51 protein-coding genes (2 of these 51 cut by a window edge) are annotated in these 57671 nt (G+C 42.2%); 30 read left to right on the top strand and 21 right to left on the bottom strand.

The genetic code is table 11. The features are described from left to right. On the bottom strand, nt 1–1139 hold the 5' portion of the coding sequence (dnaA, locus tag ACOYVE_RS11635) for a chromosomal replication initiator protein DnaA (protein WP_014855711.1). The gene continues 274 nt to the left of window position 1, outside the view; only the first 1139 of its 1413 coding nucleotides appear in the window; the start codon lies at nt 1137–1139; its stop codon lies off the left edge, out of view. A 389-nt stretch (nt 1140–1528) separates the two neighbouring features. On the opposite strand from dnaA, the gene ACOYVE_RS11630 reads away from it, so the two are divergent. Further along, nucleotides 1529–2509, top strand: a complete 981-nt coding sequence (locus ACOYVE_RS11630) for an asparaginase (RefSeq protein WP_014855710.1) — start codon at nt 1529–1531, stop codon at nt 2507–2509. After that, the gene (locus tag ACOYVE_RS11625) at nt 2499–3035 is read left to right on the top strand and encodes a hypothetical protein (RefSeq protein WP_014855709.1); all 537 of its coding nucleotides are present in this window, start codon (nt 2499–2501) and stop codon (nt 3033–3035) included. Before ACOYVE_RS11630 ends, ACOYVE_RS11625 begins: the two co-directional genes overlap by 11 nt. Here the strand turns inward: ACOYVE_RS11625 and ACOYVE_RS11620 are convergent. From ACOYVE_RS11620 to ACOYVE_RS11600, 5 genes are all read right to left on the bottom strand, one after another. Further along, entirely contained in the window at nt 3028–4326 is a 1299-nt protein-coding gene (locus ACOYVE_RS11620; RefSeq protein WP_041355884.1) for a sodium:proton antiporter, read from the bottom strand. The two genes, ACOYVE_RS11625 and ACOYVE_RS11620, sit on opposite strands and share 8 nt — an antisense overlap. Before the next feature lie 112 nt (nt 4327–4438). Beyond that, the gene (locus ACOYVE_RS11615; protein ID WP_422882081.1) at nt 4439–5686 is read right to left on the bottom strand and encodes an MFS transporter; all 1248 of its coding nucleotides are present in this window, start codon (nt 5684–5686) and stop codon (nt 4439–4441) included. Further along, on the bottom strand, nt 5649–6050 hold the full coding sequence (locus ACOYVE_RS11610) for a NifB/NifX family molybdenum-iron cluster-binding protein (protein WP_422882079.1): 402 nt from the start codon (nt 6048–6050) through the stop codon (nt 5649–5651). Before ACOYVE_RS11610 ends, ACOYVE_RS11615 begins: the two co-directional genes overlap by 38 nt. Nucleotides 6051–6068: 18 nt before the next feature. Further along, nucleotides 6069–7931 (bottom strand): NAD(P)/FAD-dependent oxidoreductase, encoded by a 1863-nt coding sequence (locus ACOYVE_RS11605; RefSeq protein ID WP_422882078.1) that lies wholly within the window; start codon nt 7929–7931, stop codon nt 6069–6071. 55 nt (nt 7932–7986) lie between these two features. Further along, on the bottom strand, nt 7987–8901 hold the full coding sequence (locus ACOYVE_RS11600) for a patatin-like phospholipase family protein (RefSeq protein WP_422882077.1): 915 nt from the start codon (nt 8899–8901) through the stop codon (nt 7987–7989). Nucleotides 8902–9195: 294 nt separating this feature from the next. On the opposite strand from ACOYVE_RS11600, the gene ACOYVE_RS11595 reads away from it, so the two are divergent. The 9 genes from ACOYVE_RS11595 (at nt 9196) to ACOYVE_RS11555 (ending at nt 15750) form a co-directional block, all read left to right on the top strand. Further along, entirely contained in the window at nt 9196–9504 is a 309-nt protein-coding gene (locus ACOYVE_RS11595) for a hypothetical protein (RefSeq protein ID WP_014855703.1), read from the top strand. 176 nt (nt 9505–9680) lie between these two features. Continuing rightward, entirely contained in the window at nt 9681–10103 is a 423-nt protein-coding gene (locus ACOYVE_RS11590; protein WP_014855702.1) for a MerR family transcriptional regulator, read from the top strand. A gap of 17 nt (nt 10104–10120) precedes the next feature. After that, a complete protein-coding gene (sqr, locus tag ACOYVE_RS11585; protein ID WP_422882074.1) occupies nt 10121–11350 on the top strand; it encodes a type III sulfide quinone reductase, selenoprotein subtype in 1230 nt (409 codons plus the stop codon). Between the two features lies 1 nt (nt 11351). Beyond that, complete coding sequence (locus tag ACOYVE_RS11580; RefSeq protein WP_014855700.1) at nt 11352–12044, top strand: DUF1641 domain-containing protein; 693 nt, start codon at nt 11352–11354, stop codon at nt 12042–12044. A gap of 16 nt (nt 12045–12060) precedes the next feature. After that, nucleotides 12061–12378 carry a TusE/DsrC/DsvC family sulfur relay protein gene (locus tag ACOYVE_RS11575; RefSeq protein ID WP_422882072.1) on the top strand — a complete coding sequence of 106 codons (318 nt, stop codon included), beginning with the start codon at nt 12061–12063 and terminating at the stop codon, nt 12376–12378. Between the two features lie 22 nt (nt 12379–12400). Next, nucleotides 12401–12868 carry a DsrE/DsrF/DrsH-like family protein gene (locus tag ACOYVE_RS11570; protein WP_014855698.1) on the top strand — a complete coding sequence of 156 codons (468 nt, stop codon included), beginning with the start codon at nt 12401–12403 and terminating at the stop codon, nt 12866–12868. Nucleotides 12869–13088: 220 nt separating this feature from the next. Beyond that, nucleotides 13089–14360 (top strand): OmpP1/FadL family transporter, encoded by a 1272-nt coding sequence (locus ACOYVE_RS11565; protein ID WP_422882071.1) that lies wholly within the window; start codon nt 13089–13091, stop codon nt 14358–14360. Nucleotides 14361–14565: 205 nt separating this feature from the next. Beyond that, a complete protein-coding gene (locus ACOYVE_RS11560) occupies nt 14566–15255 on the top strand; it encodes a DUF4386 domain-containing protein (protein WP_014855696.1) in 690 nt (229 codons plus the stop codon). Nucleotides 15256–15312: 57 nt separating this feature from the next. Further along, nucleotides 15313–15750, top strand: coding sequence for a hypothetical protein (locus tag ACOYVE_RS11555; RefSeq protein ID WP_014855695.1), 438 nt, complete (start codon nt 15313–15315; stop codon nt 15748–15750). Here ACOYVE_RS11555 and ACOYVE_RS11550 read toward each other — a convergent pair. From ACOYVE_RS11550 to ACOYVE_RS11540, 3 genes are read right to left on the bottom strand one after another with little or no spacing between them, the layout of a single operon-like run. After that, nucleotides 15747–15938, bottom strand: a complete 192-nt coding sequence (locus tag ACOYVE_RS11550) for a phage terminase large subunit family protein (RefSeq protein ID WP_014855694.1) — start codon at nt 15936–15938, stop codon at nt 15747–15749. The two genes, ACOYVE_RS11555 and ACOYVE_RS11550, sit on opposite strands and share 4 nt — an antisense overlap. Continuing rightward, a complete protein-coding gene (gene prfA, locus ACOYVE_RS11545) occupies nt 15928–17010 on the bottom strand; it encodes a peptide chain release factor 1 (RefSeq protein ID WP_422882068.1) in 1083 nt (360 codons plus the stop codon). The genes ACOYVE_RS11550 and prfA overlap by 11 nt, the downstream gene beginning before the upstream one ends. A gap of 35 nt (nt 17011–17045) precedes the next feature. Further along, entirely contained in the window at nt 17046–17687 is a 642-nt protein-coding gene (locus tag ACOYVE_RS11540) for an SOS response-associated peptidase (RefSeq protein WP_422882066.1), read from the bottom strand. 110 nt (nt 17688–17797) lie between these two features. Here ACOYVE_RS11540 and trmB point away from each other — a divergent pair, with 110 nt between their 5' ends. Beyond that, on the top strand, nt 17798–18442 hold the full coding sequence (gene trmB / locus ACOYVE_RS11535) for a tRNA (guanosine(46)-N7)-methyltransferase TrmB (RefSeq protein WP_422882064.1): 645 nt from the start codon (nt 17798–17800) through the stop codon (nt 18440–18442). Here the strand turns inward: trmB and ACOYVE_RS11530 are convergent. Then, on the bottom strand, nt 18439–19227 hold the full coding sequence (locus ACOYVE_RS11530; RefSeq protein WP_422882063.1) for a hypothetical protein: 789 nt from the start codon (nt 19225–19227) through the stop codon (nt 18439–18441). The genes trmB and ACOYVE_RS11530 overlap by 4 nt on opposite strands. Nucleotides 19228–19434: 207 nt before the next feature. Here ACOYVE_RS11530 and ACOYVE_RS11525 point away from each other — a divergent pair, with 207 nt between their 5' ends. Then, nucleotides 19435–21384, top strand: coding sequence for a PAS domain S-box protein (locus ACOYVE_RS11525; RefSeq protein ID WP_422882061.1), 1950 nt, complete (start codon nt 19435–19437; stop codon nt 21382–21384). A gap of 3 nt (nt 21385–21387) precedes the next feature. Here the strand turns inward: ACOYVE_RS11525 and ACOYVE_RS11520 are convergent, their stop codons facing one another. The 9 genes from ACOYVE_RS11520 to mnmE all read right to left on the bottom strand — a co-directional run bounded on the left by ACOYVE_RS11520 (nt 21388) and on the right by mnmE (nt 31439). Next, the gene (locus ACOYVE_RS11520; RefSeq protein WP_422882059.1) at nt 21388–21870 is read right to left on the bottom strand and encodes a hypothetical protein; all 483 of its coding nucleotides are present in this window, start codon (nt 21868–21870) and stop codon (nt 21388–21390) included. Then, nucleotides 21867–22775, bottom strand: a complete 909-nt coding sequence (locus ACOYVE_RS11515) for an MBL fold metallo-hydrolase (RefSeq protein ID WP_422882057.1) — start codon at nt 22773–22775, stop codon at nt 21867–21869. The genes ACOYVE_RS11520 and ACOYVE_RS11515 overlap by 4 nt, the downstream gene beginning before the upstream one ends. 93 nt (nt 22776–22868) lie before the next feature. Continuing rightward, entirely contained in the window at nt 22869–23858 is a 990-nt protein-coding gene (locus ACOYVE_RS11510) for a potassium channel family protein (RefSeq protein WP_422882055.1), read from the bottom strand. Then, nucleotides 23858–24520, bottom strand: a complete 663-nt coding sequence (locus ACOYVE_RS11505; RefSeq protein ID WP_422882053.1) for a mechanosensitive ion channel family protein — start codon at nt 24518–24520, stop codon at nt 23858–23860. Before ACOYVE_RS11505 ends, ACOYVE_RS11510 begins: the two co-directional genes overlap by 1 nt. Then, on the bottom strand, nt 24507–26786 hold the full coding sequence (locus ACOYVE_RS11500) for an amino acid permease (RefSeq protein ID WP_422882051.1): 2280 nt from the start codon (nt 26784–26786) through the stop codon (nt 24507–24509). The genes ACOYVE_RS11505 and ACOYVE_RS11500 overlap by 14 nt, the downstream gene beginning before the upstream one ends. A 280-nt stretch (nt 26787–27066) precedes the next feature. Beyond that, nucleotides 27067–27174, bottom strand: coding sequence for a hypothetical protein (locus ACOYVE_RS11495; protein WP_422882049.1), 108 nt, complete (start codon nt 27172–27174; stop codon nt 27067–27069). 233 nt (nt 27175–27407) lie between these two features. After that, nucleotides 27408–28094 (bottom strand): 16S rRNA (guanine(527)-N(7))-methyltransferase RsmG, encoded by a 687-nt coding sequence (gene rsmG / locus ACOYVE_RS11490; protein ID WP_157867305.1) that lies wholly within the window; start codon nt 28092–28094, stop codon nt 27408–27410. A gap of 8 nt (nt 28095–28102) precedes the next feature. Further along, a complete protein-coding gene (gene mnmG, locus ACOYVE_RS11485) occupies nt 28103–29986 on the bottom strand; it encodes a tRNA uridine-5-carboxymethylaminomethyl(34) synthesis enzyme MnmG (protein ID WP_422882047.1) in 1884 nt (627 codons plus the stop codon). 85 nt (nt 29987–30071) lie between these two features. Beyond that, the gene (mnmE, locus tag ACOYVE_RS11480) at nt 30072–31439 is read right to left on the bottom strand and encodes a tRNA uridine-5-carboxymethylaminomethyl(34) synthesis GTPase MnmE (RefSeq protein WP_422882045.1); all 1368 of its coding nucleotides are present in this window, start codon (nt 31437–31439) and stop codon (nt 30072–30074) included. Between the two features lie 194 nt (nt 31440–31633). Between mnmE and clpB the strand changes: the two genes are divergently transcribed. The 4 genes from clpB (at nt 31634) to ACOYVE_RS11460 (ending at nt 39185) form a co-directional block, all read left to right on the top strand. Continuing rightward, the gene (gene clpB, locus ACOYVE_RS11475; protein ID WP_422882043.1) at nt 31634–34252 is read left to right on the top strand and encodes an ATP-dependent chaperone ClpB; all 2619 of its coding nucleotides are present in this window, start codon (nt 31634–31636) and stop codon (nt 34250–34252) included. A 152-nt stretch (nt 34253–34404) separates the two neighbouring features. Next, complete coding sequence (locus ACOYVE_RS11470) at nt 34405–36759, top strand: TonB-dependent receptor (RefSeq protein WP_422882041.1); 2355 nt, start codon at nt 34405–34407, stop codon at nt 36757–36759. 13 nt (nt 36760–36772) lie between these two features. Beyond that, nucleotides 36773–38017, top strand: a complete 1245-nt coding sequence (locus tag ACOYVE_RS11465) for a DUF4374 domain-containing protein (protein WP_014855675.1) — start codon at nt 36773–36775, stop codon at nt 38015–38017. 70 nt (nt 38018–38087) lie between these two features. Continuing rightward, nucleotides 38088–39185 (top strand): PepSY-associated TM helix domain-containing protein, encoded by a 1098-nt coding sequence (locus tag ACOYVE_RS11460; RefSeq protein ID WP_422882039.1) that lies wholly within the window; start codon nt 38088–38090, stop codon nt 39183–39185. A 5-nt stretch (nt 39186–39190) separates the two neighbouring features. Here the strand turns inward: ACOYVE_RS11460 and ACOYVE_RS11455 are convergent, their stop codons facing one another. Next, nucleotides 39191–39883 carry a DUF2461 domain-containing protein gene (locus ACOYVE_RS11455; protein ID WP_422882037.1) on the bottom strand — a complete coding sequence of 231 codons (693 nt, stop codon included), beginning with the start codon at nt 39881–39883 and terminating at the stop codon, nt 39191–39193. A 24-nt stretch (nt 39884–39907) separates the two neighbouring features. After that, the gene (locus ACOYVE_RS11450; protein WP_422882035.1) at nt 39908–40516 is read right to left on the bottom strand and encodes a TetR family transcriptional regulator C-terminal domain-containing protein; all 609 of its coding nucleotides are present in this window, start codon (nt 40514–40516) and stop codon (nt 39908–39910) included. Nucleotides 40517–40618: 102 nt separating this feature from the next. On the opposite strand from ACOYVE_RS11450, the gene ACOYVE_RS11445 reads away from it, so the two are divergent. The 13 genes from ACOYVE_RS11445 to ACOYVE_RS11385 form a co-directional block, all read left to right on the top strand. Further along, on the top strand, nt 40619–41041 hold the full coding sequence (locus ACOYVE_RS11445; RefSeq protein ID WP_041355875.1) for a hypothetical protein: 423 nt from the start codon (nt 40619–40621) through the stop codon (nt 41039–41041). A gap of 9 nt (nt 41042–41050) precedes the next feature. Then, nucleotides 41051–41686 (top strand): hypothetical protein, encoded by a 636-nt coding sequence (locus ACOYVE_RS11440; RefSeq protein WP_422882033.1) that lies wholly within the window; start codon nt 41051–41053, stop codon nt 41684–41686. A gap of 83 nt (nt 41687–41769) precedes the next feature. After that, nucleotides 41770–42372, top strand: a complete 603-nt coding sequence (locus ACOYVE_RS11435; protein WP_422882032.1) for a hypothetical protein — start codon at nt 41770–41772, stop codon at nt 42370–42372. Then, nucleotides 42362–42676, top strand: coding sequence for a winged helix-turn-helix domain-containing protein (locus ACOYVE_RS11430; RefSeq protein ID WP_014855667.1), 315 nt, complete (start codon nt 42362–42364; stop codon nt 42674–42676). Before ACOYVE_RS11435 ends, ACOYVE_RS11430 begins: the two co-directional genes overlap by 11 nt. Before the next feature lie 53 nt (nt 42677–42729). Next, nucleotides 42730–43479 (top strand): hypothetical protein, encoded by a 750-nt coding sequence (locus tag ACOYVE_RS11425; RefSeq protein WP_014855666.1) that lies wholly within the window; start codon nt 42730–42732, stop codon nt 43477–43479. Then, nucleotides 43472–45679 (top strand): TonB-dependent receptor, encoded by a 2208-nt coding sequence (locus ACOYVE_RS11420; RefSeq protein ID WP_422882029.1) that lies wholly within the window; start codon nt 43472–43474, stop codon nt 45677–45679. The genes ACOYVE_RS11425 and ACOYVE_RS11420 overlap by 8 nt, the downstream gene beginning before the upstream one ends. A 68-nt stretch (nt 45680–45747) precedes the next feature. Next, nucleotides 45748–46488 (top strand): SDR family NAD(P)-dependent oxidoreductase, encoded by a 741-nt coding sequence (locus ACOYVE_RS11415; protein WP_014855664.1) that lies wholly within the window; start codon nt 45748–45750, stop codon nt 46486–46488. A gap of 17 nt (nt 46489–46505) precedes the next feature. Then, on the top strand, nt 46506–47489 hold the full coding sequence (locus ACOYVE_RS11410) for an aldo/keto reductase (RefSeq protein ID WP_422882028.1): 984 nt from the start codon (nt 46506–46508) through the stop codon (nt 47487–47489). Nucleotides 47490–47507: 18 nt separating this feature from the next. Then, nucleotides 47508–48638, top strand: a complete 1131-nt coding sequence (locus ACOYVE_RS11405) for an SIR2 family protein (RefSeq protein WP_014855662.1) — start codon at nt 47508–47510, stop codon at nt 48636–48638. 126 nt (nt 48639–48764) lie between these two features. Continuing rightward, nucleotides 48765–52391, top strand: a complete 3627-nt coding sequence (locus ACOYVE_RS11400) for a glycoside hydrolase family 2 TIM barrel-domain containing protein (protein WP_422882025.1) — start codon at nt 48765–48767, stop codon at nt 52389–52391. Between the two features lie 195 nt (nt 52392–52586). Further along, nucleotides 52587–55565: a TonB-dependent receptor gene (locus ACOYVE_RS11395; RefSeq protein ID WP_422882024.1), complete on the top strand. Its 2979-nt coding sequence runs from the start codon at nt 52587–52589 to the stop codon at nt 55563–55565. A gap of 84 nt (nt 55566–55649) precedes the next feature. After that, nucleotides 55650–57371, top strand: a complete 1722-nt coding sequence (locus ACOYVE_RS11390) for a T9SS type A sorting domain-containing protein (protein WP_014855659.1) — start codon at nt 55650–55652, stop codon at nt 57369–57371. Nucleotides 57372–57530: 159 nt separating this feature from the next. Continuing rightward, a protein-coding gene (locus tag ACOYVE_RS11385; protein ID WP_422882022.1) for a glycoside hydrolase crosses the window boundary here: on the top strand, nt 57531–57671 show its 5' portion. Its footprint extends 1677 nt past the window's final position; 141 of the gene's 1818 nt are visible here — the first part of the coding sequence; the start codon lies at nt 57531–57533; its stop codon lies beyond the right edge, outside the window.

Genomic DNA, 57671 nt, shown 5'->3' with positions numbered 1-57671 from the left:
GTTATATAATCGATGGAAATCGAAACCTGTTTGTTGGTCGAAACTTCTTTGACGATTTTCTTAACCAGATTAAAATCGATTTCTTTAGAATTAAGGGAAGAAGTTGCCAAAAGCTTTATAAGACAGCCTTCCAGCTCTCTGATGTTAGAAGTAATGTTGTGAGCTATATACTCATAGATATCGTTAGAGAGTTCCAGACCGAAGCTTTCGCTCTTGTTTTTCAGGATGGCGACGCGAGTTTCGAAATCCGGCGGTTGTATGTCTGCGGTAAGTCCCCAGGAGAATCTCGATATTAATCTTTCGTTCAGACCTTTCAATTCCTTTGGAGGTTTGTCGCTCGAAAGGACTATCTGTTTTCCGCTTTGATGAAGAGTATTAAAAATCTGGAAAAACAGATCGAGAGTTTTTTCTTTGCCGACGAGAAATTGTATGTCGTCGATAATAAGAGTGTCCATGCTTTTGTAAAAAGCGGAAAATTCGTTCACACGGTCGCTCTGAATAGCTTCCACAAATTCTACCGTAAATGCGTCCGAAGAAAGATAAATTACTTTTTTATTCGAATCTTTCTCGAGAATCTTATTTCCGATGGCATGCATCAGGTGAGTTTTTCCGAGACCGACACCGCCGTAAATAAAAAGAGGATTGAAAGAAGTTTGACCGGGATTGTCCGCAACAGCCAACGCGGCGGCTCTAGCCAGTTGATTTCCTTCGCCCTTTATAAAATTTTCGAATGTATAGCGAGGATTAAGAAAAGATTCGAATTCGCTCTTCTTTTCCTCGACTACTGCGGCGGATTCGGGTTTTTTCTCGCTTGTCGGTTGTTTTAACTCTTCGAAAGGGTCGTTTTCTTCGTAAACTATGTAAACAAGTTTGCCTTCCGGTCCCAGTACCTGGTTTACCGTTTTGTTTATCAATGTATTATAATGCTCTTCGATCCATTCGATAAAAAAGTTGTTGGGTACGAAAATTTTAAGAGTATTGTTTTCAAGTTCATGCGGCTTTATGGGCAAAAACCAGGTATTATACGTAATGTAAGGTACGTTTTCTTTTATTATACTCAGGCATTCTTTCCAGATATCTTTGGCATTTTTTTCAGTTTCAATCTTTTCGGTATTTAGAGCAGATTGATTTAATTCCATATCACTTATCCACAATTAGATTAATGAAAAAATTGAGAATATTAATTATTTATTAAGAAAACAAAAAGAACTATCAGAAAAATTCCACAAATTATTAACATTAAATAAAACCCATAACTTATTTAGTTATAAAGAGTTACAGAATTTATTATAAAATAACAAACAAGAAATAATACTAAAGTTGATAAAATCACCCTTATAAAAGAAGTGTGAAACGTTTCACACAAACAACTTATCAACAAGTTATCAACACTCGATTTCAGCACCTTAACCGAGCGTGAAAATATGAGTTGCAGAGGATAAGAGCAAATTAATTTTAAAATCTTTTTCACTTTTCTTTTCGGATTTGTCAATTTATTTTGAAATACGAAAAAAAACGGAGAAAGCAAGTGAAAAATATTTTGATAATTTTTACCGGCGGCACCTTTTCGATGAAGATCGACAGGGAAACAAATTCGGCCGTGCCATATTACCATGGCGAAGAGCTCCTCAAAATCATTCCGGAAGCCGATAAGAAAGCCAATATATCCGTCTATGAATTCGGCAACTATCCCGGACCGCATATGACTCCGGAATTAATGCTCGAGTTGTCGGAAATTGTAAAGAAGTATATAAATCAAAACGATACTGATGGAATTATTATTACGCACGGGACAGACACACTCGAAGAGACAGCCTACTTTCTCGATCTCACGGTAAAAACGGAAAAACCGATAGTGGTAATAGGCGCTATGAAAACAAGCTCGGAGCCGGATTGGGACGGGCCGAAGAACCTGCTCGACGCCATATCGATTATTAATAATCCCAACAGCGGAAATATGGGCGTGCTTGTCTGTTTGAACGGCGAAATTAATGCCGCAAGCGAAGTAACGAAAACTCATACCGAAGATATCGAAACATTTCACAGTCTCGATTTCGGTTCGCTCGGATTTGTCGAAAACGACAGGGTGATTTTTAACAGGCTGCCAAGGAAACTTGAAACGTTCGAGACGGCGAAAATCAATTCAAACGTAGATTTGATAAAAGTATATGCCGGAATGAACGAAAAATTTTTCAAATTTTCAGCCGACAGCGGCGCCGACGGGCTGGTAGTCGAAGCTATGGGAGTTGGCAACGTTCCCCCGAAAGCGTTCGAAGGTATAAAGTACGTTATTGAAAAAGGCATCCCGGTGGTATTGGTTTCCAGATGCCCGGCCGGCGAAACTCTCGACATATACGGCTACGAAGGAGCGGGAAAATGGCTAAAAAAGGCGGGAGTTATTTTTTCCGATTACTTGAACGGGCAAAAAGCCAGAATAAAATTGATTGTTTGTCTCGGCATTACTAACGAAATAGCTAAATTGAGATCGATGTTCGAAGATGAACAATAAACAAATTAGGAAATGGATACCGTCTCTATTTTTTATACCCGCCGTAATATACCTGATTTATAACCGCGGAAGAGTATTTCTCCTGGACGAACTGAATCTGTTGATTCACGAGGGCGGGCACGGCGTATTTGCAATCTTTGGTAAGTTTGTCTATACCTTAGGCGGAACGCTTATGCAGATTATTATTCCGTCGCTTTTTATTTTTTACTATTACAAGGAAAAAAAATATACAGCCGCGAGAATCTTTTTGCTGTGGCTCGGACAGAATTTAATTAACATCAGCGTCTATGCCGCGGACGCCTCCGAGAAAAAATTGAGACTAATAGGAGGGAATAATGTTTACCACGATTGGAATTACATGCTTGGCAGGTTGAATCTTCTCGAACACGACAAAACGATCGGAACTCTGTTTTACGTATTGGCAATGCTCGTATTTGTTTATGTTTTGGTTATGCCCTTGTTTATCCGGGAATACAAGCGGCTGTCCCCCGAAGAAGAGGACAGCCTCGAAAAAATAATCAGATGAAAAGCAATTGAATAAGAATAAATACCGGCAGAAGAATAATAAGCGAGAATTTATACATATAAGCGAAAAAGCTCGGCATTTTTATATTGTTTTCCTCGGCTACGGCTTTAACCATAAAATTCGGACCGTTGCCGATGTATGTCATACTGCCGAAGAGTACCGCAGCCACAGAAATAGCTTTCAACAATTCTTCGGGAATTCCCGCTACTAAATTGCCGCTTTCAATGCCCAATCCCAGCGCCAATGAATGAAACGTTACGGCTGTTGGTGTATTGTCGAGGAAACTGCTGAGCGCTCCTGTGTAATAGTAAAACTGATGAGCCAGCGATACGCCCAATTGATGAGCGTTTGTTTCGAGATACAAAAGCGCGGGAACCATAGTTATAAAAATACCCAAGAAAAGATATGCTACTTCTTTAATCGGTTCCCAGGTAAAGTTGTTAGACTGACGGGTGAGTTTTGGAGTAAATAAGAGAGAAAGAATAGCCATGCCGAGAATAACGGCTTCACGGATGAATTTATAGTATTCGTTTTCTTTTATAAAATGAAGGTATTGTTCGTTCAGAAAAGCCACAGACAATACTACACCGATCAGCCATACAAAATTCAATTTCCCTTCGAGCTTGATAGGTCTTTGATTTTCTTTGTCTATTTTTAATGCTTGTTGAGGTTCCTTTTTATGATAATAACTGTCCACAATAAAATAAATTATAATCAGCAACAAATTTGAAAAAAGCCATTCGGGTACCAATTTGAAAAACCAGGTGAAAGGAGCTCCTCGCAAATACATCATAAAAAGCGGAGGATCTCCTAAAGGAGTGAGCAGTCCGCCGCAATTGGCAACAATTGCTATAAAAAACAATATTGTATGTACCTTAAAATTTCTTTCTTTATTTGTTTGAATTACCGGACGAATCAATAACATAGCCGCGCCCGTTGTTCCCATAAATGAAGCCAGAATAGCGCCTATACCCAGAAAAATCGAATTGACTTTCGGAGTCGCTTCGATATCCCCGGATAAATAAATTCCGCCGGTAATTGTAAAAAGCGCTCCCAATAAAATTATAAACGGAATATAGTCGAAGACCATTATTTCTACCAATTCATGAGAAAGCCCGGCAGATAGGAGATAAATCGTTGTGGGTATACTCAAAATGACGGCGATAATAAGTTTGTTGCGATTGTTTTCCCAAAAGTGTTCCCAAAAGAGCGGAAATACTGCAATCGATAGAAGCATTAATACAAAAGGAATAATACTTAATATCGGGATAGATACATGATGAGCGTCCATTTTTTTACCAGTTTAGTTGAACAAAATTACGCAAAACTATTATTTTCAGATGATTTTATCAACTTTTCAAACTCATTAACCGTATTTATTAATATAAGATTTGAAAAATAAATTAATAATTTAAGTCAACCTGACAAATCAGCTTTTTTATTAGCGGAAATGAAAAAGCTGTAATAACCGAGGAAGCAATAAAAATGTACGATACGTCTATGTAGCGAATTAGAGCGCCGTAAATTATAGGAGCAAACATCGACGATAAATTAAGAGAGCCGAAAACGCCTAGATAGAGGGCTCTGCTTTCTTCTTTCGAAATTTCGATAATTGCGCCTTCCTGTATAATCTTCCAGGAACCGATAGCGCCGCCGATAATGAAAAACAGCACATAGAAGGAATCGATCGAGTTAATTAGTAAAGACGCCGGCGGTATCAACGCCAGGAACAGTATGCTTATTTTCATCATTCCTTTGTACGAATAACGGGCTAATACTTTTTTCCACAAAAAACTGAAGACAATCATTCCTGTTATTTGTATGAGCAAAAAATTTCCCACGTCTTGTTTCGTAATCGGAAAAGTATTCTTTATGTGACCTATTAAAAAAGGGATTGTTACAAAAGAAAAACCTGCAAGATTCGATATTAAAATCAATCCGCGGAGAGTTTTGTTGTTCTTAATTTCGTCGACTACGCTCTTAAACAAGTCGGTTTTCTTTTTGATTTTTACGCGCGAGGGTTTTTCTTTTATCATCCAGAAACCGAGCGAAGCGATAAAAAGGAAGGCGGCGGCGCAGAAAAACGCCGTTTGATAATTGCGTGGATATTCGATTTCGCTCAACAATAATTTTGCTATAAATGCCGATGAGAGAATTCCCGCGCCCGCAATAAATTGTTTTGTAACGAAGAAATTTTTGCGTTTCGATGGTTCAAAACATTTGCCTACAATATCGCCGTAAGAAATTCCGGCAAATGCGCCGCTTATAGAAAAAAGAAACATCCAGAAAAGTATAAGAAAAATGAATGAGCCCGTCGAAATTTTGTCTATAAAAAAAACGGACGAAGCCGTGCCGGCAAAAGCAGAAACGCGCAAATAAATTCCTATCAGCAGGAATTTCTTTTTGAATTTTTTGCCGGTCAAAAGAACCGCAAAAAACAATTGCGACAACAGAGGAACGCCGATCATTATCGAAGCGAGGTATCCCACTTCTGTCTGTGTTCCGCCGGCAAAGAGAATCAATGCCGGCAGAACCGTGTTTTTGTCGGCAAAAATTTCGGCCAGAGCCAGCCAAAAGGCGTGCCAGAGTAACGAAAAAAAATTTATTTTTTCTTTAATGAGAGCGCCAGCCGTAACCGTGACCTTCTCCATGACATTGTTTTCTGCCGTGATCGATACTCCTCTTTACAGTCGGTTCGTTCAATTTATCGAGTTTTCCGCTCAATAAATTTTCGATTGCCTCTTTGACGGACATTTTTCTGGCAAGGAATACGCTGCTGCGAGGAGTGTTTATCATTTCAAAAGCATGAGGACCAATATTGCCTACTATAAAAGCATCGATTCCCATTTCCAGAAATTTTTCCAGATTCTCGTGATTGTGTCCTTCTTCCTCATTGGCAAAGCTTTCGAAAGAGTTCGTATCGCTGTCGTAAAAGATATAATAAGCGGCGCGACCGAATCTTTTTGAAACCTGGCTTTCCAATGTATTTCCGTCCGAACCGATAATTATTTTCATGACTTTTCTCCTTTTTGATTAAAGTTCTTTTGCGGTAAAGTAGCCGCTTTGAATAGCGGAAACAGCGTCGCCGACTTTTTCGGCGTCTCCTATAATATAATACGGAATTTTGCCTTCCAGTTTTTCTGTGAGCGAAGTGTCCGGTTTCATTCCCGTTGCAACCACACAGATATCTATCTCTTCAATTACGGTTTCTTTGCCGTTATTGTCCGTAATATAGACATCATTCCCTAAGCGCCTTGTTACTTTGGATCCGGTAAAAATTCTCGCTCCGGCGTTCTTTAATTTGAGCAGATTTAATTTTTTTGTTATTAATTCCATGTCGCGCGCCAATTCATCGAGCATTTCTACAATGGTTACGTTGTTATTGCCGTCGATAAGAGCCGAGGCTATTTCAACTCCTATTGATCCGCCTCCGATAATCAATACGTTTTTGTTTTTAGGGGGATCCAAAAGAATTTCAGCCCAATAATAATTTTTCATCCCTTCGATTTCCGGAATAAAAGGTTTTGAACCGGTGGCTATTATTACGCCGTCGTATTTTCCTATTAAATCTTCGGGAGCCGCCTCTTTGTAGATAACCGATACGTTGCTGTCGTTAATTTCTTCGATGTAATATTCGATTTGTTTTTGCAATGAAATTTTGCCCGGCGGAAGGGGAGCGTATTTAAATTGACCGCCGAGGTTTTCTTTTTCGAACAGAGTAACATTATGACCGCGTTTCTCGAGAGTTAGCGCGGCTTCCATTCCGGCTAAGCCGCCTCCGACAACGGCATAATGTTTTTTAGAGGGCTCGGTAGTAATAATTTCGGATTCCCTGCCGACTGTGGGATTAATTTCGCATTGCAAAGTTTTTCCGATTTTAATTCTTCCTAAACATCCGGTAAGACAAGCGCTGCATGGACGGATTCGCTCGCCGATTAGGTTAAGATACTTTCCCGCAAAATCGGGATCGGCTATAAGCGCCCGTCCGATTGCCGCATAATCCGCAGAACCTGAATCGAGAATGGCGTCGATATCCCGCGGCTCGTTGATCTGTCCTACGGCAATCACGGGAATCGAAACGGCTTCTTTTATTTTTTTCGACAACTCCCAGTTTTTTCCTTTCGGAATAAAATGGTGCTGATAATACCACGGCGGACTCATACATACATTTCCGGATGTAACATGAATTGCATCCGCCTTTTCCCGTTCGAGTATTTTTGCAATGCGAATCGTCTCCTCGAGTTTAATTCCGCCTTCGTACATTTCGTCTCCGCTTAAACGGACAATTACGGGAATTGCAAGATTTTCTTTCAGGAGTCGAAGAATTTCGAGTCCGAACCGTATGCGGTTTTCGAAACGGCCGCCGTAAATATCTGTGCGTTTGTTTGAGTCGGGAGAAAGGAATTGAGCAATTAAATATCCGAGACCGAATTGAAGTTCGATTATATCGTAGCCGGCTTTCTCGGCTCTTAAAGCAGCTCTTAAATATTGATTTTGAACCTCTTTGATTTCATCTGCGGTTAGAGCTTTCGGTTTTTTGCCCCCGTTGGGGCATTGAATTTCCGAGGCAGACAGGTAAATATTTCCTTCGAGTTTAGGGTTAGCCATTCTGCCCGGGTGGTTAATATGAGCTACGGCAAAGGCTCCGTTTTTATGAACGGCTTCGATTATTTTTCTGTGTCCTTCGATTTTATCGTCCGAGTCGATGCCTATTTGGGTCGGAAGTTCTCTAACTCTTCGATCGATATAGAACGGTTCGAATATAACGGCCGACACATGAGGCGAACGTCTTTCCCAGAAAGCGATATGCCGATCCGTAATGCTGCCGTTGCCGTCTCCGTATCCGGTTTTGACGGCGGACATTAATAATCTGTTTCTTAATTTCGGAAGCACCATATTTTTTTAGTCGGTTAGATGCGCTTCCGCGGGATATGATTCGAAAAGAAAAATTTCAGGCTCTCTTAAGTAATCGCATGAACTTAAAGAACCATAGAGTAAGAGGAAACCGGTTGACCAGTTTTTTTATTTCATAAAGATTTTCGATTGCCGCAAGTTCTCCGGCTTTAATTATTTCTCCGGCTCGCTCAAAATCAGCCCACGATAAATTTTTTATGTCGGGATGAATTACCAGATCGGCTTCCTGCAACTTCAAAAGCGCCAGATGATACGATGTAATGTCTTCCGTCCGGTAGAGCAGATCAATAATATTATCGGGCGCTTTGGAATATTTCAGTTGCCTCATTACGTCGACCGCAAGGACTCGGTCGGCGCCGAGTTCTTTTAATTTTGTAGCCGGGACGGTTTCCGACGTGTAGCCGTCTACGAGCAAGTAATCTTTATATTTGAGGGGAGGAAAAATTCCCGGAATTGCCGAGCTGGCTCTTATGGCGGTACGCAGCGACCCGCTTGTAAAATTTATTTCTTCCCCGCTGATAAGGTCTGTCGCCACCGCGGAAAACTTCAGTTTCAGATTTTCGATAGGAACGTCGGGAATAACGCCGAACATTTCTTCGGCTTCGTCTTCTTCGAAATAAGACAGGCTCGAAAGGGACTTAAACGCTTTGAAACGCACCTCGATAAAATCGAAAAGTTGTTCCAGAAAATTTTTGTCGAGCGCGCCTTTCGATTCGCTTAGTTTCGAAATGCCAAGTTCCTTGAATCTCGGATTGTTCAATACGCTTTCAATAAAGCTTTCCACATCGTCGATATTGCCGTAGTAGGCATAGAGTCCGCCGATTATTGCGCCCATACTGCAACCGGTTATAGAATGAATTTTAATCTTGTTTTTTTCGAGCGTTTTGAGAACGCCGATGTGAGCAAGACCGCGGGCTCCTCCGCCCCCAAGCGCTATTCCTAACTTCGACACTTCTTTCCCTAAAAAATTATTGTAAATGCAAAAATAGAATAATATTTTTATATGCGGGCGGAAAAATTTAATAATATACACTTCATCAAAAAATCAAAAAAATTTAGCATGCGAAAAAGCTTTGTTGCGGACAGAATCTAAAAAAGGCGGAAGATATATCCGAAAAGTTTTTAGAATATAAATTCTTTACGGCGAAAAGAAAAATCTAAAACGGGGGCAAAATGATTACATATCAAATCAAAAAACGAAATCTTAGACGGAGTCGAATACGTTCACACCGAAATAGAAGGCATTATGAATGTCGAAAGCAGAAACAAGGCTGCTCTCGAAACGATTAAGTTTATGAGGGAAAAGAAAATCAACAAAGTTTTGTGGGATATAAGAAACGCAAAACTCGATTATACTCTCATAGGCAGTCACATGATAGTGACGAATCTCGACAAACTCGGAGTAACGGAAAAAGAGCGGATTGCCGTCCTCGATGCGCTCGACAAAGAGCAGCACGAGCATTCGAAAAACGTTGCCCTCAACAGAGGAATTTTTAACCTCTCCTACTTTTCCCGCCTCGACGAAGCGCTTAAATGGCTTATCTCGGGAAAATAGAATAAAAAGACAAGAAGACTTGTCTATATTATTTTTGAGATTTCCCGGATTTTCCTTTCCCGCCTTTGAAAAAACGCCATTACACGGACGTTAAAAATGCGCGAAAACCTAATATTGAATATTGGCAAGAAAGTTGATATTGATTGATGTAAACAATTATGACATGAAAGGCTGTTATGGATGAACCAAAATATACAATAAGCATGGCGGCAAAACTTTCCGGAATTTCAGTGCATACACTAAGAATGTACGAGAGGGAAGGGCTCATAATTCCTTTTAAGAAGTCGAGCAATCAACGTCTTTATACCGACAGGGATATTGAAAGAATCGGTTGTATCCGGAGTACAATAAACGAAGACAAAATCAATATCGAAGGCATAAGGCGAGTCCTGGCTTTAATTCCTTGCTGGGCAATAGTAAAATGCAGCGAGAAAGACCGGAAAGAATGCGCGGCTTATTCCGGTCATACAAAACCGTGCTGGATGATTAATCATAAAGACAACTACTGCTCGGGACGGGACTGCCGTCAATGCGAAGTTTATAAATCTTACGGGAATTGCGCATCGATTAAAAACAAATTAAAGGAATTATTAAAATAAATTATTCGGGAGAACTGATGAAAAAGTTAGTAATACTTGGCGCCGGCACCGCAGGCACCATGATGCTCAATAAACTCTATCCTGTACTCGACAGGAACGAATGGCAGATTACTATAGTCGACCAGTTTGAAACTCACTACTATCAACCAGGTTTTCTTTTCATACCCTTCGGTATTTATTCTAAAAAAGACGTAATAAAACCGAAGCGGGATTTCTTTCCCACCGGCGTGAACGTTTGCATGGGGGAAATCGACAAAATCGAACCGGGATCGAACAGGGTCTTGATGAAAGACGGAAAAGTGCTGGGATACGATTATTTAATTGTTGCAACCGGCGCAAAAATTAATCCCGGCGAAACCGAAGGAATGCTCGGAGATTTATGGTACAAAAAGATATTTGATTTCTATACGATCGAAGGAGCCGTAGCTCTGGCTAATTTCTTCAAACACTGGGAAGGCGGCAAACTGGTTGTTAATATTACCGAAATGCCGATCAAATGTCCCGTGGCTCCGCTCGAATTCGTATTTCTGGCAGACTGGTATTTTACAGAAAGGGGAATACGCGACAAAGTTGAAATCCACTTTGTGACTCCGCTGCCGGGCGCGTTCACAAAACCGAAAGCTTCTTCGATTTTAGGAGATTTCCTCGACAAAAAGAATATTAAACTGACAACCGATTTTAATATCGGGCGCGTGGACAATGAAAACCAGAAAATAATTTCGTGGGACGAAAGAGAAGTCCCGTTCGATTGCCTGGTCACAATTCCGACAAATATGGGAGACGAAGCGATTGCCCGCAGCGGTATGGGCGACGAACTCAATTTTATTCCGACCGACAAACATACTCTAGTTGCCGAAGGATACGACAATATTTTCGTTATCGGCGACGCCACCAATCTGCCCTCTTCGAAAGCCGGTTCAGTCGCTCATTTCGAAGCCGATATTTTGTTCGAAAATTTTATCGACGTTATCGAAGGCAGAAAACCGAGAGCCCGCTTCGACGGACACGCCAACTGTTTTATCGAGTCCGGTTTCGGCAAGGGAATATTAATCGATTTCAACTACGATACCGAACCGCTGCCGGGTAAATTTCCTCTGCCGGGCGTCGGGCCATTTTCGCTCCTGGAAGAAACGAAAATGAATCACTACGGCAAAGTAATGTTCAGATGGATGTACTGGAATTTTCTGATTAAAGGGAAAGAATTACCGATCGAATCGCACATGTCAATGGCAGGCAAGAGGTTATAATATGGAAGAAACAAAAATTCAAAATCAGATAGACGAGTTGAACCGGAAGCTCGATATTATACTCGAAGAGATCGAACTGCAGCGCCGCCACAGGAGAGAAATGGAAGACCTTAAAGACGATCTGATGCGAGTGGGTGCCGATCTCTACAAAACGGCGGTTGAAGAACTCGACGAGATAAGCGACTCCTTCAGCTCAGCCGATTTACTCCACCTCGGTAAAAAGCTTCTAAGGAACGTAAACACAATCAATAAAGCGGTCGAACAGCTCGAGAGCATTAAAGATTTCTTCGAAGATTTTGCGCCGATCTCGCGAGAAGGCATAATCGATTTGATGAACAAACTCGACGAGTACGACAGAAAAGGGTATTTCGACTTTATGAGAGAATCAAGAAAAATTCTCGATAATATTGTTACTTCATTCTCGCCGGAAGACGTAAGAGCCCTGGCGGACAATATTGTAATGATTCTCGATACAATTAAAAATCTTACTCAGCCGGAAATGCTAAACACTCTCAACAACGTGGTTAACGTATACAAAAATCTCAATATAACGGTTAAAGAAGACGTTTCGTTGTTTTCTCTTCTGAGAGAAATGAACGACCCCCAAGTTAAAAGAGGATTGGCATTCGGAATCGAATTTCTTAAAAATATTGCAAATCAACCGGAAGAATTAAACTCAAACACAAAACAATAACAACGGAGGTACTTTTATGGCAACTATCGAAATATTGGGCAAGCAGCTCGAAGTCGACGCCGACGGCAATCTTGCCAATTTATCGGATTGGAACGAAGAAGTGGCTAAAGAGCTCGCAAAAATGGAAGGTATTAACGAACTGACCGAACGCCATTGGGCGGTAATTAATTTTATGAGAAAAGAATATCAGGAAAAAGGCGACGCTCCTTCGATCAGAAGACTTACCAAAGAAAGCGGCGTTAGCACAAAAGAACTCTATGAACTTTTTCCGAACGGTCCGGCTAAAAAAGCCGCTAAGATTGCAGGACTACCAAAGCCCAAAGGCTGTATTTAATTAAATAAAGACGGAGAAAAAAATGTCCGAACAACTTAAAAAAGTATCAATAGTGGTTTCCAAAGGCTCCCTGGAGGGAGTTTATCCCGGGCTGATAATGGCCAACGGAGCGCGGATGGAAGGTATCGAAGCAAATTTATTCTTTACATTTTTCGGACTCGATGCGATTATCGACAAAAGAATGGATAAGCTGAAAGTGGCCACTGTCGGTAATCCGGCTATGCACATTCCCTCGATAATCGGAATATTGCCCGGCATGAGCGCTTTTGCAACAAGAATGATGAAAAAGGAGATGGAAAAACTCGACATTCCTCCCGTCAGAGAATTCCTCGAAATGATTCACGATGCGGGTTGCAACATCTACGCCTGCAAAGCCACGGTGGATATGTTTCATCTTAAAAAAGAAGATTTCTGCGAACAGGTAGACGACATTATAACAGTGGGCGAATTCTACGAGATGTCTGCCGGCGGCGAAATTATCTTTACATGATTTTCAGGTTTGTCCCGTCTTATTCTCCGCGCTTAATCGAGACGGGACAAACTTTTTCGTTTTAAAAAACGATTTTTGTAAGTATAGTTATTTTTTTAATTTTCAAAGCATAATTTTAATTAGGGTATTAGGTGTGTTTATCCGATTCATCTGAGTTGCTTACCGCAGGGGAGAACTCAATGATATAAAATCATCCATCAATTATACAGGGGAGTGAAGCATGAAAAAATTAACCGTTATTCTGACTGCAATATTAATGATTGCTCTGTCGGCGGTCCCGTTGAAAGCAAACGGATTGAGTCTTAACAGCGTCGGTACCCGCGCGCTCGGTATGGGAGGCGCATTTGTCGGTTTGGCTAACGACGGTTCAGCTATTTATTGGAATCCCGCAGGTCTGGCGGGATTGGATTCGAGAGTTTATTTGTACGGTACGTTCATTATGCCGAACGGTTATTACAAGAACGGACCTATCGACGCGTCTCTGGTCAATAACGTTTATCCCGCGCCCGGTTTGTTTGTGAATTACTCGCTCGACAATATGGCTTTCGGACTTGGAGTATATGTGCCCGCGGGCATCGGAGCCGAATGGAATACTTCCGAATTCGGTTATCCTTCGCAGGCTAACTTAGAACTGATGTCCCAAATCGGAGTGATAAACATATCTCCGGCGTTTGCTTATCAGGTATCCGAAAATCTCTCGCTGGGTTTGGCCGTTAATATTTCGTATGCGATGTTCGATATGAAACAACCCGTAATGCAGGATGTTAACGGGGACGGTATCCCTGAGTTTTTCCAGTACGACGAATCGTCGGACGGACTCGGATTCGGAGCTACTTTCGGATTAAAATATAATTTCAATCCCGAACTCTCTTTCGGAGCCACGGTACGATTGGCGTCGAAAGTATCGATGAGCGGAACGGCGAAGAATAATCTGTTTCCGGTATTGCCCAACTTACCGCCGGCTGTGATGCCCGGACCCGGCGAAAGCGATTTCGACAGAGACGTTACGTGGCCGCTCTGGATCTCCGGCGGGTTTGCCTACAAACCGAACGATAAACTTACTTTGGTTCTCGACGCTCAATTCAGCCAATGGTCGGAACTCGACGAACTCGTTACTGAATATAACGACGCTTACTGGAAACTTGCAATGAGCGTAGACGACGGAAATAAATTCATACTCAAATGGGAAGACAAAGTACAGATTCGCGCAGGCGCCGAATATCAATTTTCTCCTTGTTTCACGGGCAGAATCGGCTACTACTACGACCCGGCTCCGGCTCCGGACGAAACAGTCAATATTCTCTTCCCGTCTTCCACCAATCACGTTCTAACGGGCGGATTGACTTATTCAATGGGAAAAATTCAACTTGAAGCAGCCGCAGAGTATCTCTTCGGCGCAGAAAGAGATATTACTCAAGGATCTCACAACATGGGCGGAAAACACCTGCTCAATGTTTTCAGCTTCAGCGTAGGCGTCGGATACAATTTATAATAATTATCGATCGTTTTTCAGGGCGGGTAAAACAACCCGCCTTTTTATTTTAAAATTTTTCTCTCACATCGACAAATCCTGCAAATACATTAAAGAGCAAAAAATATAGCCGCAACGAAATTCATCCGGGAAAAAATTGCCGGATCTCGGATAATTTTCTTATTATTGTTTATCAAGAGGGAAATAAGTTGAAGGTATCGGTTGGATGGGTAAGGGGAATAAATCGCGTTATATTAAATATGCAAAAGTTGCCGGAGCGCTTTATCTTGTAATAATAGCTGCGGGTCTTTTCAGCGAATTCTTTGTAAGATCCAAAATTATTTTGAAGGACTCCGTTGCGACGGTCGAAAATATAACTTTATTTCAGTCATTATATCGCGCCGGTTTTGTTGCGGATACTTTAATGGTAACCGCCGATATTATTATCGCAATTCTTTTTTACATTATCTTCAGGAAAGTAAATAAATATCTTTCTCTTACCGCTGCGGTATTCAGATTGACTCAGGCATTATTAATATGCGTCAGTCTACTGTTTTATTTTGCGCCGTTGATTATGCTCGACAGTATAAATCCTGAAATCCACGAAACAATAACGCCGGGTCTTTTTATCGAACTTCATGCTTACGGATACGACTTCGGATTGATTTTCTTTGGAGCGTCGAATTTGATTCTGGGATATTTGATTGTAAAGTCGGGAATAATTCCCGTAATCTTGGGTTACGGTTTATCAACCGCCGCCGTAGTCTATATACTCGGAAGTTTCATACGGTTTTTATTTCCCGATATTTTTTTTCTTATACAACCGCTCTATCTCATTCCGTTGATCGCTGAGTTGTCGGTGGGAATTTGGCTGCTCTTCAAAGGAGTCGACATGAACAATCTTTCTTCTTTATAGTTGTTCTTTTTTGCTGCGATTTTATTGACTTTCATATAAATCGGAGGAAAAAAATCAATGTTAAAGAGGATGCTTGTCTGCGGTATTTCTTCGGGAATTGTAATGGGAATAGCGCTTTTTGTCGGAGGAGCGATTGTCTCGAGAATTGTGTACGGACCGGAATTTGCGCAGCCGGGAAAATTCAAGCCGGAACAGCTCAATCCGTTTTATTTTATCTGGACCAAAATCGTAATCGGAATTTTCTTCGGGTTGCTTTTTGCCTTGGTTTATGAAAAACTGCCGTTGTCAAAGAGATTCACAACATCGCTGCACGGACTAATTTACGGAGCCGGCTTGTGGTTGATTATTTCGTTGTGGGATATTTCGCACCCGCTTGTATACGGTTCGGCATTCGGCAGAGACAGAATTTTCTGGTTGATATATACTTTTATCGGTTTTGTCGCTCTGGGATTTTCTTTCGGGTTTTATTACAAGAGGCAGGCTAAACCTGATTAACGCAATTTATCTCGAGAATTATTTTTTTCTTCTGGCGAGAAAATTTTTCCGCATACCTGGCAGAGCCATTCGGCGTCGCGCCGGTTGTATCTTTTCGGATCGAGTATCAATGTGACCGATGATTTGCACGAAGGACAACGGGGATTAAACAGTTCTTCATCTTTTTTTTCTTTATTATTATTCTCCACCGCTCGCCTCGTTCAGTTTTTCGGCGCGGTCTGCAATTTTTAGTTTTTCAATCAGCTCGTCGAGATCGCCTTCCATAATCGAATCGAGATTGTAAAGAGTCAATCCGATACGGTGGTCGGTAACCCGGTTTTGAGGGAAGTTATAAGTCCTTATTTTGTCGCTGCGATCGCCTTTTCGTACCATCAGTTTACGCTGGGCTGAAATTTCCGACATCTGTTCCTGCATTTTCATGTCGTACAAACGGGCTTTTAATACTTTCATTGCTTTCTGGCGGTTCTTAAGCTGGGAACGCTCGTCCTGGCATTGAACGACCAATCCGGTGGGAAGGTGAGTAATCCGGATGGCGGTTTCGACTTTATTAACGTTTTGACCGCCGGCGCCGCCGCTTCTGTAGACGTCGATACGCAGGTCGTTCGGGTCGATCTCGACGTCGACGTCCTCGACTTCCGGTAAAACCACCACCGAAGCAGCCGATGTATGGATTCTGCCGCTAGCCTCGGTTTCCGGAACGCGTTGAACGCGATGTACGCCGCTTTCGAATTTCATATCGCCGAAAACGTTTGTGCCCGAGAGCGAAAAAACAACCTCTTTTATGCCGCCCAATCCGGTGTCGCTGATATCGATCAATTCCTTTTGCCAGCCGCGTTTTTCGGCGTAACGCGAATACATCCGGTATAAATCGGCGGCAAACAATCCGGCTTCTTCGCCGCCGGTTCCGGCTCTTATTTCTACAATAACGTCTTTGTCGTCGTTCGGATCTTTCGGAATCAATAATACTTTTATCTTCTCTTCGAGCTCTTCAAGCTTCTTGCTTAAATCTTTCAATTCGACTTCTGCAAATTCTACCAATTCTTTGTCGGATGAAGTTTCTATTATCTCTTTGTTGCCGTTGATTTCTTTGAGCACTTTTTCGTATTCACTGAAAGCGGCTACGATTTCTTCCAATTCGCGGCGTTCTTTGCTGAGAGAAATAACCTTCTTCTGGTCCGATAATACGTCGGGGTCGGTAAGTTTAGTGTTGATTTCTTCGAACTTTTCACGTATCGATTTTAATTTATCGTATATTTCCATCGTTTCCTCGAAATTGGATTCCAAATATACAAAGTTTAATCTTTTTTTACTTCGGTTGATTTCTTTTTTCGTATCGGCAAAACGGCGATTTCTTTTCTCATTTTAATTGAATGGGGATACGGCTTAAGTCTTTTTAGAGATTCTTTTGCGGACTCGTCCATAAATTGAAGGGCTTCGTCGAGTTCCAGAAGCACGGGCATACGATTGTGGAACGGCTCGATAAATTCGTTCGGCGTCGTTGTGATTATCGAAACGGAAAGATTGTCCTCTTTGTCTCGATACATTATTCCCGGCACGAAAAAGTATTCTTCGTTATAAATATAAATTTTATGTTGAACTTTTCTGCCGTCGACTTCGATCCATTCGTAGAAACTTGTCATTGGAACGAGACAACGGTTATTGGTAAACAAATCGTTCCAGAATTTCTTTTCTTTGATTGTTTCGCTTCTCGAATTTACTATGTTCGGCTTGTCCTTGCCGAATTTGATTCCCCATTTGACGAGACTTATCTGGAGTTTGTTTCCTTCTTTATAGACGCAAAGAATTTTGTCGTTCGGACGGATATTGGTTTTCTTGAAAGATTCATCGAGTTCTTTAGCCTCGATGTTATATTTTTTTTCGAGCAGTTTTCTTATCAGAATAGCCGCTTCTATTTTTGTTTCGAAACCGTAGCACATTTGCCGCTCCTTCGAATGTTAATCCAAAAATAGTATTTTTTCATGCAGATAATCCACTCGGTATTTCTTCCGAAATGATTAACTTTGCGTTTCAAAAAAAATAGATTGCAATGCCTAGAAGAAAATTAAAAAAACTGCTCGAAGTAAGAACGTTTGAAAACGTCTTCGACGCCAAAGCGGAAAACGTAGAAGAAGAATTGCGCCGTTATTTAAATAATACGGAGAGAGTCGCTCTGGAACTCGGTTGCGGACAGGCGGATTATTCGATCAATCTTGCGCTGCTTCGCCCCGACAAATATTTTATCGGAATCGACCGGAAAGCCGCGCGCATCTGGAACGCGTCGAAAAACGCTGAGGCAAGCGGAGTCAAAAACGCAGCGTTCCTGATTTCATACATCGAGCGACTCGACGAAATATTCAAAACAATGAAAGCCGAAGAAATCTGGATTACGTTTCCCGACCCGTATCCGCGGCGGGGCAGTATGAAAAAACGGTTGACGCATCCGCGCTTTCTCGAAGTTTATAAAAAGATTACCGCTCCCGGCGCCATAATAAATTTGAAAACCGACGACGAAACTCTCTACGAATATACGCTTTCTGTAATAGAAGAAGAAAAATTGAAATTAATCAAAGCCGCGGGCGACCTCTACGCGGAAGAAAATTTGAGCGAAGAAGAGAAAATACGCACAAAGTACGAAAAGATGCACCTTGCCGAAGGCAAAAAGATAAAACTCGTGCGATTCAGCCTCGACTAAAAGTGATATTGAACCGTATCGTTTAATTCAAGGTTTTGGTGAATTTGTATATAAACTCCGCCGATAGTGGGATTCATGTTATTAAAGTATTGTTTGACCGGTTTTAAGTCTACGACGATCGTCTCGCTTAAATAAGCCTCGCACATATCGCCGTGAGAATCATGAAGCAGATAAAGATTTGCGTCGGGACGCGAAGAATAGGGAGGATAATACCAGACTGCTCTGAACTCGTGAGCCGAGCACCCGCCGCTGTAAGAAACCCGGATAAACAGTTTGTCGTTCGATAAATCAATTTTGTTAATTACGAACGGGTCTTTTTTAAACCGTTCGAGATCGCTTTCGTTTTCAATGCGAACGAGGAAAGGATTGTAGGTTATTTCTAATTCGGCAACGTAATCTTTTTTGTCGATCGATTCCGGAAAAACAGGATAGGGCGACAACGATTTGAGGCGTATCAGATAATCGCCGATATAATAGGAATCGCCGAAAGACTGAAACGTATTGAGCTCAGCGGTTTTGATGTCGGAGCCGAGCGCAACCTTAAGCCGCACTACGGCATTTCCCGCCCAAACGCACATTACGCCGAGCGGACATCTCGAATCCTCCGGCACGTCTTCAAACAGAATTTTCAGTTCGTTGTTTATGTAGGCGTAATTTTTCATTCCGAGCTCTATGCTTACCGTATCGGATTTCGATACATTGTATTCGACGGGCGCAATAATATCCGCTCCGTCCATACATGAAATTAAAATAATAATTATTCCGAACGATAATAATCTTTTCATTGCCCCCGCCATTTTAATGTGTTGTCTTTAGTCAATTTAGCGGTTCTTATTTTCAGATGCAATATTGCGCCGGCATCCAAATCTGAAGCGCTATCTAAACGAAATCCGGGAAATTTTACGGTATAAGTTGATCTTCTAAATCCGGAAGGATGTATTTTTTTGTTTATTATTCAATTAAAAAAAAGTAAATTCGATAATAGAGCATAGATGAGCGGGTGTGCCGTGCAGAAATCGAGAAAAATCGAAAATATCGAAACGAAATTGAAACAGCACGAGAAGAGAACCCGTCTTCTGCTTAAAACCCTCTGCGGTATTTCGTATCAGTTCGACATTGTCGAAAACCGGCTTGTTTATTTCGAGGGAGAATCGATAAAAATTACCGGCTATCCGGCGAGGGATTTTATATCGGGAAAAATCAAATGGAACGAACTTCTATGCCCGCAGGATAAGGAAATATTTACTGAGGAAGCGGAAAAGTTAAGAACCAGGAAAAAACATACAGCCGACCGTATCTACAGAATTAAACACAAAAACGGGTCTGTAAGATGGATAAGGGATATAGCCGAAATTACCGTTTTCGGTAACCATAAAGTGATAAACGGCGTTCTGTACGACGTTACCGAGCAAATAAAATTGAAAAATAATTTGGTTAAAGCGGAATTCAGCTACCGAAGCGCCATCGACAATTCCCCGAATATTATTTTTACTGTCGGAAAAAATCTCAGGTTTACGTATCTGAATTATGCGGCTCAAGCGGTATTCGGAAATACGGAAGAGACAAAATCGAAAAAGGCGACCGATTTTATTTTACCTCCGATTGTCATCGAAGGCAAAGAATACGGCAAAAGTTATATGAAAAAGATTGTGAGCGAGGTTTTTGAAGGCAGGACGTTTTCCGATATAGAGCTTAAATATAAAAGCGGCGTAAAAGGAGAAATAATAACGGTCACGAGAATCTATCCCGAATTTACACACGACCGGAAAACTTATGCATGTGTTTTTGCCAGTACGGATATTACCGACCGGAAAAAACAGGAAGAAAAACTCCGCGCAATCGAAAAATCGATAGAATTTTCGCACGACCCGATTTTCTGGGTAAATTCAAAAGGGAATATTATTTATGCAAACGAATCTGCATGCAGAAAACTCGGATATACAAAGGAAGAGCTCGAGTCGATGTCTGTTTTTGATATCAACCCTCATCTTAAACGAGAGCGGTGGGACGAGCACTGGAAAAGATCGATAAAAAGAAAATACTATACCTTTGAAACCCAGCATAAAAACCGAAACGGCGAAATAATTCCGGTTGAAATTTCGGTTACATCGTTTGAATACGAGGGGGAAACAATACATTCCGATTTTGCAAGAGATATAAGCGACAGGAAGAAATACGAAATCGAATTAATCAAAGCGAAGGAGAAAGCCGAACATTCCGAAAAATTGAAGTCGGCGTTTCTGGCGCAGATGTCGCACGAAATCCGCTCGCCGTTACACAGAATTCTCGGTTATGTTTCGATTCTGAAGGATTTTATTGCCGAGAACCTGCCTGAAAAAACAAACCAAACCGACGAATACTTTCACGGCGTTGAACTCGCCAGCAATCGCTTAATTCGCACCATCGATTCGATCCTGAATATGTCGGAGTTGCAAACCCGTTCATACGAGCCGGTCTTTAAAAAGTTCGACCTCTACGACAGGCTGATATTGCTTTACTACGAGTATCATAACTTTGCCAGAGTGAAGAATCTGGAATTCAAACTCGAAAGAAAGACAAAAGAGACGCAAATAACCGGCGACGATTACAGTATTGTGCAAATCTTTGCCAATCTGATTGACAATGCAATAAAATATACGGAAAAAGGGGGCGTAAAAATTGTGATCGGCAGGAATAAAAACCGGCGTCTCTTTGTGGAAGTTAGCGATACGGGCGTCGGAATTTCGGATGAATTTCGAGAAGAACTTTTCAAACCGTTTATGCAGGAAGAACACGGCTATACGAGAAAATACGAAGGGAGCGGTCTCGGGCTTGCTCTGGTGAAAAATTATTGCAGAATCAACAAAGCGGCAATTACGGTTAAGAGCGGTAAAAATAAAGGCTCTGTATTCCGGGTTACTTTTAAAGGCGGCGATTATTTGGTTGACCTCGATACTACTTAGCGTTCAGTACGCCACTCCAATAAACTGATTCTCCGCCTTCAACAGGAATCGATTTCCCTCCAAGAAAAGCAGGACTACTACGGTTACGGATTCGTTTTCCCAGCCTTTCGGACCCGCGCGCCCGATCTTTTCGAATTTATAAGGAGTTTCATTGGGATAGCTCTCGTCGGTAGTTAATCCGGCAAAAACTTCGCCGTTCCTGATTAAATAGTAAGCCTTAATGTCGATATTGAAATCAAAGTAGGAGGAATCGCTTGTAATGATTGTAAAGAGAGTTCCGAAACGGGGGCCTGTTTCCGGTATTGTCGGCATTTTGTCGTACCAAATGTCGGTGTTTAATACGAGACGTTTGTTTTTATAGACCAAAGTATCGGGCGCCGCCAAGAGAGCGGAAAGCGAAAATTCCGGCGGGTATTTCTCGCCTTCCTCGCATGCAAGCGCAACAATAAAAATGGTCAGGTATAATGAGATTGTTAGTTTTTTCATTTTGTTTGCGTCAGTTCTTCATAAGCCCGTTCGAGATTCATTCTTCTGGCGCCGTTCCAGCATTCTTTTATAAATCCGAAACCGGGGATTTCCTGAGCGTCGATTATTTCTTCTTTCGATTTGCCTTTTTGAATTTGACCGTCGACAAATTCGAGCAGAGCCGTAAGATAGTTTTTCATCCGTATCAGACTATCTTTGTTGCCGGTTACGTTCTCGTAGCTGTCGGCGTGTCCGAAAATGAAAACCGCATTGTCGTCGAAATGCGCTAACGACTTATCGATAAATTTAATCCAGTCGTGCAGATTGGCTCCGCCGGGGAAATCGATGTACGGATAAACATTGTTGAATACAATGTCGCCCATATGGACTATATTCGAGTTAACGAAGCGAACGGCAATGTCGCCTGCGGTATGAGCGGGATTAAAATGAATTGCATCGATTTTTTCTTTGCCCAAATCGACGCTCCATTCCTTTTCGAATACTATATCCGCATAAGACTGGGGAGCGTCGCCCTCGCCGTAGAATTTTTGCTGCATCTCCCTACATTTTTCGTGACCGACGATTTTATCGGTATATTCTTTCAGAAAATGATTTCCGCCGGTATGGTCTCTGTGGTGATGAGTATTAATCAGAAAATTGATGCGTCTGCCGGTCTTCTTTTTCAAGCCGTTATAAAAATTGCGGACGGAATCGTCCATTTGCGAGTCGATAACCGTAACGGCGTCGTCGTTTACATACCATGCAATTGTGCCGCCTTTTTCGGTATAGATTCCGATATTGTCGTTCAGATTTCTGAAGCCTGAAATTTCCTGCGCCGCTTTGGCAAAGAAGTTTTTGCCTTCCAGTAAAACGCCGCCCGTAATAAGAAGGGAAGTTTTCAAGAAATTTTTACGCGTTGTTTTCATGCCTGCCCCTTTAAATGGTTTCTTTCAAAACAGAATTCGCAAGCGTAAAGTTTAATAGAACGGATTTTCCCGTACCGCTTTAATTTTATTTTCTCAATAATCTTTAAGCTTCTCCAAATTTTTCGGTTCTCCAATTACAATCAACGTATATCCTTCCTCTATAACTGCGTCGCCTTTCGGATTGTAAACGAAAGCGCCTTTTTCATTGTCCTGAATGGAAACAACGATGGCGTTGAATTCCGTTCTTATCGGCAGTTCGGAGAGTTTTTTCTTGTGCATCTTTGAACCTTTTTTGACGACAAATTCTTCAATTTGAAGGTCGATATTTTTATTTGCCGAGACAATCTCGATGAAATCCGCGACGCCCGGTCGAAGCAGTAAAGACGCCATACGAACGCCGCCGAGTTCATAAGGATTTATTACTCTGTCGGCGCCGGCTTTTTTTAATTTCGGTACGGTTTCCTCTTCGATTGCCCGGGCAACTACAAAAATTTTCGGATTCAAATACTTTGCCGTTAAAGTTGTAAAAACATTTTCCGGGTCGGTCGGGAGAACGGCTACCAATCCTTTTGCTTTCTTAATGCCGACCCGTTCGAGGGTTTCGTCCTGCGAAGCGTCTCCCGTATCGTAAAGATAGCCGGCGGCGTCGAGTTTGGGATGATTTGCGCTGTTGTTTTCCACCACTACAAAATCGGCTCCGGCATGGAGCAGTTCCTCGCAAATGTGAGTTCCCATTCTGCCGTAACCGCAAACGATGTAATGATTTTCGAGTTTTCGGATTCTGTTTTCCATTCTTTTTCTCTTGAAGATTTTACTTTCGATTAGAATTTGAATTCCCACGCCCGCTACATAAAGAACTACGGCAAAACTCGAGGCTAAGAGCAAAATTGTGAAGAGCTCGCCGCCTTTCGACAATGGATGCACTTCTTTAAATCCAGTCGTGGTTATGGTAATTTTTACCATATAGAGAGAGTCGATAAAACTCCATCCCTCGATTACAATGTATCCTACGGTTCCGATACAAATAATTGTAAAAAGTAAAAAGAGCGCGCTTATAAGAGGTCGTGTGGAAGATTGCATCATTAATTTTCAAAATTTTTTTCGTTTGGATGAATAATTTCTCCGAGTATCGATTTTTTTGCCGCCAGCGCCAAAATTACAAATATTATTCCGAGCGTAATCATGATAGTGGTATATCCGATAATTACAATTTGAGTCGCGATGTCGATTTCTACCAAAGCCATTGCAGAGAAAAACAGAACAATTACAAATTTAGTAAGTCGCGAAATCATCGAATAATGGCGTATGTTCTCTTTCAATAAACTGTTGTAAACAGCGGTCGAAACCCTGCCGGCAATAATCCAACCGGCGCCGAATATTATGAAAGCGACGAATAATTTGGGAATAAAAATAACGCTTTGCTGAATCAGATTCGACAGCGCTGTTAATTTCATGGCGTCGAGAGCCGAATTGAGAAATATCAGAAACACAATGAAAAAAACGATGTTGCCGATAAAATTGAAAACGGCGTATCTGATGTCGGCCTTCGAAAGAGCGCGCCGCCATTGCATTCGAACAAACAATCTTTCGAATCTCAATACAATAAGCAGTTGAACGGTCAGTCTTTTGGCAAGCCATCCGATTAGCCAGCCGACAATTAAAAGTATCATTCCGCCGAGCAGATTCGGGAGATAACCGATAATTTGTTTGCCGAGGTCGAGAAAGGGACTGTCAATTCTTTCCATTTATAACTCCTGATTCTTTTGGCGATTTTAATAACAGTTTCCAGAAGGGTTCTCTTTCTTCGTATTCCTTTACCCACAGAACGGGGCAGGCGGCTTGTTCGGTAATATCCTGAGCCAGCGACTTGCCGAAGAGCAATTCGAGAAAGTCGCCCGTTTTGCCGCCCATCAAAATCAGATCGGCGTTTTTCGATTCGTCCACTATTCCTTTTAAGATATCCGTATTCCTTAAGATTTTAATTTCCGCATTAATCGAATTTTCTTTCAGCAGTTCCGATATTTTGTCTTCGCGTTTCTTTTGTTCGGAGGCCGGGGTTTCGGGTTCGTAAACCAGAAGGATTTTAATCTCCGCGTTAAAATATTCGCTCAAGGCAGGCGCAATTTCGGTGGCGAGCATTGCATGGGCGTCGATTGTAAAGGGAAGAAGAATTTTCTTTATTTTTTCTTTTTCGATATTGCCGTGCATCACTGCTACCTCGCCTGGAAATTTCTGTATTACGCTGTCGATAATCGACGAAAAAAATCGCTCGAAAAAGTCGGGATTTTTAGCTCTGCCCAGTATTATGAAATTGCATTCTTCCTCTTCTGCCGTACTGATTATTCCTTGTGAAATTCTGTGGGATACGTTCATAATTGAACGAGTGGGAACGCCTTCCTTCAAAGTTATTTCGGCGGCGCGGTCGAACAACGGTTTGGCGCGTTGAATGTCGGTCAGTTCCGATACGAGCGGATTGCCTTCGCGCACTTCGGTAACATGAAGCAGAAGAATCTGAGCGTTCGATTTTTTTGCAACTGCGCATGCGATGTGAGTTAAACTCGTTACATTGTTAATATTGGCTAACGGCAGTAAAATTCTGTATTCTTTTCTTTCGAGTCTTTCGAGCGAGCGGACTTTCCGAACGTGTTCCACTTCGCGATGCGCCGCATAAAATTTATACACGAAAAGTCCTACGGAAATCCAGACGGCGGTCACAATCCATGCGGTCGGACTGTACGCGAACATATAAAGCGCCAGGAAAAGAAGCGACAGTATCCCAAAAATCGAAAGATAGGGAAAAAGCGGAGTAAAGAATCCGCGGTCGAGGTCGGGTCTTTTTTTACGCAATCGTATCAAGGTTATGTTTACCTGAAGGAATAAAAGAAGGAACATTATATCGGCGGCGCTTGCCACGTCTTCAATCGGAAGCGATACCGCCATCAATACGACAATAAAAAGTGAAATCAAAATCGAAAGATGCGGCGTAAAATTTTTCTTGTGCACTTTCCCGAAGAATGTCGGAAAGTTTCTGTCCCTGCCCATTGCAAAAGCCACGCGCGAGGAAGAATAGATCGTGGCATTCAACGCCGACATTGTTGAAATTATACCGCCGATTAAAAGCATTATTCCGCCTCCGGTAAAAAACGATTTTGCAACTTCAACCAACGCTGTCTCTTTGTGCGAAGCCAGATAGTCCCACGGGGCGGTATTGTCCGGAGGAATGACGGATCCGAGCGCGGTAAACGCAATCAACAGATAGATCGGCACAACAATAGCAAGCGACAGAAAGACTGCGCGAGGTATGTTCCTTTTGGGATTCTTTATCTCTTCCGAGCATTGCGAAATTACCTCGAAGCCCTGAAACGCTATAAATGTCAACCCCATCGCTTTGAATATTCCGCCCCAGCCGTGCGGGAGAAAGTTCGAAAAAGTCGACTGCCAGTCCGGACGCTTAAAAACAAAATTGAGTCCGAAGCCAATAAAAACAAGGAGTATTACAATTTTGGCGATTGTTACCAGATTGCCTACTTTTCCGGTTTCGGACGCGCCTCTGAAATTGATATAAGCAAATAGAATTGCCGTTACTGCGGCGAGAATTTTCTGAGGGGACAAAAATCCCCAATGAGGCATTACGATATTAAATTCATGAATTACAAGTTCGAAATAGGCGCCGAAGCCGAGCGCATAGAGACTGCATGCAACCGCATGAGCAAACCAGCTCATCCATCCGGATATAAATCCGTTCCATTTCGGCAGTCCTTCTTTTACCCAGAGGTATCCTCCGCCTGCGTCGTGAAAACAGGAGCCGAGCTCGGCGTACGAAAAAGCCGTCAAGAGCGCCACCAATCCATTCAATGCAAATGCAATGATTAAAGCGGGCCCGGCGACCCCGGCTGCAATTCCCGTCAATACGAAGATGCCCGCGCCGATCATTGCCCCGACGCCGATTAACGTGGCGTCCATCAGTTTCATCTCCCGGCTGAGATGAACTTCGGTGTCGAATTTCTTCATGAAAGCATCTATTTATTAATAATTACTTTCGCAGGATACCGCCCTTAATCAACACGGGAAATTCTGCGCGGAAGGGAATATTTGTCGGGGGTTATTATAGCTATAAGGAATGAAAAGGTCAATGAGAATTTTTTAGATGCAGCATAAGGATACAGGAGATTTTACGGAGATTAAAATACTCGAGCCGTACATGCGAGCGTTGGGATGTATTAATTTTTTGCTTGCGCTAATTTTGTTATTGTTCCGGCGTTAAGTCGGTAATTAAGAATGAAAAAAATAATTAAAGTTGCTCTGCCTTCAAACTTATACAAAAATTCTCTCTGTCTTTTAGCTGAAGTTTTTCCTGAAGTTCGTCTCTCGTCATTTCATCTTTAATTATCAGTATCAAGTTTTTTACTTGCTTGGTGTCTTGACGGGCAACCAGTTCGTCAACTTGTACTTTTCGCCAGATTATCGATGTAAATGTTTCGTATTGAACAAATTCGGGCTCTTTAAACCTGCATTCCTGTCATGTCGGGTATGCCGGTTCCCATCCGTTCGATATACCTCGCGTATAGACGCTGAAGCGTATTTGAGAAACGGAAAGCGGATTATACTTTAAACGGGAATGACAGCCTGGTGTCACTTGGAGATTTCGAGTATGATAAGTTTCTTTCCTTTTTCGTTACGGCAGTTGGTCGGTTTGTATGCCAGCTCGAAGATGGTGTCTTTCTTAATATAAGCTTTATATTTTGTAGCGGCGATTTTAAGTTCTTCTGACAAATCTCCGCCTTTAAGCGAGACGAGATAAGCTTTTTCTTTAATAAGCGGTAGTGCATAACGAATTAATATTATCAGCGGCACGGTCGCCCTGCTTACGACCATGTCGAAACTCTCGGCGTATTTTTGAATGAACTCGTCGCTTTCAACGCGTGAATTTTCGGCAGTAAGATTGGTGAGTTTGAGTTTGTCGATGAACTCTTTGACTGCGTCGATTTTTTTTGCCGTGGAATCGACAAGTACGCCTTTGAGAAGCGGACGTGTAATTGCGAGGGGTATTCCGGGAAACCCTCCGCCTGTTCCGATGTCGATAAATCTGGTTACTTTTTTCGGTATGAATTCGGAAATAAAAGAGGAGATAAATACGTGATTCTCGATAATATTCTGCGTGTCTTTTCTTGAGATTAAATTTACTTTAGAATTTTTTTCAACGACCAACTCTGCAAAGCGCGCCAATCTTTCCAGCTGATATTCGTCCGGAACAATGTTGTTTTCCCAGTAGAAGGTCTTCAGTTCTTTCAGGTATTGTTCAAATAAATCCAAAAACACCTCAAAATTTAGCCCTTCAAATATACTAATAATACGGAAATATCCGAAGGGGAAACGCCCGAAATACGGGACGCCTGCCCGATTGAGCGGGGACGAACCCTGCTCAATTTTTCACGAGCTTCGGCAGAAACAGCCTTTAAATTATTGTAGTCAAAATTAGAAGGAATTAGCAAGTCTTCCATCTTTTCCATCTTTTCGATCAATTCAAACTGGCGTTGAATGTATCCTTCGTATTTGATCTCGATTTCCACCTGAAGAAGAGCTTTCGGATCGTTCAGGAGCTCTTTTATCAATTTATTTTCGCCGTGATTGACGGAAATCCGTTTCAACAATTCGTCAATTTTTACTTCCGGACGTTTCAAAACCTTGGCAATCTGTTCGGAATTGTTGAGCGGGGAAGAACCGATGCTTTCGAGTAGGGGATTGATTTCGTCGGGATGAATTTTTGTGTTATCAAGAAAGTCTTTCGATTTCGTAATTAAAATTTCCCGCCTTTTCAAATCGTTGTATAAATCTTCGGGTATAAGACCGAATTGAAAACCGTATTTCATTAGTCGTCTGTCGGCGTTGTCTTGACGGAGGACGAGTCTATGTTCCGCTCTCGAAGTAAACATCCTGTAGGGTTCGTCGGTCGATTTGTCCACCAAATCGTCGATCAACACTCCGATATAAGCCTCGCTTCTTTTGAGAAAAAATTCGGGTCTGCCCTGAATTTTCAATGCGGCATTAATACCGGCAACCAATCCCTGTGCGGCGGCTTCTTCGTATCCGGAAGTCCCGTTTATTTGTCCTGCAAAGTAGAGTCCTTCAATCAATTTTGTTTCGAGAGTCAAATCGACCTGATAGGGGGGAAAGAAGTCGTATTCGACTGCGTAGCCAGGGCGTACCATTTCGACTTCTTCAAGACCTTTTATTTTACGTAGAGCTTCGAGTTGAATTTCTTCGGGCAGCGAAGTCGAAAAACCGTTTATATAAATCAGGTCTGAATTTAAACCTTCGGGTTCCAGAAAAAGCTGATGGCGGTCTTTGTCCGAAAAGCGGTAAATTTTGTCTTCGATTGAAGGACAGTAACGGGGACCTCTGCCTTTGATAATTCCCGTAAAAAGGGGAGAGCGTTCGAAACCCTTTTCCAGAATTTTATGAACTTCGGTATCGGTGTAGGTTATGTAACAACTCATTTGAGGCTGATACGGAAATTCTTCGGGAGGGGTTCTTAAAGAAAAAGGTTGCGGGGGATTGTCGCCTGGCTGTTCCTGCAGAACATCCCAGTTTATCGAATCTTTTTTGAGTCGCGGAGGAGTGCCGGTTTTGAGTCGTCCCGCTTCGAAACCCATATTAACCAGAGATTCTGTCAATCCGACGGCGGGAGGTTCTCCGTATCTTCCGCCTTTGAATGCGTTAAGTCCCGTATACATCAATCCGTTCAAAAACGTGCCCGAGCAGACAATCAAAGCTTTACAGCCGTATTCAACGCCTTTTGCAGTTTTAACGCCTTTTATTTTTCTGTTTTCCTCGAAGGCTTCGATTACGGAATCTTCAATAATCTCTAGGTTGGGTGTCGATTGAACCACGCGTGAAGCTTCGGCAGAATAGAGTTCCCTGTCGTTCTGACTGCGTCCCGCCCAGACGGCAGGTCCTTTCGATTTATTCAATGTTCTGAACTGAATTCCTGTGCGGTCGGCGATTAAACCCATAACGCCGCCGAGGGAGTCGATTTCGTGTACGAGATGTCCTTTTGCGCTGCCTCCGATAGCCGGGTTGCACGACATTCGTCCGAATCCGTTTTTGTCCATTGTAATGACCGCTACGGAACAGCCCATTTTAGCGGCGGCTACGGCTCCTTCGATTCCGGCGTGTCCGCCGCCGACAACAATTAAATCATAACTCTTCATAAAGTTTCCTTTCTCTGAATTCGTTTCACGTGAAACTTATAAATTCCGGGATGGGATTTTGGGCTTCCTGGTTTCACGTGAAACCTCACTTCCCGATGCAAAATTTTGCAAATATATTATTGAGTATGTCGTCGGTTGTAACTTTTCCGATAATTTCTCCGAGCGAATTCTCGGCGTTTCTCAGATCGACCGCCACAAATTCGCCGGTCAATCCTTCTTTGATCGAATTTTTGGCTCCGATAAGATGTTCTTTTGCCTTATTTAATGCGTTGTAATGGCGCAAGTTTGTTACAACGGCGGATTTTTCCGTATAAGTTCCGCTTCCGAGAGCTTTTTCTTTCAATTTCCTGAAGAGTTCCTCGATTCCTTCTCCCGTTTTTGCAGAGATGCCAACGTCGAAACTTTTGTCGAGTCCGGGTTTTAAATCTATTTTATTCGCCACTTTTAAGATTCGTTCCTCTTTCTGGAGTTTGAGCAGTTCGTCGTAAATATCTCTGTCGAAACCGTGAGTCGAGTCGTTGAGAAAAAGGACAACGTCGGCGTCGCTGACTGCTTTGCGGCTCCTTTCGACTCCTTCTTTTTCGATGACATCTTCGGTAAGCCGTATGCCTGCCGTGTCGTATAATTTGAAAAGTATTCCTTCGATTGTAACTTCCTCCCGGATAATGTCGCGTGTGGTGCCCGGTATTTCGCTCACAATCGCCCGCGCCTCTTTCAATAAATAATTCAAGAGGGAGGATTTGCCGACGTTCGGTTTTCCCACGAGCGCTACGTTGACGCCGTCGCGGATTACTTTTCCGAATCGAAACGATTTGAGAAGTTCGTCGATTTCTTTTTCGATTTCCCCGATGTTCGAAATTATTTTTGCAAGAGGCAAAAGTTCTATGTCTTCCTCGGCAAAATCGAGTTCGAGTTCTATAAGAGAGGAAGTATTAATTAGCTTTTCTCTCAAAGTGTCGATTTTTTGGGATAGGAGTCCGTCAAGTTGATTGCGCGCTCCTCTGAGCGATGCCTCGGACCGGGAATTTATAACGTCGGCAACCGCTTCGGCTTGAGCCAAGTCGAGTCTGCCGTTTAAAAATGCGCGCTTTGTAAATTCACCCGGCTCGGCAATTCTGATTCCGCACTCGACGAGCAAACCGATAATCTTTTCGGCAATCAATTGACTGCCGTGTGTGCTAATTTCTACCGAGTCTTCGCCGGTGTATGAATTCGGCGATCGGAAGACCGACACCAATACGTCGTCAATCACTTCTCCGTTGGGATCGACGATCGTTCCGTAATGAATCGTATGCGTATTGCACTCGGAAATTTTTTTTCTGCCTCTGAAAATCAAATCGACTTTCGAAAAAGTATCCGGTCCGCTAACTCTTATTACGGTTATCGCTCCCACTCCCGGCGGGGTGGCAATTGCCGTAATTGTATCTTCGTTTGTTGATATTGTATGCGTCATCTTTTAAAAAAATAAATATTGCAAAATTATAATAATTATATCACTTTCGATAGTCTATTTTACATCCGGATGAAAAGAGGAATATAAGCCGGAATTATTTCTAATTAATATTATACTAATTAGTAATATTTTTTTGTTTTAGAAACTTTTTATTCTTATACTTTTTATAAGGGCAAAAAAATTAGGATGAAAAAATGGCATACAACTTTAACAAATTTACAATAAAGGCTCAGGAGACGATACAAAACTCGATTGAGATTGCCCAAAACTACAACAATCAGATAGTCGAGCCCGAACACATTCTTGCGGCAATATTGCAGGACGGTTCGGGAGTTGCCTCATCGATAATTCAGAAAGCGGGAGGCAGTATCGACAAACTGAAGATAAAGACAGCGGAATTGCTCGAAAGGCTGCCGAAAGTTACCGGCGCCGGTTTGGGCAATCAGCAGTTGTCGATGAATACCGCCAAAGTATTCGACCAGGCGGTTGAAGAAGCGAAAAGTTTGAAAGACGAATATGTGTCCAACGAACACATATTGATTGCGCTGAGCGAAGATAAAGGAGCGGTCGGAAAACTGCTCAATGAAAACGGAGTAAACAAAAATGTGATTCTTGCCGCATTGAAAGAGATACGCGGCAATCAGAGGGTTACTTCTCAAAATCCGGAAGACACTTATCAGGCTTTAAAGAAATACGGACGCGATTTGAACGAACTGGCGCGCACAAATAAACTCGACCCGGTTATCGGGAGGGACGAAGAGATTCGTCGCGTGTTGCAGGTGCTCTCGCGCAGAACGAAAAACAATCCGGTTTTAATTGGCGAGCCCGGCGTGGGTAAAACGGCAATAGCCGAAGGCATAGCGCATAGAATTGTTTCCGGAGACGTGCCGGAAACTCTCCGCTCGAAAAGAATTGTAGCTCTCGATATGGGCGCGCTCGTAGCCGGCGCTCAATACAGAGGACAGTTCGAAGAACGCCTGAAGGCTGTAGTAAAAGAAGTGCAGAATTCCAACGGGGAAATCATTCTCTTTATCGACGAGATACACCAGCTGGTAGGCGCCGGCAGAACCGAAGGCGCAATGGACGCGGCTAATATATTGAAACCGGCTCTGGCAAGAGGCGAACTGCATGCTATCGGCGCTACTACGCTCGACGAGTACAGAAAGTATATTGAAAAAGACGCCGCTCTCGAAAGACGATTCCAGCCCGTATTTGTCGCCGAACCGAGCGAGGAAGACGCTATTTCGATTCTAAGAGGGTTGAAAGAACGTTACGAAGTTCACCACGGCGTTCGCATAACCGACGGCGCTATTGTCGCGGCAGTTCAACTTTCCAACAGATATATTTCCGACAGGTTTTTGCCCGATAAGGCAATCGACCTGATCGACGAAGCGGCGTCGAAACTCCGCATCGAAATCGATTCGATGCCGGAAGAATTGGACGCTTTAGAAAGAAAAATTAAACAGCTCGAAATTGAACGCGAAGCTTTGAAACGCGAAAAAGACCCGGACTCGGCCTCGCGTCTCGAAGAGCTTCAAAAAGAATTGAATGAATTGATTGCAGAACGCGACAGGTTGAAGAGTCACTGGATTCTTGAAAAAGAAAAGATCCAAAAAATTCGCTCTATGAAGAGCGAAATTGAAAAAGCTAAAGCCGATGCAGAAAGATATGAACGCGAAGGCGACCTCGGAAAAGTAGCGGAAATCAGATACGGCGTTATTAACGAACTCGAAAGACAACTCAAAAAAGAGACCGAAGAGCTCGCCAAAATACAGAAAGAAATGAAAATGTTGAAAGAAGAGGTCGACGCCGAGGACGTTGCCGAAATTGTAGCCAAATGGACTGGCATTCCCGTCAGCAGAATGCTCGAAAGCGAACGCTCGAAACTGCTCCGACTCGAAGAAGAATTGCATAAACGCGTGGTCGGACAGGACGACGCAGTAGCCGCCGTTGCAAACGCAATCAGAAGGTCGAGAGCCGGATTGCAGGATCCCAATCGACCGATCGGATCGTTTATCTTTATCGGCACTACGGGCGTAGGTAAAACCGAACTTGCCCGAGCTCTGGCGGAATTCCTTTTCAACGACGAGCACGCCATGATACGTATCGACATGAGCGAATATATGGAGAAACATTCGGTTTCCCGACTTATCGGAGCTCCTCCGGGATATGTCGGCTACGAAGAAGGCGGTCAATTAACAGAAGCCGTCAGAAGAAGACCCTACTCGGTGGTTCTGCTCGACGAAATCGAAAAAGCTCATTCGGACGTATTCAATATACTGCTGCAGGTGCTCGACGACGGACGTTTGACAGACAACAAAGGCAGAACAGTCGATTTCAAGAATACGATTATAATAATGACCTCTAATCTCGGTTCGCATCTGATACAGGAAAAACTGAGCGAGATTAACGAGGAGAATTTCGAAAACATTATGGGCGAATTGCGGGTTTCTTTGACAGAATTGTTGCGCAAGGCGATACGTCCGGAATTCTTAAACCGTATAGACGAAGTGGTTCTTTTCAAGCCGTTGCTGAAATCCGAAATCAATCAGATTGTCGACATTCAATTGCAACGGGTAGGCAAAATGTTAGCCGAAAAAGGGTTGACTCTGGAAGTGGAAGAAGAAGCGAAAGATTTCCTCGTCAGTCACGGATACGACGTAACATACGGCGCGCGTCCGCTGAAACGCACTATTCAGAGATACCTTGTAAATCCGCTGGCAAGCGAATTGTTGATGAACAATTTCGAAAGCGGCGATACAATTGTGGTGAGATACGACGACCGGGGCCGACTCAGCTTTTCGAAGAAGTAAATTTACTTTAAAAAAGAGTCTAAGCATATCTTCGGGGATGCCGACTTAGTCGACATCCCCTTTTTTTCACACAGAATTTATAAAATCTTGTAAATAAGAGACAGAGAACTTATATTTGCAGTCATTATTTTGACTTAGTCTAAATTTAAATTATGATCAAATATAAATTACTCTTTCTTATTCTGGTATTCTGTTCTTATAGCGCTATTTACGCACAAAAAGGCTCAGCCGTAATTTTCGGAAAAATAACCGATGTAAACGGAGAGCCGTTGCCTGGTATCAATGTATTTATTAAAAACAGGGGAATCGGAGCGGCTACGAATTCCGAGGGCACCTACAAAATTTCAAATGTGCCTTCGGGAAAAAACATTATAAATGTCTCCGGAATAGGATTCCTTACTATCACTAAAGAAATTTTAATTTCAGAGGGAGACAGCCTGAATCTTAACTTCGAAATGACGGAAAAAGCGGTAGAACTCGGAAGCGTCCTGGTTGAAGGCAAGTCGGAAGCGCAGCTCTTGAGAGAAAGAGGATTTTCCGTTGCTGTTCTGGAAAGTAGAGAAAAAAAGAATTTGCCTGTAGACGGAAATCGCCTGCTAAGTTCGGCTCCGGGAATTCATTTGCGTGAAAGCGGTGGCTTGGGTTCCGGCTTTAATTTGAGTATGAACGGACTTTCTGGAAATCAAATCAGATATTTTATCGACGGCATACCTCTAGAGAATTTCGGTTCTGCTCTTACCTTGAATAATTTCCCGGTTAATCTGATCGAGAAGATAGAAATTTACAAAGGAGTTGTCCCTATATCTCTCGGCGCCGACGCGCTCGGAGGAGCCGTTAATATTGTTACCGGATACTGGAAAACTTCATATCTGGACGCCTCATATTCTCTCGGCTCTTTTAACACTCACCGATTTTCTTTAAACGGTCAGTATGCCGACAATACGAGGAAATATTTTCTCAAAGCTTCTATATTCTGGAATTATTCGGACAATGACTTCATTATGAAAAACGCTCCGGTTTACGATCTGGAACTCGGCAATTTTATTAAGAATATCGATATCAGGCGCTTCCACGACAGTTATAGTTCAATGATGATTAACGCCGAAACGGGCTTGTTCGAAAGAAAGTATGCCGATAAAATTTCGCTGAGAATAATACTTGCGGGCAATAATAAAGATTACCAGCACCCGGATAATAATATTTACAGAGTATTCGGTAGATTTCATACGACAAATCGAACTGCAATCGCCGGCGTCACTTATTCGAATCAATTTGATAACATGGAACTCAAAGCATATTCGGCGGCGGGAATAGTCAGCGAAAGCGTAGTTGATACGTCTCATTTCAAATTTAATTGGGCGGGCGAGTCGATTAAGCGCGATGAAAGCGATCCGAAAGGAGAGCTCTTCGAGCGTAAATCGTTATTTGAATTTTCCGATTTTATTATTTCCAATAATATCGGAACAATTTATAAATTTTCTCATTCCCATTCTCTTGGAATTAATATAGTCCAGAATTATGTCGTTAGAAAGGGAAAAGACAAAGTAGACGAATTCAATCGCTCGTTCGAATCTCCCAATTATATCAATAAGATTCTTTCGGGAGCTGATTACACATTCAAATATAACGACCGCTTTGAGTTCAATCTCTTTGCCAAGAGTTATCTCTACCGCGCAAAAATAATTACTATCGATTATGACGATACGGAAATAATAACGGAACCGGAGCTCTTCCGCTCGGGCTACGGTTTTGCCCTGTCATACAGCCCGTTGGAAAAGTTACTTATCAAGAATTCTTTTGAGAAAGCCTATAGAATACCGGAGAGTTACGAAATATTGGGCGACGGCATTTATGTTTTGCCTAATCCGAATTTAAGTCCCGAACGAAGCTATAATCTGAATCTTGGAATAGACTACCGATTCGAGTCGGGACTCTGGGAGGTTAAAGCCGGAGTAAATTATTTTTATCGTTTATCGAAAGATTTTATACGGTTTAATCCGTTGGGACCTTTCGGAGAATATGAAAATCTAAGGAACGTAAAAGCCGACGGTATAGAAGGAGCGTTTTCTTTCAGTTACGATGATTTCGTATCGTTAAACTCAAATATAACATATCAAAATTTGTTGGACGATACCGAATTCGACGAAGGCTTGCCGAATACTAACTATAAAAGCCGCATTCCGAACGTGCCGTATTTCTTTTTCAACAACTCGCTTGGAATAAGTTTGAACCGGAAATCATCTCCTCGAAAGATAAACCTCTATTATTCATTGCGTTATGTGCATCAATTTTTTCTGACCTGGGAAAATTTAGGCGATGCCAGAGGAAAAAATGTTATTCCTTCTCAGCTCATTCAGGATATTCATGTCGAATTCAGTATGAATGAAGGCAGGTACAATATTACATTCTCGATTGCCAATATCTTCGACAAGCTGGCGTACGATAATTTTATGATACAAAAACCCGGAAGGGCGTTCAACATAAAACTCAGATATTTTTATAAATAATGCGAGGTATAACATGTCTAATATTGTTTTCAAAAACAAACTCAAATTAATTTTATCAATTATATTTTCTGCGATAATCGTCATATCGTGCGGAGAGTCCGGCGCTACCGACCCCGTAGAGACGGAGATTTCAAAGGGAATTACAATGGCATTTAAAACCACAGGCGGCGACGAAACAGAATATCTGATAACACAGGAAAACATAATGGAGGGGGAAATTTCCGCCGTTGGACAGGGAATAGAATTGACCGGCTGGAGATTCTTTCATAAAGTAGGCAATACACTTTTTGCGTCGGGATACAGCGAAGACAATCAGTGCGCCGCTTATGTAAAAGATCAAAACGGTAATATTGTTAAAAAGGGCGAGTTCATATTTGAGAATTCGCTTGAAATGTTCGGCAATTCGGATGACAATCAAACAATGCTTGCAATGGAAATACCGCGCGCCGGATTTGCAAACAGAAGACTCTATTTTGTGGACGTGAATACTGCGCTTGTAAGCAAAATAGTAGGCACCCGGATTTTCGAATCTCAGGAAGACTCGTTAGTCGCTTGGCCTACGGCTTTGCAGGTGCGAGGAGACAAACTTTTTATACCCTTTCATAAACTCGACGCCAAAGGGTGGTTTACCACTCCGAGTCCCGACAGCGCATTTATTGCGGTTTATTCGTATCCCGACGTCGGAGCTGTGCCGGAGAAAATAATTTCCGATCCGCGCACGTCGAACATTGGCGTTAACGGCGCGGCAACCGGATTGATTCAAACCGAAAACGGCGATCTCTATTCGTTTTCGTGCGGAGCCTCGATGGCGGGCTTTTCGCCGGCGTCGTCAAAACCTTCGGGCATTTTAAGAATCAAAGCGGGCAGCGCCGACTTTGACCCGAATTATTTCTTTAATGTAGAAAGTATTACGGGAGGAAAAATCTTCTGGTTTGACTATCTGGGAAATAATAAAGCGCTTGCCAGGATTCTAACGGACGACAACGGCGGACTGTGGACCGCCTTCGGCAGAACCGTTTTCAACCAAAAACTTGTCATTCTCGACCTTGTTAATCAGACCGCTACAGACGTTGCAAATATTCCTCTCCATGCGAAAAGATATACCTCGACTCCGCTGCTTGTGGAAGACGGAAAGGTTTATGTAAGCGTTGAAACTGCAGGCGACGCTTACGTCTATCAAATTGACATCGAATCCGCTTCGGCGGTAAGAGGAGCTAAAATAAACGGCAAAACCATTAAAGGCTTTTTTAGAATGTAGTTGAATATTAATGCGGGACTGCGCAAAAACAGAATTGGCGCAGTCCCCGCGATTTTTTGAAAGGGGCGGAATGAAAAAAATTATCCTAAAAATACACGAAATTATAGGACTGTTGACGGGCGTCGTTGTTCTGATTGTTTCTTTAACCGGGAGTCTCTGGGTTTTTAATGAAGAAATAAATAATCTGGTATGCGGAGCGCTCGCCGTACCCGTTAGAAACCAGCAGCCATTGATTCCGAGCGCCGCAAAAGAAATTGCCTCGAAAGTTTTTCCAGGAAAATCGATTCACGGCATTTACTACGGCAAAGCCAACGAACCTCTTGAAGTGATTTTTTATGAACCGGAGCCTGAATTTTACAGCAGCGTATATCTGGATCCGTACAGCGGCAAAATACTCAAAAGCGAAAATCATCTGGAAGGTTTTTTTGCTTTTTTGCTTGAAGGGCACCTTGGTTTGTGGCTCCCGGAAGAAATTGGCTCGGAGATAGTCAAAGTATCCGTCCTCCTTTTTATGATTGCGTTAATCAGCGGATTTTATCTGTGGACTAAAGGAAAAAATAAGAAAAGACGATTGTGGTTCGATTGGAATATTAATACAAGGTGGAAAAGAAAGAATTACGACCTTCATTCAATAATCGGCTTTTATATTTTCTTTCTTGCTTTCATTATCGCTTTTACGGGCGCAGTAATGGCTTACGATTGGTTTTACTATATTGTTTATAAAGGAGCCGGCGGAGAAAAAGACCCGCGTTTCATTATACCGAACAATGTCTCGATTGGAAAAAACGAAGAAATGCAAACTCGTATAGACGAGCTGCTTCCTATTTTGAAGGGCAGTTATCCTGATGCCGACGGATACGAAATCCATTTTCCGCATTCCGATTCGTCATCTATATACGCAGAAGTATATAAAAAGAAAGGGATTTACTACAATGCCGATTATCTTTTTTTCGATCAATATACACTGGAAGAAATAAACACCCCGAGTTTATACGGCAGAGCAGAAGATGCGGATTTTGCCGATTCTATCATTAGAATGAACTATGACGTTCACGTAGGCGCAATCGGAGGAATAGCCGGCAAAACCGTTGCATTCTTTGTAAGTCTTTTCTGCGCTTCTCTTCCCGTAACCGGATTTTTGTTATGGCTGGGTAAAAGAAAAAAATAGAGCGGTCACCCGCAAATATTTTCCGCCAGCCAATTGTGCAGCGGCAGTAAATCCTTCAATGTGCGAATGCTGAGTTTTACCGGATCTTTGTCTTCCAGAAAAGAAACGTCTTTTTCGTCGTATGCGTAAAGACTGCCGTAGAGCAACAATTCCGAATATTTATAATCTTTGTCGAATCCTCTCGGAACTTGCTTGTAACTTTTGCCTCCGATTGTGTATCCTTTCTTTTCGATCTTCTTCAATATCCGGTCTAATTCTACGGCGTTGGCTTCAATCGCTACGGTCTCCCGGTATTTTTTTAATTGGTCTTTGGTAAACTCGTACATCCCCGCAGCAATAAAAAAGGATTCCGGATCGACGTGGAAATAGAGTCCGCTCGATTCCATTTTTTTGCCTTTTCCTTCCCAGAAGAGAATGCCGAGATTGGTCTTGTACGGTTTTTTGTCCTTGCTGAATCGAACGTCGCGATGTAGTCTGAAAATCGATTTGTCGATTTTGGGAATTGCCTGAAACGACGGCTTGATTTCGATTAAATGCATCGCCATAATTTCCACGAATGCCTGCGCCGGCATGAGAAAGTCCTCTTCATATTCCCGGCGGTGTTCTTCGAACCAGTTCCGGTTGTTATTCTTTTTAAGTTTTTTCAGAAATGCGAGCGGCGCGGCGGGAAATTTGCTCATATAATTGACGTCTGCCATATTCAAAAACTCCCTTTGATATATTTATTTTTTTGATTTTTTATCCTTTGCCGGTTTTTTCAAAATCAACCGGTCTATTATCATTTTTTCCATCAATTTAATCGGCGCCAGCGATTTCTCAACCTTCATTCTCATAATGGCTCCTTCCCAACTGTTGATGATTAATTGCGCGGTCTTTTTTGTGTTCACGGAATTATCGATTTCGCCGGCGGCAACCGCGTCGTCGAGACAGGTTTTAACAAACGACTCTATTTCCTCGAAAGCCATGGATACTTTTAGTCTGAATTTTTCATTCAGATCTCCCATTTCCTGGGCGAGGTTGCCGAGCGGACAACCTCCCGAATAGTTCTCGGATACGAATATATCGTTGAAGACGGCTATGAATTTTTTAATTCGTTTAATGCCGGGTTTCGATTTGCCGGACATTATTTCTTCTATCTTGGCGCGGAAAAACTCGATATAGAAATCGATCAGTTCAACTCCCAGTTCTTCTTTGCTTTTGAAGTAATAGTAGAAAGAGCCTTTGGGCGCTCCTGCTGTTTCGAGAATTTCCTGAATGCCGGTATGATTGAATCCTTTTTTGCGTATCAGAAACGCGGCGGATTGAAGTATTTTCATTTTAGCGGAATTCATAAACTCTAAAATAGACCGGTCGTCTACAAGTGTCAAGCTTCATTTTCTTCTTTGCTTTTCTCCGGGCAGGTTTTTATTTTGAATCGCATTAAAAGTCTTTTTATGGGATATATTAACCGACATATCATATTCGCCGTATTTACAATTTTACTGTCAACGACGGCATGTAACGAGGAACCTACTAAGAGCGAAGCAATAGAAATCGGCTTGTTGTTCAATACGTGGTACGATTCGTACGAGGAGAAGACCGACAGTACGGATATATTCCGGCCGGAAGGATATAAAGAATTTCCTCCATCGCGTTTTCGCAGAAGGATTACATTCAACGACGACGGCGCCTGCAGCTGGCTTGTGCTGCATCCCGCCGACGCCCACTATTTGGAGACAGGCACGTGGAAATTCAACGGCGCGGAAAGATTGATTTTTGTATACAATAATAAAGGCGAAGAAGTCCATGTTATGAAAATTCTCGAATTAAATCGGGAATTGTTGCGAGTGTTGATGATTAAATACAGTTACAATTAAATCCGGATTATGATAAAAAAAGAAATAATATTTAATATACCAGCCGCGTCTCTTGCGGCTGTAGTCGGAATTGTTTATTTGTCGGTGCATAAATTAATCTATACAATGCAGCCGACGTTGGGCTACGACGCCTCGGTGAGATTTACAACGACGGTTCTCTGGGCGATTTCGAACTTGTCGATTGTTTATATTGCCGCGGCGCTTTTAATCAACGAAAAAAGATTGGCTGCCGGCGCAAAGCTCTCTCTAAGGCTGGCGATTGTATTCATTGCGACATTGATCCTAATGAGAATACTCGAAGAGTTGTTCCCCGATTGTCTTCTTGAATTCAGAATTGCTTCCGAAAGTCTGAGAGTCCTTAATTCGGCGGCGATTGCTGTCTTTTTCTTTTTTTTCAGGGAAATAGCAAAAGGAAGAAAGCGCTTGAGAAGAGCGGTGAACCTCGTGCTGCTACCCGTTGTGCTGCTGGCAATTATAAATATGAGAAGCCTTTATCATTATTACCTCTTTTTGAAAGAGGGAATTGTTTTTCGACCTGGATTTCAAGCGGAAGTTATTGCGGGAATTGCATTTCTAATCGCTTACACGTTCGCCGTCAATTTTCTTTTTGTGCTCTTTTCCGAGTATAAAAAGGAAAATTATTAATTAAAAAAAATATGCTTGACAAAGAGGAAAAGTTCGCTTAATTTGTGCTTTGAAAAACAAAGCACTTTGTAATAGGAGGAGGCGTGGACGGCAACAGGGCGTTAGAGGATATTCGGTTTATCAGAAAAGTAATCGAAGAAACAAAAAGGGAAGTGGTTTATAACGGCAAGGATTACATCTTCTGGGGCGCGCTTGTAATTGTGGGTATGCTGGCGATGTATATCCCGATTAAATTGCACATTTATTTCAACTATTTTTATGTATGGGTCGTGCTTATTCCCGCGGGCTGGCTCTATTCATTTTATAACAAAAGAAAAAACGAAAAGAGTTTTCCGAAAACATACGCCGGAAAATTGATTTCTTCGGTTTGGCTCGCCGCGGGGATCAGTATGACTTTAATAGGTTTTGTCGGCACGCTCTCGGGAAATATTAATCCGATGTCGATCAATCCGCTTTTGTCCGTAATTATGGGAATCGGATATATGGTGACGGGAAAAATTCTCGAGAGTAAATGGCTGACCAACGTTTCCGCAGGCTGGTGGTGCGGCGCGCTGATTCTTTTCTTTATTCACTCGGAAATGCAGCTCCTCTTGATGGCTTTGATGATGTTGGCGTTTCAAACCGTGCCGGGAATTGTAATCTACAAAAAGTATAAAAAGGAGATGGAGAGCAGGATTGACCGATAAATCCGGAAAAGATTTTAATTATCAAAAGCTCGACGAAGTTATTCATTCCCGAATTCGCCTTGCGATTATGTCGGTTTTGATCGGACTGGAAGAAGCGGAATTCAATTTTCTCAAGGAAAAAGTAAAAGCCACCGACGGCAATCTGAGCGTTCATCTGAGAAAACTCGAAGACTCCGGATATATCAGCTCGAAAAAAGAATTTATCGACCGGAAACCGAAAACCACGTATAAATTGACAGCTAAAGGAAGAAAAGCATTCGAAGCATATATAGAACAACTGGAAAAAATAATAGGAAAGAAGTAAGAAAAATTTTTTGTTTTGCCGCTTTATTTTTTAAAGTACTTTGAGGAGGAAAAATGAAATCATTAATTTGTCTGTTCGTCTTAGTTGTTTCGTCTGTATTGTATTCTCAGGTTGAGCGCGTCGACAGTCTTATCGGTCTTGCAAAAAGCGCGTATTTGAGATATGACTCGTCGGATCTCGAAAAACTTCGTTCGGAATTTAATGAACTCGCCTATACCGGCGGGAATCACAATGCCGCTTATTATAGCGCGCTGCTCGGTTACAAATTGCTCGAAATGAATATGGGCAACAAAAGCGTCTTCGGCAACTATTACGAAGCGACTCTTAAAGATGTCGAACGGCTGCTCGAATTTGACGACATAAGAGCCGACGCGCTCGTAATAAAAGCTGCAATTTATATGATGAAAATTGCAACGAATCCGATAAGCGCGGTTACGCTTTCGCCCAAAATTCATCAACTCCTCGACGAGGCTCAGTCAATCGATCCGGAAAATCCGTATTCATACGTAATCAGGGGAATGATGAAGTTCAATACTCCTAAAATGTTCGGCGGCAGCTTCGAGGAAGCTCTCAAGAATTTCAGCAAAGCAACTTTTCTCTTCGAAAATTATCGCAATCTTCCTGCATGGGGATACGCCGAATCGCTCGCCTGGCTCGGCAGAACATACGTTGAATTGGAAGATATACAATCCGCTCTCTTTGCTTACAACAGGGCATTGAACTCGGAGCCGGAATACGGATGGATTAAACACGCGCTTATACCTGAAGCAGAAGAAAAAATAAAGGAATATGAGAATGAATAATGTTTTTTTGAAAACGCTCTTTTGCATATTGGTAGCCTTGAATATTAATGCACAGAGCCGTACGACGGTTAAAGGATATGTAAAAGACGCCGATGGCAAGCCGATTCCGTATGTGAATGTATTTATCGAAGGTTCTTTCGAAGGCGCTATGACAAACGAGTCGGGCTACTTCGAATTTGTCTCTTCGAAGAGAGGCAAAGCAATCTTGAGCGCAAGCATTATCGGATACGAAAAATTCAAAACGGAAATCGAATTGTTTCGCAGCGGAGAAATAGAATTAATTATTGTCCTAAAAGAAAAAGAGGTCGAACTGAAGGAAACGGTTATTTCGGCGAGTTCCTACGGTTCCGAAAAAGAGAAAGGACTGGTAATAAACAGAATGGACGTGCTTACCACGCCCGGCGGGGCTGCGGATTTATATCAATCGCTCAAGACGATGCCGGGAATCACGCACGTTTCCGAAAGCGCGGAACTATATGTTAGAGGAGGCGACCCGCTGGAAACCGTTACAATGATAAATCAAACCCCGGTTTATCATCCGTATACGTTGGAATCTTCTTACGGCGGACTCTTTTCGAATTTGAAACAGAGCGCCATCAAATCGGTTTACTTTTCGAGCGGAGGATTTTCCGTTAAATACGGCAATGCGCTCTCGGGCGTTCTCGACATCGAAACGAAAGACCTTCCCGTTAATAACGGCGGGAGTTTCGGACTCTCTCTTGCAAGTTTAGACTTGTCTTACGGTTATATGCAGGAAAACGAATCGACAGGAATTTATGCCGACTTTTCTCAAAGCTATACCGACCCGATCTTCTGGTTGAACGGCGGCAGAGAAAGGATGACAGTCGCTCCCGTATCCAGGAATTTTACCGCAGGGGCAATTGTCAAATATTCGAAATCTTCGAGACTCAAACTTTTTGTTATGGCTGCGGACGACAAACAGGGCGTTAATGTGGAAAGAGCCGAGTATAACGGCGTTTTTAACGGCAACTCTTCGAATTACCTCGTCAATTTACAGTCGATTAATCCGGTCTTCAAAAATCTTCTTTTGAAAACGGCGGTAGGCTACAACCGGTTCAAAAACCTTTGGAAAATCGGAACGCTTGATATTGAAAAAACCGAAAATGTAATTTCATTCAGGAGCGATGCGGAATATCGGATAGCGCAAAAAGTTAAATTACTTGGCGGCTTCGAATTCGAATCGAGAAGAATAGAATATCTCGGTAAGGTTCCGTATTACGATTACGATATCAGGCCGGGCGCCGAATACATAAATATCGACGCTAAAATAAACGGCGACAGAGCGGGATTATATACCGAACTTCAATACCTAAACTTATTCAGTATAAAAAATTTATCGACAGCAGCGGGTATTCGATACGATAAAATATTTCAATTGAATGCGGAGTGGGCCGACCCCAGATTTTCGCTCAGTTATAAACTATCTGAGAAAACAACATTTCGATTCGGAGCGGGGATGTTCAGGCAAATGCCCGATCCCCGGCTCTTGAATCCGAACGACGGTAATCCCGATCTGAAACCGATGAGAGCAAAACATTATATATTCTCGTATGAATTTACGCCGGACGACAACAATTCCCTGCGCATGGAATTTTATTACAAAGATTACGACGACCTTCCTGCTGAAAACGATTTTGCTAATTATGACAATTCAGGATACGGATTTGCAAAAGGGATCGATTTGATATACAAAGGGATTTTTCCGTACGGAATTACAGGCTGGATTTCGTACGGATATATCGACACAAAAAGAAAATGGATCGATTTCGAGAATTTAACGCGCAGTTCTTACGATATTACGCACAATTTGAATCTGGTTATGAAATTTACTCTGTCGGATTATTTCCAGTTGGGATTTACCTGCAGATACGCAACCGGCAGACCATACACTCCCGTTGTGGGAGCGGTCTATAAGGAAAAATACGACATCTACGAACCGATTTACGGAGCCGATAATTCAGTCCGCTTTCCCGACTATAAACGAATCGATCTGAGATTGACTTATTACAATATGCTCTTTAATAAGTATTATCTTGTCGTTTATGCGGAAGCTCTGAATATATTCGGCTTCAAAAACTTATTCGGATACAGTTACTTGTTCGATTACGGACAAAAAAAAGAAATCGAAAGTTATTTCGGAAGGCGTATGCTCGTCTTCGGTTTTATGCTGCAAATCTGAATTTATATTTTCATTCTTTCGTCGAATAATATCGCCGTAAATTCTTATCTTTCGATAAAAAAATCGAAATGACATTCGAGGACAAAATCGTATTGATTACCGGAGCTTCGAGCGGAATAGGAAAAGCTCTGGCTGAAAAACTGACGCTCAAAAACTGCAGACTTATTCTTTGCTCGCGAAATATCGAACGACTCGATTTAGACGGCGGTAATATTCTGAAATTAAAATGCGATGTCTCCAGAAAAGAAGAAGTGAACGCGGCGTATAATACCGCAATCGAAAAATTCGGAAAAATCGATATCGCTATTTTAAATTCCGGCGTCGGGCACAGAATGACCGTCGGGGAATATAATTCGCAATATGCGGAAGAAACGTTTTCGGTTAATCTGCTCGGTATGGTTTATTGGATAGAAAAATTGCTGCCTGATTTTATTAAAAGAAGGGAAGGAGTAATTGCCGGCGTGTCGAGTCTGGCGGATAATCGCGGCTATTCGGGCAGCGGTTTCTACTGCGCCAGCAAAGCCGCAGCCACGATTATGCTCGAAGGTCTGAGAGTAGAACTGAAACCATACGGCGTTAAAGTGATTACCATTAAACCCGGTTTCGTTAGAACTCCGATGACCGACAAAAACGAATTTAAAATGCCGTTTCTTATCGAACCCGTCAAAGCTGCCGAAATAATAGTTAAAGGAATTGAAAAAGAAAAAAGAATTATACAATTTCCGTTGCCTACGGTATTAATGTCTAAATTTGTCGGTATATTGCCGGCGGGTTTGTATGAATTTTTAACGACCAAAATTAATGTTTGATAAATATTGGGGGAAGTATGAGATACAGAGAACTCGGACGTACGGGCTGGAAAGTCTCCGAAGTAAGTTTTGGCGCATGGGCTATCGGCGGTTCGTGGGGAAAAGTAGACGACAACGATTCGATCAAAGCGCTCCATAAAGCTGTCGATATGGGAGTTAATTTTTTTGATACGGCCGACGTCTATGGCGACGGTCGCAGCGAACGATTGCTCGCCAAACTGAGGAAGGAATACAAAGACAAAATTTATATAGCGACCAAAGCCGGCAGGCGTCTCGAACCGCATACAGTCGAAGGCTATAACCGGCAATATTTGACTTCGTTCGTGGAGAGAAGTCTTAAAAATCTCGAGACCGATTCGATCGATTTGTTGCAACTTCACTGTCCTCCGACGCCCGTATATTATATGCCCGAAGTATTCGATATACTCGACGATCTCGTTAAAGAGGGGAAAATTAAGTATTACGGAGTAAGCGTAGAGAAAGTCGAAGAAGGAATTAAAGCAATCGAATATCCGAATGTTCAGTCCGTTCAGATAATTTATAATATGTTCAGGCAGCGTCCGGCTGAACTGTTTTTCGAACTGGCTAAAAAACGGAAGGTCGGAATACTTGCACGCGTGCCCCTCGCATCCGGACTTTTAACCGGCAAAATGAAGCCGGATACGAACTTCGAACCCGACGACCACAGGGCGTTCAACCGTCACGGCGAATCTTTCGACAAAGGAGAAACATTTGCCGGCATCGATTACGAAGTTGGATTAAAAGCGGTAGAAGAATTGAAATCGATTTGTCCTTCCGGAATGACCATGGCTCAATTTGCATTGAGGTGGATTTTGATGAACGATGCGGTTACTTGTGCCATACCGGGAGCAAAAAGCGAAAAACAGGCTTTATACAATTTCGCCTCGGGAGATCTTCCCCAGCTTCCGGATGAAATTATGTCGAATATAAAAGAGATTTACGAAAAGTATATTTATAATTATGTTCACCATCGCTGGTAGCCAAAAGGACGTTTTGCAATGCTTGTAGAAAAATTTATTAAATATCCGCCCGGAAGGGATGTTGTATTTGTTCTGGGAGCCGGAGCGTCGAATCCTGACGGCGTGCCGCTTCAAAAAGAACTCCTGCCTCAAATTTTGAATCCCGCACTCGACGAAATCCGTAATTCAACCATCGGAAAAGTTGTAATCGAATTCATTGAAGAAAATTTTCAATTCGACAGAGAGCTGAACCTTTATCCCAGGCTCGAAGCCGTTTTCGGATTCATCGATTATTTTATTCAACACAACGAGAGTTTAAACAGCAAATATAACGTTGCGCGAATACGGGAAATCCGCGAATATCTGATAAAGCTGATACATTATATAGTTAATCTCAACACGGACAAGAAAAGCCACTATTATCATCTCTTCTGGAAAAACATTGTAGACAACGTCCCGAATTCTTCGATAATTACATTGAATTACGACACTTTGCTCGAACAGGCATTCGAAACCAACGACGAGAACGAGTCTTTCTTCAACAAAAATTTTTATCTCGATTATTGTATGCATTTCATGAATTACGAAAAGATCCCGCAATTAAAAGAGTATCATTACTGGATAAATCCGCGAGAGCCGCTTCTGCTGGAGGAATCGATAGAGCCGAAAGCATTTAAAATCATAAAACTGCACGGAAGTCTCAACTGGAAGTACTGCAGTTGTTGCAATCAGACGTTATTGACCACGTGGGATCGAAAGATCGATTTGAACCGCGGAAAGTTTTTGGGTTATACGCATCCCGACAAGGTGGAATACGAATATCGATGTCCGATAGACGGTACCGATTTCGAGACGTTAATAATGCCGCCTTCATACTTGAAATCGTTGCATCATCCGGTGATTTCGCAATTGTTGGTGGAGGCTTCCAAAGAGATCAGGGCGGCAGATAAGATTGTATTTATCGGCTATTCGCTGTCGGAAAGCGATTTGCATATAAAAGCGCTTTTCAAAAAAAATATCAGACCGGGGGCGGAATTAATTGTAATTAATCCGAAAAAGAAGGAATCGCTGGAGCTGAATTACAAATCACTGGCGGAGAAAGTACGTTTTGTAAATATGACATTCGAGGGATTGATCGAAAAGGGGTTCTTTTCCGAATTTATGCCTTAAAAAGGGTGAATAGAGAAAAATTAACTTGACAAAAAAAAAGGAAAGGCGTAGATTGCAAACGTTTGCAATTGCAGATTCTTATCCCTTCTTTGATTTTTTTACTTTATAACTTAAATGAGGATTTATATGAACAGGATTCTAATTCTCTTTTTGCTGCCTATACTTACTCTCTCGGCTCAAATTTCTCTTGACGATTATATCGAAAATCCCCGCCGCTTCAGCGAAAATACCGAACCTCATGCGGCGTTGGTTCTCCCTTTTGACAATGTAGACTCGGCTCTTCGTTACTATAAAGAAAATTCGAATCTTGTTCTGAGTCTCAACGGCAACTGGAAATTTAAATGGTTCGTTAATCCTCAGGCTTCACCGAACGACTTTTATAAGAAAGATTTTATTTGCTCGGATTGGAACGACATCAACGTGCCTTCGAACTGGCAAACCGAAGGCTTCGGTTATCTTATGTATCGCAATGTGCCAATGGAATTCGAACCGTACGATCCGCCAAATGTGCCCGACAGTATTAATCCCACCGGTCTTTATAAACGCAGCTTCGAGCTGCCTAATCGGTGGCTGAATGATAAAAAATTATACCTGCGATTCGAAGGCGTCAAATCCGCCGCATTCTTCTGGCTCAACGACAAATACCTCGGGTATCATGAAGACGGTATGACTCCCGCGGAATTCGACATTACGGATAAAGTATCGAAAGGGAAAAATATATTGGCGGTTAGAGTATTAAGATGGTGCGACGGATCGTATCTGGAAGACCAGGATATGTTCCGGTTTTCGGGCATCTACAGAGACGTATTTATCTATGCTAAATCCCGAATAAATATCCGCGATATCTTTATTAAAACCGATCTGGACGAAGAATATAAAGACGCCGTACTTAACATGAATTTATTGGTTAAAAACTATACGGGCTCTCAAAAAGTATTCTCGGTTCGCTATTCGCTATACGATCGTGATAAAAATGTCGTAGCTAAAAATGTGTCCGAAAAATATACCCTCGGTTCCGAACTTAATATCTCGTTGGAAGCGAAAGTAAAAAATCCGCATAAATGGTCGGACGAACGCCCGTATCTATATACGTTGATTGTTGAATTACTCGATGCGGAAGGGAATCCCGTTGAAATTACGAGTAAAAGAGTAGGATTCAGAAAACTCGAAATTAAGAACGGCATCGCGCTTTTGAATGGCGTGCCCGTCTATTTCCGCGGGACTAACAGACACGAGCACGACCCGCGTAAAGGACGCGCCGTGCCGCGTCAAAATATGATCGAAGAAATAAAACTTCTGAAGCGCTTTAATTTCAACGCCGTACGGACGAGCCATTATCCGAACTCGCCCGATTGGTACGACCTGTGCGACGAATACGGAATTTTGTTGATGGACGAAGTAAACGCCGAATGTCATTATACCGAATATGTCTTTCCGTCGCGGGAAGATTATTTCGACGCATTAATGGACAGATTTATTGCAATGGTGCAGCGCGACAAAAATCATCCGAGCGTTGTTATCTGGAGCACCGGAAACGAATGCGGACTCGATAAACCTCATTACGCAATGGCGGAATATATTAAAAAATATGATCCGACTCGTTTTTTAATGCATCAGTCGAACTGGCCCGACGGCGAAGCTCCTTATGTCGATATTATCGGTCCTCGTTATCCCACTCCGGCCGGCTTGAGGACAATCGGGCAAAAAAGCGATAAGCCCGTCGTCATGGGCGAATACGCTCACGCCATGGGAAACAGTTTGGGAAATTATGACGAGTTCTGGGAAACCATTTACGAATTACCGGTTTTGCAAGGCGGATTCGTATGGGATTGGATCGACCAGGGTTTGTTCGTAAAAGAAAAATATGTAAAAGATTATTCCGGCAACGATATTCAGTGCGGCATAATGGGAAGACCGAAATTGGTCGAAGGCGAAAATAACAAAGCGCTTGAACTTAGCGGTCTCGACGACTGGGTGGAAGTTTACGACGACCCGGTTCTCGATTTGAAAAGCAAAGATCTTGAAATTGAAGTTACCTTGATGCCGCGTCGTTTTTATTCGGAAAATCCGTTTGTTACCAAAGCTATGCAATACGGTTTAATTCAATTAAACGCAGATACAATTGCGTTTTATGTTAATGACTACAAAAATTTACTGAAAGCAAAAGCGCCTTCGGATTGGTATAATAAATGGCATAATATAAAAGCTTCTTACGACGGTTCGTCGATGAAGCTTTATATCGATAATAAACTTGCGGCGGAAAAAAGTTATAACGCAGCGATCCGAAGCAAGCCCTATCCCGTTAATATCGGAAGGGACGCATTTAAACATACCGACCAGCATTTGGGGTGGATTTCGAATTATGTCTACGACGAAGTAAAGATATCTTCGAAAGGTATGTCTCTGCTGTGGTTAAAATTCGACGAAATAATAGACGGCGGCGAAGAGTATCTGACATTTGGAATAAGTCCTTTCTGCATAAACGGGATGATTACATCCGACCGAAAACCTCAACCCGAATTATGGCAGGCAAAGAAAAGTATGTCCCCGATTCGATTTTACGCCGTTGACGCGGGCAAGGGAATTTTCCGCGCGGTTAACAAATACGGCTTTACAAATCTTAACGAATTCGATACGGAATGGATATTATACCGGGATAATAAAGTTATTAATAGTGGAAAACTGAATCTGGATGTTCCGCCTCAAAAGGAGAAGATATTCGAACTTCCTGTGGGGGATGTTGATTCCCAATCCGATTACGTACTGGAATTATCGTGCCGTTTGAAAGAAAGCGCTTTTTATGCCGGCAAGGGTTTCGAAATTACGTTCGAACAATTTATTCTGAATGAAAAACCGATTGAATTCGACAGATATTTGAGCGCGTCTTCCGCCGGAAAAGTAAATTATAAAGAAGAGAACGAAAAAGTTATTGTTGAGACGGGCGATAATCGTTTCGTTTTTGACAAAGCTACAGGCAATATTGAAATTGAGAATAATAACGACGTTGTTGTTACTGGTTTGGGCTTTAATCTCTGGCGGGCGCCGATATCCAATGAAAAATCGTTTTGGGGAAAAGCCGAAGCCGAAGACTGGTATCGTATGGGCTTGAACGAGTATTCAAATCATCCGGAAAAGATTAATGTAGAAATCAATGAAGACGGAACTGCAGTGACGATTGAAGCAGTAACGTACACGCGATTTTCATACAGTTACGATCTGATTGAAAATCATTTTAAATACACATTTTTCGGCAACGGAAAGTTATTAATCGACCATAACATATCGCCGTTGGGCAGCTTCGACGTGTCGTGGCTTCCCGCAATGGGACTCAAATTCGAAGTTCCGAATAATTTTGAACAATTAACTTTTTATGGACGGGGACCTCACGAAAATTACGGCGATAGAAAAACCGGACAACGTTTGGGCATACACGAGCTGCGAGTATCCGAAATTGAACAACCTTATTTGGAACCGCAGGAATACGGAAATTTTTCCGATGTAAGATGGTTCGAATTAAAATACGGCAGTGACGCCGTTAAAGTAACGTCCGTTTTGCCGGTTGGCTTTTCGGTTGTGCCTTATAATAATCTCGATAGGGCGGAATATCTGTATCAACTCAAAAAGGGCGACAATTATCGAGTTAGAATCGACTACAAACCTGTTTCGGTAGGCGACACTCCGAATCCGGTAATGCCGCGTTACAGGATCTACCCCTCAGAATACAGGGGCAGACTTTTAATTGAAATACGGTAGTAGGGATTTATAAAGAGACAAAGGGGCGAAATAAAGCCGGCATAAAAAAAATTAATAAGGAAGAAATAAATTTCTTGACAAAAAAAAAGTAAAAAAGTAATTTGCAAACGTTTGCGGGAACGATTGACAGAGTTCGTTTATTTTTTGTTACTTCGGGGGTTAATACTCAAATTAAAAAAATAGCAGGAGGAGGCTATGGGAAAAAAAATCTTACTCTTTATTTCATTCTTCTCGTTTTTATTCGTACAAACTCAATTCTCTTACGCTGCCGGCAGAATATCTGGTAAAGTTACTGATGCGGTAACGGGAGAGGCTCTTATTGGAGCCAACATTATTATCGTTGGCACTAGCCTGGGAACGGCTTCGGATGTGGAAGGAAAATATATAATTTCATCCGTACCCGAAGGGAAGCATATTATCAAAGTTTCTTATATCGGTTATGAACCGAAAGAAACCGAAGTAGAAATCAAGGACAATCAGCACATTCAAATTAATTTTGAGTTGGATGTTGTTTCAGTGGCGGCCCAGGAAGTTGTAATTACAGCGCAAGCCAGCGGTCAGAATGAAGCAATCAACAAACAGTTGTCTTCGGAAAATATTGTAAACGTTGTTTCGTCCGCACGTATTCAGGAATTGCCGGATGCCAACGCCGCCGAATCAATCGGAAGATTGCCCGGTATTTCTCTGGTTAGAACGGGAGGCCAGGCTACTCAGGTGGTTATTCGCGGTTTGAGTCCCGAATACAATCAAATTACAATTAACGGCGTCCCCGTGCCTTCCAATGAAAGCGGCGACAGGCGCAGCATTGACATGCGAATGATTTCTTCGAGTTCCTTGGGCAGCATTGAAGTTTATAAAACCAATACTCCCGATATGGACGCTGCTGTGCTGGGCGGTACTGTAAATCTCGGGATAAGAAAAGCGAGCAAAAATCTTTCCGATAAACCTCTCGGTTTTGCTGATATGCCGGCTATTTCATTCCAGGCTCAAGGCGGCTATACCGACCTGACTAACGAATATAACAATTACAAACTCGATTTGAGTTTTGAAAAACGTTATCTCGATAACCGTTTCGGAGTTTTCGTGCAGGGAATTATTCAGCAGCAAAATCTGACTTCGAATCGTCTGGATGCTAATTATACTCAAATCGCACGAACAATTAATCCGGATTCTCTGGCTTTAACGAGTCTGAATCTCTATTTCTATCCGCGCGAAGAAAAAAGGTATAACGGAACGCTGACGTTTGATTACGACCTGGAGAACGGAAATATCGCTTTGATGAATATGTTGAGTCAGAGCAAATCAAATACGAATTACTATCAACAGCAATACGGACTCGAACGCGGCGGCAATAATGTTCATTATTATGTCAATGAATCTCCCAAGACCATAAACCTTATTTCGAATATTCTTAGCTATAATCAAAAGACTCCGTTCGTAGACATCGACGCTACATTATCGCATTCTTATTCGGAAAACATTTATCCCGATTCCTGGACTATCACTTTCGAACAATTATCCGTAGGCACGAATAAAATTGACGACAAATTGCCTCCCGTCGAAATAGCAAGATTGGCGCACCAGCTTGTCGACAAAGAAGGTTTGGAGCTTAGAAACGTTGAAACGTCAAACAGCTTCTTGAGGCAAAGAGACATACGCGCTTCGATTGATTTTTCGAAAGATATTAATATCTCCGATTTGCTGTCAGTTAAACTGAAAACCGGAGCCATGTATTTATACACTAAACGTAACTATGATTACAATTACGGCTACGGTTATGTCTGGTTTGGAGAGATAGGCAAGAGAATCGTTGAAGCTTTCCCATGGCTGGAAGAATACGGCATTAAACCCGAAACCAACGAAAGAATATTTTTATCGCCATTCTTGGATCCCGATATAAATGTGGGAACATTCCTTAACGGCAATTATACCTTCGACAATACCGTAAATCTCGACTACATGAGGAGAATTAAGGATATAGTCGTAGATTACGGATTGAATCTGGATGCAGCTCCTACGGGCGGAGCGGGCGCATGGGTTCCGAATATGCATTCCTCGCAAGCATGGGATTACTCCGGTAATGAAAAACGAAGCGCAGGATATATTATGGGCACGTTCCGTATCGGCCAGTTTTTGTCGATTATGACCGGTGTGAGATATCAAAATCTGACTACTTCGTATCGGGCGAATAGATTTTACAACGCCAGCGCGTCGAATCCCTATCCTAACGAATTGCCGCATATCGATACGACCGTTACAAAAACTCACGGTTACTGGCTGCCGGCGGTCAATATTAAATTTGATCCGCTTCCGTGGCTCAGTTTAAGAGGCGCTTATACTAATACGTTGGCTTATCCGAATTTTCAGGCTATCGTTCCCTGGATCGACGTCTATACCGGTTCCGTCAGATGGAACAATGTAAATCTGAAGCCGATAAGGTCGGAAAATTTCGACGTTCAGGTATCGGTTTATAACAATGAAATCGGCTTATTCTCATTGGGAGGATTCTTAAAGCGTATTGACGATTTCGTATTTTATTATTCCAGTTATATTATTGATCCTACTCAATACGAAGGCTTGCATAACGTCCCGCAATATCCTAATCTTAACGTAAAAGGTTACTCGCTAGACGCTTATTATAACAACCCCAATACAGTTGAAGTTTGGGGTATTGAAGGCGAGTGGCAAACGCATTTCTGGTACCTGCCTTCGCCTCTCGACGGTCTTGTGCTCAATATCAATTACACGCATGCGTTTTCCGAAGCTAAATATCCGTATACAATTGTCGGCAACACAGGCTTCCCTTATTTCAGACCGACTTATACCGACACCACTTACACTGACCGTTTGATAAATCAGCCGGATGATATTGTTAACGTTTCTTTGGGCTGGGATTACAAAGATTTTTCGATTCTCTTTTCGATGATCTATCAATCCAGAATATTCAACAGTACGAATTACTGGAACGCTCTCAGAACAGATAAAGACAAGTATTTGCGATGGGATGTAGTTGCCAAACAGAGACTTCCCTGGTACAATATTGAGGTGTTCCTGAATTTGAACAACCTTAACGGCGCTAACGATACGTACTTAATGAGAGGTAATAATTTCAAAGACACCGACGAATCCTACGGTCTAAGGGCCGAAATGGGATTCAGAGTTAATTTCCGTTAATGTGAAGAGTTATACATAATAATTATTAATAGACGGATGAATCCGGCTAATTAATTAATCAATCATTAAACGAAGGAGTACACAATGAAGTTAGTTACCAAATTATTCGTGCTTGTGGCGCTTTGTATGTCGTTCACAAGTATACAATCATTCGCACAGCCCAGGGATACGCTTATAGTCCACGCTCTGCCTCCGGGCAATCTCAATAATGTTATTAATGCAGATACAACTACAGGGGGAGAAGCCAGACACGTTTATCTGCTTGCTCAGGACGGTCCCGTCGATACCACCTATTTTATTACCGAGGAAATTAGAGTAAAAAATCTCGACCTTATCGGTAAAATCAATCCGAATACCGGAAATCTGCCGGTTATTGCGCCTTTCATCCGTGAAGATAACTCTTCGCCGGGAAATATTGCCGTTGCTATCAATAACGGGTATATCCATTTTAAAAACTTGTATTTACTGGGAACGCGTACTGACGGTTCTCAGGTTACTCAACAGTGCATAAGTAGCAGCGACAGTTGCAAAATAGTAGTAGAAGGATGCGTAATTGAAAACTTCGGTTCAACCGGCACTCCAAATATAATTAATACATGGAATGCTATCGGTTCCGATATCTTTGTTTATAATACTTTATTCCGCAACAATCAGAGTAATATTCCGCAGAACCCCGGTATGAACTGGGCAGGTCCGGGAGTTAACGCAATCGATACTATGATTGTAAAAAATTGTACTTTCTTTGTAATGGGCGGTAATGTCGAAGGCTCCGGTTCTTCTATGGGATACCTGGAATTCGACCACAATACAATATTCATGCACACCAAATCGTCTCCTTTCTCAATGCGCCAGATGCATAACGCCGTAATTACAAATAACATTTTCTTCAGCGTCTATTCCGCCGGGTTGGATTCCAATCACGCTTATAACGAACAGGTATATAACGCTAACTTCTTCAGTCCTCCCGCAGTAATAACGCTTGACTCATTATACGAGCAGCTGGAAGGCGACCCTTACTTCTTAACGGAAGCCGACAGAAGAATTGTGGTTGAAAATAACGCATACTTCTGGCCCAAGAAAATTGTCGACAATTTCGATATACTCAACAGCGATCCGAAATATCAGCAGGTGGGAGGAAAAATATTGGCTCCTACTTGGGTAGCCACCCGACCGGGCGCCGAACCGCTTCTTGATTTACCGAATATCAGAGTTGCCGAAGAATATAACTTCCATATGGACCCCGGTTTTGACGCCGCTCTAGTCGATGCCGCTGCGGATAGCATGGCTCGATTTGTAAGATATGTATGGGAAAACGGCGGCGACGGAACCGGCTCTAGAAACTTTGTCTATCCCGCAAATCCGATCAATCCGTATGAAGGTGTTCCGTCCGATTGGAAATCTACTAAAGGTTATCCGGTAAGAGAAAATCTGCGCTACACAAACGAAACCCTTTTGAAAGCAGACAACGGCAAACCTCTCGGCGATTTAACCTGGTTCCCCGAAATTCCTACTGACGTAAGAAATATTTCGAACGAAATTCCTTCTGAATATACTCTTAATCAAAATTATCCGAATCCCTTCAACCCTGTAACAAATATCAAGTATTCGATTCCAAAAGCTGGACATGTAACTCTTAAAGTGTTTAACGTACTTGGTCAGGAAGTTGCAACTTTAGTTAACAAAGAGCAATCGCCCGGCTCGTATGTTGTAGATTTCGATGCATCCAGGCTGGCTAGCGGTATCTACCTCTACAGTCTGCAGACTGAAAATACTATAATCACCAAGAAAATGATGTTGATCAAGTAGTCTCCTGTATTGTAACGATCTTGGGTGTTAACCTCCGGTCAGCCGGTTTATTAAGCCGGCTGACTTATTATTATTAATATAAACGTTCCTTTTAATTATGAGTGAAAATCATATTTCATAATTCCCGCGTCGGTCTTCAAAAAAATATCCGGAAAGATTATGGAAAAAAAATTTATTAAATATTATGCGCTCTTCTTTTTAGTGCCATTGTGTAGCGCCACAACCAATAATGCCCAAGACTATACAATCACTATCGATACAACTATTCAGTATCAGACAATAGATAATTTCGGCGCTTCA

Origin of the sequence: Melioribacter sp. (assembly GCF_049325435.1) — a bacterium.
Classification (GTDB): domain Bacteria; phylum Bacteroidota; class Ignavibacteria; order Ignavibacteriales; family Melioribacteraceae; genus Melioribacter; species Melioribacter roseus.
The sequence above is the reverse complement of the archived record's forward strand: the minus strand, read 5'-3'. Positions and strand labels throughout refer to the sequence as shown.

Coding starts and splice junctions, on each gene's coding strand:
- ACOYVE_RS11625 (WP_014855709.1), top strand. CDS start 2,499: ATGAACAATAAACAAATTAGGAAATGGATACCGTCTCTATTTTTTATA.
- ACOYVE_RS11620 (WP_041355884.1), bottom strand. CDS start 4,326: ATGGACGCTCATCATGTATCTATCCCGATATTAAGTATTATTCCTTTT.
- ACOYVE_RS11615 (WP_422882081.1), bottom strand. CDS start 5,686: ATGGAGAAGGTCACGGTTACGGCTGGCGCTCTCATTAAAGAAAAAATA.
- ACOYVE_RS11610 (WP_422882079.1), bottom strand. CDS start 6,050: ATGAAAATAATTATCGGTTCGGACGGAAATACATTGGAAAGCCAGGTT.
- ACOYVE_RS11605 (WP_422882078.1), bottom strand. CDS start 7,931: ATGGTGCTTCCGAAATTAAGAAACAGATTATTAATGTCCGCCGTCAAA.
- ACOYVE_RS11595 (WP_014855703.1), top strand. CDS start 9,196: ATGAATGTCGAAAGCAGAAACAAGGCTGCTCTCGAAACGATTAAGTTT.
- ACOYVE_RS11590 (WP_014855702.1), top strand. CDS start 9,681: ATGGATGAACCAAAATATACAATAAGCATGGCGGCAAAACTTTCCGGA.
- sqr (WP_422882074.1), top strand. CDS start 10,121: ATGAAAAAGTTAGTAATACTTGGCGCCGGCACCGCAGGCACCATGATG.
- ACOYVE_RS11580 (WP_014855700.1), top strand. CDS start 11,352: ATGGAAGAAACAAAAATTCAAAATCAGATAGACGAGTTGAACCGGAAG.
- ACOYVE_RS11575 (WP_422882072.1), top strand. CDS start 12,061: ATGGCAACTATCGAAATATTGGGCAAGCAGCTCGAAGTCGACGCCGAC.
- ACOYVE_RS11570 (WP_014855698.1), top strand. CDS start 12,401: ATGTCCGAACAACTTAAAAAAGTATCAATAGTGGTTTCCAAAGGCTCC.
- ACOYVE_RS11565 (WP_422882071.1), top strand. CDS start 13,089: ATGAAAAAATTAACCGTTATTCTGACTGCAATATTAATGATTGCTCTG.
- ACOYVE_RS11560 (WP_014855696.1), top strand. CDS start 14,566: ATGGGTAAGGGGAATAAATCGCGTTATATTAAATATGCAAAAGTTGCC.
- ACOYVE_RS11555 (WP_014855695.1), top strand. CDS start 15,313: ATGTTAAAGAGGATGCTTGTCTGCGGTATTTCTTCGGGAATTGTAATG.
- prfA (WP_422882068.1), bottom strand. CDS start 17,010: ATGGAAATATACGATAAATTAAAATCGATACGTGAAAAGTTCGAAGAA.
- ACOYVE_RS11540 (WP_422882066.1), bottom strand. CDS start 17,687: ATGTGCTACGGTTTCGAAACAAAAATAGAAGCGGCTATTCTGATAAGA.
- trmB (WP_422882064.1), top strand. CDS start 17,798: ATGCCTAGAAGAAAATTAAAAAAACTGCTCGAAGTAAGAACGTTTGAA.
- ACOYVE_RS11530 (WP_422882063.1), bottom strand. CDS start 19,227: ATGAAAAGATTATTATCGTTCGGAATAATTATTATTTTAATTTCATGT.
- ACOYVE_RS11525 (WP_422882061.1), top strand. CDS start 19,435: ATGAGCGGGTGTGCCGTGCAGAAATCGAGAAAAATCGAAAATATCGAA.
- ACOYVE_RS11520 (WP_422882059.1), bottom strand. CDS start 21,870: ATGAAAAAACTAACAATCTCATTATACCTGACCATTTTTATTGTTGCG.
- ACOYVE_RS11515 (WP_422882057.1), bottom strand. CDS start 22,775: ATGAAAACAACGCGTAAAAATTTCTTGAAAACTTCCCTTCTTATTACG.
- ACOYVE_RS11510 (WP_422882055.1), bottom strand. CDS start 23,858: ATGATGCAATCTTCCACACGACCTCTTATAAGCGCGCTCTTTTTACTT.
- ACOYVE_RS11505 (WP_422882053.1), bottom strand. CDS start 24,520: ATGGAAAGAATTGACAGTCCCTTTCTCGACCTCGGCAAACAAATTATC.
- ACOYVE_RS11500 (WP_422882051.1), bottom strand. CDS start 26,786: ATGAAGAAATTCGACACCGAAGTTCATCTCAGCCGGGAGATGAAACTG.
- mnmG (WP_422882047.1), bottom strand. CDS start 29,986: ATGAAGAGTTATGATTTAATTGTTGTCGGCGGCGGACACGCCGGAATC.
- mnmE (WP_422882045.1), bottom strand. CDS start 31,439: ATGACGCATACAATATCAACAAACGAAGATACAATTACGGCAATTGCC.
- clpB (WP_422882043.1), top strand. CDS start 31,634: ATGGCATACAACTTTAACAAATTTACAATAAAGGCTCAGGAGACGATA.
- ACOYVE_RS11470 (WP_422882041.1), top strand. CDS start 34,405: ATGATCAAATATAAATTACTCTTTCTTATTCTGGTATTCTGTTCTTAT.
- ACOYVE_RS11465 (WP_014855675.1), top strand. CDS start 36,773: ATGTCTAATATTGTTTTCAAAAACAAACTCAAATTAATTTTATCAATT.
- ACOYVE_RS11460 (WP_422882039.1), top strand. CDS start 38,088: ATGAAAAAAATTATCCTAAAAATACACGAAATTATAGGACTGTTGACG.
- ACOYVE_RS11455 (WP_422882037.1), bottom strand. CDS start 39,883: ATGGCAGACGTCAATTATATGAGCAAATTTCCCGCCGCGCCGCTCGCA.
- ACOYVE_RS11450 (WP_422882035.1), bottom strand. CDS start 40,516: ATGAATTCCGCTAAAATGAAAATACTTCAATCCGCCGCGTTTCTGATA.
- ACOYVE_RS11445 (WP_041355875.1), top strand. CDS start 40,619: ATGGGATATATTAACCGACATATCATATTCGCCGTATTTACAATTTTA.
- ACOYVE_RS11440 (WP_422882033.1), top strand. CDS start 41,051: ATGATAAAAAAAGAAATAATATTTAATATACCAGCCGCGTCTCTTGCG.
- ACOYVE_RS11425 (WP_014855666.1), top strand. CDS start 42,730: ATGAAATCATTAATTTGTCTGTTCGTCTTAGTTGTTTCGTCTGTATTG.
- ACOYVE_RS11420 (WP_422882029.1), top strand. CDS start 43,472: ATGAATAATGTTTTTTTGAAAACGCTCTTTTGCATATTGGTAGCCTTG.
- ACOYVE_RS11415 (WP_014855664.1), top strand. CDS start 45,748: ATGACATTCGAGGACAAAATCGTATTGATTACCGGAGCTTCGAGCGGA.
- ACOYVE_RS11410 (WP_422882028.1), top strand. CDS start 46,506: ATGAGATACAGAGAACTCGGACGTACGGGCTGGAAAGTCTCCGAAGTA.
- ACOYVE_RS11405 (WP_014855662.1), top strand. CDS start 47,508: ATGCTTGTAGAAAAATTTATTAAATATCCGCCCGGAAGGGATGTTGTA.
- ACOYVE_RS11400 (WP_422882025.1), top strand. CDS start 48,765: ATGAACAGGATTCTAATTCTCTTTTTGCTGCCTATACTTACTCTCTCG.
- ACOYVE_RS11395 (WP_422882024.1), top strand. CDS start 52,587: ATGGGAAAAAAAATCTTACTCTTTATTTCATTCTTCTCGTTTTTATTC.
- ACOYVE_RS11390 (WP_014855659.1), top strand. CDS start 55,650: ATGAAGTTAGTTACCAAATTATTCGTGCTTGTGGCGCTTTGTATGTCG.